The organism is Litoribacillus peritrichatus, assembly GCF_039537985.1.
In the GTDB taxonomy this organism is placed as follows: domain Bacteria; phylum Pseudomonadota; class Gammaproteobacteria; order Pseudomonadales; family Litoribrevibacteraceae; genus Litoribacillus; species Litoribacillus peritrichatus.
On the sequence record NZ_BAABBN010000017.1, the window covers coordinates 231,027 to 288,697 of the forward strand.

General features: G+C 49.1%; 46 protein-coding genes (2 of these 46 cut by a window edge). 19 read left to right on the plus strand and 27 right to left on the minus strand.

All coding sequences use genetic code 11. The annotated features are described in order from the left end of the window. The 3 genes from ABD744_RS22540 to ABD744_RS22550 form a co-directional block, all read left to right on the plus strand. Positions 1 to 948: the 3' portion of an NADH:flavin oxidoreductase/NADH oxidase family protein gene (locus ABD744_RS22540; protein ID WP_344800872.1), read on the plus strand. The gene continues 279 nt to the left of window position 1, outside the view; 948 of the gene's 1,227 nt are visible here — the last part of the coding sequence; its start codon lies beyond the left edge, outside the window; it ends in the stop codon at positions 946 to 948. Between the two features lie 287 nt (positions 949 to 1,235). Next, on the plus strand, positions 1,236 to 2,771 hold the full coding sequence (locus ABD744_RS22545; RefSeq protein ID WP_344800873.1) for a phytoene desaturase family protein: 1,536 nt from the start codon (positions 1,236 to 1,238) through the stop codon (positions 2,769 to 2,771). After that, positions 2,764 to 3,933, plus strand: a complete 1,170-nt coding sequence (locus ABD744_RS22550; RefSeq protein ID WP_344800874.1) for an FAD-binding oxidoreductase — start codon at positions 2,764 to 2,766, stop codon at positions 3,931 to 3,933. Before ABD744_RS22545 ends, ABD744_RS22550 begins: the two co-directional genes overlap by 8 nt. A 99-nt stretch (positions 3,934 to 4,032) precedes the next feature. Here ABD744_RS22550 and ABD744_RS22555 read toward each other — a convergent pair whose 3' ends face one another. The 6 genes from ABD744_RS22555 to rtcR all read right to left on the minus strand — a co-directional run bounded on the left by ABD744_RS22555 (position 4,033) and on the right by rtcR (position 11,002). Then, entirely contained in the window at positions 4,033 to 4,728 is a 696-nt protein-coding gene (locus ABD744_RS22555; protein WP_344800875.1) for a TetR/AcrR family transcriptional regulator, read from the minus strand. Positions 4,729 to 4,777: 49 nt separating this feature from the next. Continuing rightward, complete coding sequence (locus ABD744_RS22560) at positions 4,778 to 5,749, minus strand: FHA domain-containing protein (RefSeq protein WP_344800876.1); 972 nt, start codon at positions 5,747 to 5,749, stop codon at positions 4,778 to 4,780. Further along, a complete protein-coding gene (locus ABD744_RS22565; protein ID WP_344800877.1) occupies positions 5,737 to 7,023 on the minus strand; it encodes a S1C family serine protease in 1,287 nt (428 codons plus the stop codon). Before ABD744_RS22565 ends, ABD744_RS22560 begins: the two co-directional genes overlap by 13 nt. Before the next feature lie 114 nt (positions 7,024 to 7,137). Continuing rightward, a complete protein-coding gene (locus ABD744_RS22570; RefSeq protein ID WP_344800878.1) occupies positions 7,138 to 7,935 on the minus strand; it encodes a nucleotidyltransferase domain-containing protein in 798 nt (265 codons plus the stop codon). Positions 7,936 to 7,965: 30 nt separating this feature from the next. Next, a complete protein-coding gene (locus tag ABD744_RS22575) occupies positions 7,966 to 9,201 on the minus strand; it encodes an RtcB family protein (RefSeq protein WP_344800879.1) in 1,236 nt (411 codons plus the stop codon). Between the two features lie 208 nt (positions 9,202 to 9,409). Then, positions 9,410 to 11,002, minus strand: a complete 1,593-nt coding sequence (gene rtcR / locus ABD744_RS22580) for an RNA repair transcriptional activator RtcR (protein WP_344800880.1) — start codon at positions 11,000 to 11,002, stop codon at positions 9,410 to 9,412. Positions 11,003 to 11,359: 357 nt separating this feature from the next. On the opposite strand from rtcR, the gene ABD744_RS22585 reads away from it, so the two are divergent. Both ABD744_RS22585 and ABD744_RS22590 read left to right on the plus strand, forming a co-directional pair. Next, positions 11,360 to 12,703, plus strand: a complete 1,344-nt coding sequence (locus ABD744_RS22585; protein ID WP_344800881.1) for a hypothetical protein — start codon at positions 11,360 to 11,362, stop codon at positions 12,701 to 12,703. Further along, the gene (locus tag ABD744_RS22590) at positions 12,700 to 13,218 is read left to right on the plus strand and encodes a hypothetical protein (RefSeq protein WP_344800882.1); all 519 of its coding nucleotides are present in this window, start codon (positions 12,700 to 12,702) and stop codon (positions 13,216 to 13,218) included. Before ABD744_RS22585 ends, ABD744_RS22590 begins: the two co-directional genes overlap by 4 nt. A 39-nt stretch (positions 13,219 to 13,257) precedes the next feature. Here ABD744_RS22590 and ABD744_RS22595 read toward each other — a convergent pair whose 3' ends face one another. The 3 genes from ABD744_RS22595 to ABD744_RS22605 all read right to left on the minus strand — a co-directional run bounded on the left by ABD744_RS22595 (position 13,258) and on the right by ABD744_RS22605 (position 14,355). Further along, complete coding sequence (locus ABD744_RS22595; RefSeq protein ID WP_344800883.1) at positions 13,258 to 13,410, minus strand: hypothetical protein; 153 nt, start codon at positions 13,408 to 13,410, stop codon at positions 13,258 to 13,260. Then, the gene (locus tag ABD744_RS22600; protein ID WP_344800884.1) at positions 13,383 to 13,871 is read right to left on the minus strand and encodes a LysE family translocator; all 489 of its coding nucleotides are present in this window, start codon (positions 13,869 to 13,871) and stop codon (positions 13,383 to 13,385) included. Before ABD744_RS22600 ends, ABD744_RS22595 begins: the two co-directional genes overlap by 28 nt. A gap of 112 nt (positions 13,872 to 13,983) precedes the next feature. Next, positions 13,984 to 14,355 carry an MAPEG family protein gene (locus ABD744_RS22605; protein ID WP_344800885.1) on the minus strand — a complete coding sequence of 124 codons (372 nt, stop codon included), beginning with the start codon at positions 14,353 to 14,355 and terminating at the stop codon, positions 13,984 to 13,986. 116 nt (positions 14,356 to 14,471) lie between these two features. On the opposite strand from ABD744_RS22605, the gene ABD744_RS22610 reads away from it, so the two are divergent. Further along, positions 14,472 to 15,353 (plus strand): LysR family transcriptional regulator, encoded by an 882-nt coding sequence (locus ABD744_RS22610; protein WP_344800886.1) that lies wholly within the window; start codon positions 14,472 to 14,474, stop codon positions 15,351 to 15,353. Between the two features lie 82 nt (positions 15,354 to 15,435). Here the strand turns inward: ABD744_RS22610 and ABD744_RS22615 are convergent, their stop codons facing one another. The 5 genes from ABD744_RS22615 to ABD744_RS22635 form a co-directional block, all read right to left on the minus strand. Then, complete coding sequence (locus ABD744_RS22615) at positions 15,436 to 16,149, minus strand: hypothetical protein (RefSeq protein ID WP_344800887.1); 714 nt, start codon at positions 16,147 to 16,149, stop codon at positions 15,436 to 15,438. A 138-nt stretch (positions 16,150 to 16,287) separates the two neighbouring features. After that, positions 16,288 to 17,871, minus strand: a complete 1,584-nt coding sequence (locus ABD744_RS22620) for an alkaline phosphatase (RefSeq protein ID WP_344800888.1) — start codon at positions 17,869 to 17,871, stop codon at positions 16,288 to 16,290. Positions 17,872 to 17,889: 18 nt separating this feature from the next. After that, complete coding sequence (locus ABD744_RS22625; protein WP_344800889.1) at positions 17,890 to 19,407, minus strand: alkaline phosphatase; 1,518 nt, start codon at positions 19,405 to 19,407, stop codon at positions 17,890 to 17,892. 230 nt (positions 19,408 to 19,637) lie between these two features. After that, a complete protein-coding gene (torD, locus tag ABD744_RS22630) occupies positions 19,638 to 20,279 on the minus strand; it encodes a molecular chaperone TorD (RefSeq protein WP_344800890.1) in 642 nt (213 codons plus the stop codon). A 111-nt stretch (positions 20,280 to 20,390) separates the two neighbouring features. Beyond that, positions 20,391 to 21,161, minus strand: a complete 771-nt coding sequence (locus tag ABD744_RS22635; RefSeq protein ID WP_344800891.1) for a substrate-binding periplasmic protein — start codon at positions 21,159 to 21,161, stop codon at positions 20,391 to 20,393. Between the two features lie 112 nt (positions 21,162 to 21,273). On the opposite strand from ABD744_RS22635, the gene ABD744_RS22640 reads away from it, so the two are divergent. Next, positions 21,274 to 21,963, plus strand: a complete 690-nt coding sequence (locus ABD744_RS22640) for a DUF3313 domain-containing protein (protein WP_344800892.1) — start codon at positions 21,274 to 21,276, stop codon at positions 21,961 to 21,963. Positions 21,964 to 21,977: 14 nt separating this feature from the next. On the opposite strand, the gene ABD744_RS22645 is transcribed toward ABD744_RS22640, so the two are convergent. After that, positions 21,978 to 22,997, minus strand: a complete 1,020-nt coding sequence (locus tag ABD744_RS22645) for an AraC family transcriptional regulator (protein WP_344800893.1) — start codon at positions 22,995 to 22,997, stop codon at positions 21,978 to 21,980. 98 nt (positions 22,998 to 23,095) lie between these two features. Further along, on the minus strand, positions 23,096 to 24,208 hold the full coding sequence (locus tag ABD744_RS22650; RefSeq protein ID WP_344800894.1) for a DUF6160 family protein: 1,113 nt from the start codon (positions 24,206 to 24,208) through the stop codon (positions 23,096 to 23,098). Between the two features lie 380 nt (positions 24,209 to 24,588). Between ABD744_RS22650 and ABD744_RS22655 the strand changes: the two genes are divergently transcribed. Beyond that, the gene (locus ABD744_RS22655) at positions 24,589 to 26,412 is read left to right on the plus strand and encodes an acyl-CoA dehydrogenase C-terminal domain-containing protein (protein ID WP_344800895.1); all 1,824 of its coding nucleotides are present in this window, start codon (positions 24,589 to 24,591) and stop codon (positions 26,410 to 26,412) included. 216 nt (positions 26,413 to 26,628) lie between these two features. Continuing rightward, positions 26,629 to 27,369, plus strand: a complete 741-nt coding sequence (locus ABD744_RS22660) for a DUF3313 domain-containing protein (RefSeq protein ID WP_344800896.1) — start codon at positions 26,629 to 26,631, stop codon at positions 27,367 to 27,369. Positions 27,370 to 27,943: 574 nt separating this feature from the next. Here ABD744_RS22660 and ABD744_RS22665 read toward each other — a convergent pair. Then, on the minus strand, positions 27,944 to 28,981 hold the full coding sequence (locus tag ABD744_RS22665; protein WP_344800897.1) for a 1-acyl-sn-glycerol-3-phosphate acyltransferase: 1,038 nt from the start codon (positions 28,979 to 28,981) through the stop codon (positions 27,944 to 27,946). A gap of 199 nt (positions 28,982 to 29,180) precedes the next feature. Here ABD744_RS22665 and fabA point away from each other — a divergent pair, with 199 nt between their 5' ends. The 5 genes from fabA to ABD744_RS22690 all read left to right on the plus strand — a co-directional run bounded on the left by fabA (position 29,181) and on the right by ABD744_RS22690 (position 37,121). Then, the gene (gene fabA / locus ABD744_RS22670) at positions 29,181 to 29,669 is read left to right on the plus strand and encodes a bifunctional 3-hydroxydecanoyl-ACP dehydratase/trans-2-decenoyl-ACP isomerase (RefSeq protein WP_344800898.1); all 489 of its coding nucleotides are present in this window, start codon (positions 29,181 to 29,183) and stop codon (positions 29,667 to 29,669) included. Positions 29,670 to 29,689: 20 nt separating this feature from the next. Beyond that, a complete protein-coding gene (locus ABD744_RS22675) occupies positions 29,690 to 30,925 on the plus strand; it encodes a beta-ketoacyl synthase N-terminal-like domain-containing protein (protein WP_344800899.1) in 1,236 nt (411 codons plus the stop codon). Beyond that, the gene (fabV, locus tag ABD744_RS22680; RefSeq protein ID WP_344800900.1) at positions 30,922 to 32,178 is read left to right on the plus strand and encodes an enoyl-ACP reductase FabV; all 1,257 of its coding nucleotides are present in this window, start codon (positions 30,922 to 30,924) and stop codon (positions 32,176 to 32,178) included. Before ABD744_RS22675 ends, fabV begins: the two co-directional genes overlap by 4 nt. A 110-nt stretch (positions 32,179 to 32,288) precedes the next feature. Then, positions 32,289 to 36,773, plus strand: a complete 4,485-nt coding sequence (locus ABD744_RS22685) for an ATP-binding protein (protein ID WP_344800901.1) — start codon at positions 32,289 to 32,291, stop codon at positions 36,771 to 36,773. Between the two features lie 105 nt (positions 36,774 to 36,878). After that, positions 36,879 to 37,121, plus strand: a complete 243-nt coding sequence (locus tag ABD744_RS22690; protein ID WP_344800902.1) for an acyl carrier protein — start codon at positions 36,879 to 36,881, stop codon at positions 37,119 to 37,121. 43 nt (positions 37,122 to 37,164) lie between these two features. On the opposite strand, the gene ABD744_RS22695 is transcribed toward ABD744_RS22690, so the two are convergent. The 3 genes from ABD744_RS22695 to ABD744_RS22705 form a co-directional block, all read right to left on the minus strand. Next, a complete protein-coding gene (locus ABD744_RS22695) occupies positions 37,165 to 38,196 on the minus strand; it encodes an AraC family transcriptional regulator (protein WP_344800903.1) in 1,032 nt (343 codons plus the stop codon). A 55-nt stretch (positions 38,197 to 38,251) separates the two neighbouring features. Then, the gene (locus ABD744_RS22700; protein WP_344800904.1) at positions 38,252 to 41,263 is read right to left on the minus strand and encodes a response regulator; all 3,012 of its coding nucleotides are present in this window, start codon (positions 41,261 to 41,263) and stop codon (positions 38,252 to 38,254) included. A gap of 222 nt (positions 41,264 to 41,485) precedes the next feature. After that, the gene (locus ABD744_RS22705; RefSeq protein WP_344800906.1) at positions 41,486 to 42,046 is read right to left on the minus strand and encodes a TetR/AcrR family transcriptional regulator; all 561 of its coding nucleotides are present in this window, start codon (positions 42,044 to 42,046) and stop codon (positions 41,486 to 41,488) included. A 321-nt stretch (positions 42,047 to 42,367) separates the two neighbouring features. Between ABD744_RS22705 and ABD744_RS22710 the strand changes: the two genes are divergently transcribed. The 3 genes from ABD744_RS22710 to ABD744_RS22720 all read left to right on the plus strand — a co-directional run bounded on the left by ABD744_RS22710 (position 42,368) and on the right by ABD744_RS22720 (position 46,820). Next, positions 42,368 to 42,817 (plus strand): HIT family protein, encoded by a 450-nt coding sequence (locus tag ABD744_RS22710; protein ID WP_344800907.1) that lies wholly within the window; start codon positions 42,368 to 42,370, stop codon positions 42,815 to 42,817. 123 nt (positions 42,818 to 42,940) lie between these two features. Further along, a complete protein-coding gene (locus ABD744_RS22715) occupies positions 42,941 to 44,866 on the plus strand; it encodes a sensor domain-containing diguanylate cyclase (RefSeq protein WP_344800908.1) in 1,926 nt (641 codons plus the stop codon). Between the two features lie 163 nt (positions 44,867 to 45,029). Further along, entirely contained in the window at positions 45,030 to 46,820 is a 1,791-nt protein-coding gene (locus tag ABD744_RS22720; RefSeq protein ID WP_344800909.1) for a bifunctional diguanylate cyclase/phosphodiesterase, read from the plus strand. 20 nt (positions 46,821 to 46,840) lie between these two features. On the opposite strand, the gene ABD744_RS22725 is transcribed toward ABD744_RS22720, so the two are convergent. The 6 genes from ABD744_RS22725 to ABD744_RS22750 all read right to left on the minus strand — a co-directional run bounded on the left by ABD744_RS22725 (position 46,841) and on the right by ABD744_RS22750 (position 52,610). Next, positions 46,841 to 47,779: an alpha-L-glutamate ligase-like protein gene (locus ABD744_RS22725; protein WP_344800910.1), complete on the minus strand. Its 939-nt coding sequence runs from the start codon at positions 47,777 to 47,779 to the stop codon at positions 46,841 to 46,843. Next, complete coding sequence (locus tag ABD744_RS22730) at positions 47,779 to 49,374, minus strand: inactive transglutaminase family protein (RefSeq protein WP_344800912.1); 1,596 nt, start codon at positions 49,372 to 49,374, stop codon at positions 47,779 to 47,781. The genes ABD744_RS22725 and ABD744_RS22730 overlap by 1 nt, the downstream gene beginning before the upstream one ends. A gap of 34 nt (positions 49,375 to 49,408) precedes the next feature. Then, on the minus strand, positions 49,409 to 50,053 hold the full coding sequence (locus ABD744_RS22735; RefSeq protein WP_344800913.1) for an ATP-dependent zinc protease family protein: 645 nt from the start codon (positions 50,051 to 50,053) through the stop codon (positions 49,409 to 49,411). Beyond that, complete coding sequence (locus ABD744_RS22740; protein ID WP_344800914.1) at positions 50,047 to 51,072, minus strand: DUF481 domain-containing protein; 1,026 nt, start codon at positions 51,070 to 51,072, stop codon at positions 50,047 to 50,049. The genes ABD744_RS22735 and ABD744_RS22740 overlap by 7 nt, the downstream gene beginning before the upstream one ends. A gap of 324 nt (positions 51,073 to 51,396) precedes the next feature. Continuing rightward, on the minus strand, positions 51,397 to 51,555 hold the full coding sequence (locus tag ABD744_RS22745) for a hypothetical protein (protein ID WP_344800915.1): 159 nt from the start codon (positions 51,553 to 51,555) through the stop codon (positions 51,397 to 51,399). 185 nt (positions 51,556 to 51,740) lie between these two features. Continuing rightward, positions 51,741 to 52,610 (minus strand): methyltransferase domain-containing protein, encoded by an 870-nt coding sequence (locus ABD744_RS22750; protein ID WP_344800916.1) that lies wholly within the window; start codon positions 52,608 to 52,610, stop codon positions 51,741 to 51,743. 311 nt (positions 52,611 to 52,921) lie between these two features. On the opposite strand from ABD744_RS22750, the gene ABD744_RS22755 reads away from it, so the two are divergent. Continuing rightward, on the plus strand, positions 52,922 to 54,658 hold the full coding sequence (locus ABD744_RS22755; RefSeq protein ID WP_344800917.1) for an ABC transporter substrate-binding protein: 1,737 nt from the start codon (positions 52,922 to 52,924) through the stop codon (positions 54,656 to 54,658). Positions 54,659 to 54,766: 108 nt separating this feature from the next. Beyond that, on the plus strand, positions 54,767 to 56,767 hold the full coding sequence (locus tag ABD744_RS22760; protein WP_344800918.1) for a methyl-accepting chemotaxis protein: 2,001 nt from the start codon (positions 54,767 to 54,769) through the stop codon (positions 56,765 to 56,767). A gap of 76 nt (positions 56,768 to 56,843) precedes the next feature. On the opposite strand, the gene ABD744_RS22765 is transcribed toward ABD744_RS22760, so the two are convergent. Next, positions 56,844 to 57,671 carry the 3' portion of an alpha/beta fold hydrolase gene (locus ABD744_RS22765; RefSeq protein ID WP_344800919.1) on the minus strand. The gene runs 27 nt beyond the window's last position, so 828 of the gene's 855 nt are visible here — the last part of the coding sequence; the start codon falls outside the window, past its right edge; its stop codon occupies positions 56,844 to 56,846.

Here is a 57,671-nt window from a genome sequence, read left to right on the forward strand (position 1 = left end):
TCAACCGTGAACAATACGGACTGCTGGGTGCAATTGAATCACCCAGGCAAACAATCTCCGAAAGCGATCAACCCAGATCCGGTGTCGCCGTCGGCCGTACCATTGGGCAAAGGTCTGGATCAGTTCTTTAATCCGCCCCGGGCGTTAACCGAATCTGAAATTCAGGACATCATTGGTAAGTTTGCGTTTGCTGCGAGGATGGCGAAAGAAGCCGGTTTTACCGGTGTCCAGATTCATGGCGCGCACGGTTATTTGGTCAGTCAGTTTTTATCCCCGCATCATAATCGCCGAGAAGATCAATGGGGCGGCAGCTTAGAAAACAGAATGCGCTTCGTCAAAGAAGTGTATTTGGCCATCCGTGAGGCAGTGGGTGATGACTTCCCGATTGGTATCAAATTAAACTCGGCCGATTTCCAGCGCGGAGGATTTTCCGAGGAAGATTCCACTGAGGTCATTATGGCGCTTGATAAGCTGGGGATGGATTTATTTGAAGTTTCCGGGGGCAATTATGAGTCTCCGGCAATGACCGGAGTGAAGCAAAGTACCCGCGAACGTGAAGCTTACTTCATCGAATTTGCAGCTAAAATGAAAAAACTGATCTCAGCGCCGATTGTTGTCACCGGGGGGTTCCGCTCACCAGAAGGGATGGCCGAAGCCATCCGCTCGGGCGAAGTGGATATGGTGGGCATTGCCCGTCCTTTAACACTGCAACCGGATTGGCCGAAGCAAATTTTGGCGGGTAAAGCGCCGACCAGTTTGGTCAAACCCTTGACCACAGGCATTAAAGCTTTGGATAAAGCGGGTATGCTGGAGATTACCTGGTATGAACAGCAAATGGCGCGTTTGGCGAAAGGGAAAAAGCCCAATCCGAGTATGAATGTGTATTTTTCAATTTTACGTACTCTGACCAGTAACGGTGTTCAGGCGTTCCAAAAACGACGCGCATGATGAATCGTTTCGGCTTAGTAGCGATTTGCTACTAAGTCGCTGTTTTAACTTTGATGTTCTAACTCTATATCAATCACTTTTGCCCATAACGACACCCTTTCTTGGCTGTTGAATCTCTCTTTTTGTTATTTCATAAGTTTCATTTCTTTTGATCAGTGAGTCACTTTGTTCTCTTTTGATGGTTGACATTCATGCTGCTATGCTTGTAACTTTACATTGTAAAGTTTGTTTGTGAATAAACATGAAGTGATCTTATTCATTTGAATAACAACAAAAAGGAGATCGCGATGACAGATTTCGACGTGATAGTGATTGGTGCGGGGAATGCCGGTTTGACTGCTGCTGTATCAGCGCAGCGTAACGGTGCTCGCACTTTATTGTTAGAAAGACATAACATTCCGGGTGGCTGTGCGACTTCGTTCGTTCGCGGTAACTTTGAGTTTGAAGTGGCTTTGCATCAGCTCAGTGGTATGGGAACGGATGAAAAACCATTCATCCTAAGACAGATTTTTGAAAAACTGGGCATCATGGATAAGATCGAGGTGGTTCACGAAGGTGAGCTGTATCGAATTATAATGCCAGGTGAATTTGATGTAACTTTACCGGCCAGTTGGAGCGGTCTCCGTAAGACGCTTGTTGAAACTTATCCGTCTGAAGCGGACAACATTCCTAAGTTCTTAACGCTTTGTGAAAAAGTGACCATGGAAGCATTCATGATGCTGCCTAAGGCGCAAAAAGCCAACGACGAAGCTATGTTGAAAGCGGCATGTCCGAATTATGTTAAATACGGTTTGCGTCCATTTAAGGATGTATTGGATGAATTCTTCAATGATGAAGATTTGAAAACCGTGATTGCAGCTTACTGGTGTTACATCGGTTTGCCACCTAAGGATATCCCATTCCAGGACATGGCGATGATGCTTTACGCCTACGCTGCGTTTAAACCGTCGCACATCAAAGGTGGATCACAAGCGGTATCGAGTGCTTTGCTGGAATCCTTCCTGGAGGCTGGTGGGGAAGTTCGTTTTAACTGTGGTGCAGAAAAAATCCTAACCGAAGGTAAGCAGGTTCGAGGTGTTCGTACCGAACACGGTGAAACCTTTACTTGTGGTTCAGTGATTTCAAATGCCAGCCCGATTCATACATTCAATGAAATGTTGGATTTTGAACAGCCGCCTGAAGAAATCGCTAACGACATGAAGTCGCGTCGTTTAGGCACATCCGCCTTTGTGCTCTACATTGGCTTGGATTGTTCGCCTGAAGACATCGGTGTGACAGCGGCCTCGACGTTCATTACCGATGACCGTGATGAAGAAGTGGCTCATAAGAACATGGAAGGCATGACACCGCCCTGTCATACCATGCTGACCTGTTACAACTACGATGACCCAAGCTTTGCGCCAGAAGGTAAGTCCGCACTGTCATTGCTTTGTCTCCAGTATGGTGAACCATGGGAGAATATTCCGGCAGAAGAGTACGCGAAAACCAAATACGAGTTTGCTGATCATCTGATTGAACATGCAGAGCGCGTTTTTCCTGGCATTCGTGAGCATATTGAGGAAGTCGAAGTGGCCACCCCGTTAACCATGATGCGTTACCTGAATACACCGGGTGGTGCCATTTATGGTTTCCGTCAAAACATTCAGGAAGGCGGGTTGTTCCGTGAGCGAATGAATGCCGTTCAAGGTTTGTTTATGGCCGGTTGCTGGAATGGCATGGGCGGTTTTCAGCCAACCTATATGATCGGTGAAAGTACCGGTCGTGCAGCGGTAAAACACATTACCAAACTTAAGGCGAAGCAAGAGGAGGTGGCCTGTGCTTAAGGACCCTAAAACCAATGTATTGCATGCCATTGATGGTTATTCCCAGGCGATGGAACATCAAACCGAGCTGGAAAAAACCGGTACCGACTTCACGGAGCAAAAAGGTGCGGTAGCGAATACCATTGCCAAACTGCACCCAAAGCGTTTGACCTTAGAGGTGTGTGAAATTATTGAGGATACGCCGTCGACCAAGACGTTTCGTTTTGTCTCAACAGGTTTGCCTTTGCCGCCTTTTCAGGCAGGTCAGTACATTAACTTATTTGTAAACATCGATGGTGTGGAAACGGCAAGACCTTACGCAATATCTTCTGCGCCGTTAACCCGTGGCCATTATGATTTAACGGTTAAGTTGGTTGAAAACGGTTTTGTCACTAATTATCTGTTGAATGAAGTCAAAGTGGGTGACCAGTTTGAAAGCACCAGCCCGATGGGCACTTTTTATCATAACCCGCTGTTCCATGGGAATGACCTGGTATTTTTGGCGGGCGGGTCAGGCATTGCTCCGGCCAGAGCCATGATTAAAGACATTGCTGATCGTGGTTTAAAGTATAACTTTCATTTGATTTACGCTTCGCGTTATGTGGACGATGTGATCTTTAATGAAGAGTTGGCTGAACTGGAAGCTGAGCACGACTTCTTGAAAGTATCTCAGATTATTTCTCGTCCACCGGAAGGGTATCAAGGTCGAACTGGTCATCTGCATTCGGAAGTCATCGAAGCGTTAATTGGTGGTACAGATAACAAGATGTTTTATTTGTGCGGCCCGACCAGTTTTCATGACTTTTGCGCCGAGCAGCTTGAAAAGCTAAACGTCAAAGCGCGTCGGGTTCGTATCGAATGTAATGGCCCGCCAAAAAATCCTGAAACGTTAGCCGGTTGGCCGGAAGGTTTGGCTCCGGACCAGGAAGTGAATGTGATCATTAAAGGCCAGGGCAGCTTCAAAGCACGGGTGGATGAGCCACTGCTGAACAGCATGGAGCGTAACGGCTTTTCAGCTGAAAATGCCTGCCGTTCCGGTGAATGTAGCTTGTGTCGGGTAAAAGTGACCAAGGGTAAGGTGTTTAACCCGCCGGAAGCGCATTTACGGGAATCCGATTCGCAGTACGGCTGGTGCCACTCTTGTGTGGCCTTCCCGACGGAAGATATTGAAATTATGGTGTAACGACCAGTTTTACCAGAGTTCCCTGTTTCTGGTTTTGGCGCTTTCTGAACTAGCCTGCTCAGAAGGCGCTTTTTTATAGATCGCTGTTTTTCAGACGCGTTATTTTTGCGTTAACTTTTCGGTTTGGAGCGCTGCAGCCGCAAGGAATTGTTTGAGGCTGACCCCTTTCGGAATTTCAATATGGCCTTCAATCATCAGGGCTGACATGCCATGCACCATAGACCAGGCGCCCATGGCCTGCGCCTTGGCCAGGGCTTTGTCTTTGGTGCGCAGCGCAAAGGCTTCTTTCAGGAGTACGAAGGGCGTTTTTGAAAAACTTTCCAATTCAGAATCCGGGTTGATCTTTTCTTCCGAATTCTTTTTTGCTTCCGTCTGTAGGTGTTTTCTGCCGCTGGTTTCGACCTGTCCGAGCATCAAACGATAAAGTTGCGCGTTATTGGTGGCAAATTCCAGGCAGGTTACGCCGTATTCCAGGATCAGCTCTTCCGGCTTTTGATATTTGGCTTTGACCTTTTCCATGGCGGCGGACATCTGTTGAAAACCTGCGGCAGCAACGGCACGCAGTAATTCCTTTTTGTTCTTGAAGTGCGAGTAGGGGGCCATGTGGGAAACGCCCACTTCGGCCGCGATGGCTCTCAGTGAAAGCGCGTCAGCGCCGTCGCGCACCAGAATCTGATTCGCCGCTTTGATTAACGAACTTTTAAGGTCGCCATGATGATACGAGCTGGCCGTTCCTTTATCCATCCCTTGTTTGGTCTCCGGGGGCGACGCTTTCGATTTTGGGCTACGAGCCATAACTACCACGTTTATTCTTGTTTGCAATGAAGCGGGCTAAAGTACCTATTTAAGGGGATTTCGGCAAGTGATTATCGAACTCATCGACCATTCCGCTCAGGGATTGAAGATAAGCATCCGGCGTTGAGTCTCCTGCAAATTTAGTGGCTGGAGGGGTCAGTATCTGGCTGTAAACCGGATTGGGTGAAAATTCGTCCGCATTATAGGCGTGGTTTGCGCCGTAGACGCCGATCAACACGCCACTGATCAGGGTGGCCATTAATTGAGTGCGGTGAATGTTGGTCGCAAAGCTCAGATTGTAATTGAGCAATACAGCCAGACCGACAAAGGCCACGGTGTAACTGATGGCATAACCGAGCAATAAACTGTTGGAGTTGAATTCCAGAATGTAGGCAAAGGGATCGATGATCAGAATGCCCAGCATCACCAGGGAGGTGTACTGGAGCTGTTGGCCAAAATGACTTTGATGACGGAAAATACGGCCGATCACTGCCCAGATTGAGGCCCAAATTAAGATGACGGCGGCACCTAACAAGGTCTCTTTGGTAAAGTCCACCCAGCTCTCAAGCGGTTGGACCAACGCGTACTCTGAGCTGGCACTGAGTAACGCGACCATGCTCATGATGAACATTGGCATCAGCCAACCAAAAGAGTCCTGATGAAGGTTTCGGCGTTGGAGTATTTTGGTGGGTTCCACTTGATGATCTGAGCTGAATACAGACAGACTGGTGCGGCCTAATACCAGGCGGTCTTTGCTGTGCAGAGGCGTGATCTGTTTTTTGATCGGCGTTCCGTTCAACAACACACTGTTGGTGTCATCCAGGACTTCGATAAACCAGCTTTGTTGATCTGCCTCTGAGGGTTGACTGAAAATACGGGCCTGGTGTCCGGCCACATATTGATCGGACAGCACGATGTGGTTGGTGAACGCCCGGCCAATGGTGATGTCTTCGCCGTCACTGCGGAAAAGTGGCGAGATATGATCGTTTTTATGGCCGGACTGTATGATCAGTTGTTCCATGTCAAAGACTCCATGAAGCGCTTGATGAGGACGATAGCGTTCTTTTGACTGATGCCCGATGCCCCGATTTTGGCGACCATGGCTTTTTCAGGGTGATCCACCGAAACCATCAGATGCAGAGCATCAAACAATTCAGGGTAATCTAAGTAATTTCTGAAACAGCTGGACACTTTCCATGAGCGTTGATCGATTTCGATGAAGTCGGATTGGCACTTAAAGTTGCTGACGGAGCCTTCGTAGTAAGCGTTGTCTAAGTCGTGATGAGTGAACCGTTCTTCGATGGCGCTGTAAAACTGAAATGAATTGAGGTCTTCTTCGGCCTTGATCCACTCATAATCGTAGAAGAAGTCGCCGACAAAGAAGTCACTCTCAATGTAGGTTTCATCTTCAGAGCGACAGTGCTGGTGAAAACCCTGGTAGCGGGTTTCATCTTCTTCGGTGGAATGCCCCCAGCATTTGAGTGCATCGCTGATTTTGCTGGCTATGGTCAACTCGCCCAACGTACTGGTGGGGAAGGGGGCAGCCAATAAAGGCTGATAGAACTGATCCTGATCATCCAGTAAGGCCTGCTCAATGTGGGCCTGATAATCATTCGTTAAAGGCGGTTGGCTGATCAGTTGCTTTAAGTAAATGGCCGGCACCAGAAAGCTGATCTGGTCGCCTCCGGTGGACACGTTAATGCCGATCACCTCCCCATCCTGATTGATGGCTGGGCCGCCGCTCATCCCGGAATTGAGAGAGCCGGAAAACAGGATCTTCTGGTAGCGAGAGGCTTGCAATAACCCATTGTAATTGCCTTCGATGATGGTCATGCCTAAGTCATGGGGGTTGCCCATTGAATAGATGCGATCCCCTTTATCCAACGGCGTTGGGTTGATGGTTAAGAACTGGGATTGCTTATCGGCACTTTGAATGACCGCCAGGTCACGGATGATGTCGAAGTTAATGAGGCTGGCACTGGCGATGGAGCCGTCGTTACGAACGTATTCCAGCCGGAACTTCTCCGGGTCATGAATGTAGGAAGACACCACATGAAAGTTGGTGGCGATGTGGCCCTGATCACTGATCAGAAAGCCGGAGCCTATGGTGTATTTATCGCCAGAGCCTTGGTCGATCACCCGGATCTGATACACGGTTTGTTTCAGCTCTGAAAATAACGACTTGGCGTTACTGGTTTCGGCAAACAGAGACGGGCTGGTGAATAGCGCAAAGCTGGTTCCGATGAACCACAATATTATGGAACGAGTGCTGACGAGTTTTGATGGATTGCTCAACGGGGTGTCCTACGGCCAAATGTTTCGTTCATCATAACCGGAAAAGCACGCGTGCTCGATATCTGATGGCGAATTTTGAGAGATCAGACGAAGGGGGAGACCTTCGTCTGGTTGCTAGGCTGCTTTGGTGTGGTAGCTGCTGACGATGATTTGAAATATCTGGTTCAACCGGTTCACTCGCTGATCGGATTGATCCGCGTACTTTGAAAGCTGTTCCAGTCGCGTCAGTTGCTCAGAAATGAACGCCGTCAGTATCGGAATCGGCGGCGCTTTCTCTGTTTCCTGGCCGGACCTTTTTTGTACCAGCAGTTCATCGATGGTTTGGTTCAGTGCTCTCCGGTCTGAAATCAGACTTCGTAACGCACTGAACTCGATGGGCGCGGTACTTTGGTATTTCTCAAGCCATAAGATCGACAGCAAAGCTCTTAACACGTAAAAATACTTTTTCAGGGTGACGGTCTCTTTATTGAGGTGTTCCCGATAATTATTCATCGCCATATTACGGTAATGGTAGATGCCTTTTTCGACCGAGTAGAGGTCTTCCAGAGCGTTTCTGGCCATAGGTGCAAATATTTGGTCGTCACGATAAACGATAGGTGACTTTAACCATTCGACGATGGCCGGGTTGGATTTCCACATGAGTTGCAGTGCTTTACGCACGTCCCAGCCGTTGATGTCGATCTCATCCACAATCGGGTATTCGATGACGTCACGCTTTTTCTCCAGATCCACCGTCAGATACCAGTCTTGCGGGTGTGCGTATATGAACCGGACATCGTAATCGCTGTTTTCTGATGCGAATCCCCAGGCCCGGCTGCCGGACTCGACGGCATAAAGTACCCGTACATTGTACTCTTGTTCAGCCCGCTTAATGCGGGCCATGATTTCTTGTTTGATGGATTCCTTGATCATTGTTACTTCCTTGGGGTGTTCGGGGCCTTACTAACCCTTCACACACACGACTTGTTTTAATTCATAGACGATCTCAACCAGGTCTTTTTGTGCTTCCATCACCTGTTCAATCGGTTTATACGCGCGGGGCGTTTCGTCCACCACGCTTGCGTCTTTTCGGCACTCAACGTTTTCTGTAGCTTTAATATGCTCTTCCAGGCTCACTTGTTTTTTGGCTTCGGTACGGGACATCACGCGTCCTGCACCGTGACTGCAGGTACAGAAACTTTCTGCGTTTCCAAGCCCTCGCACAATGAAGGACTTGGCGCCCATGCTGCCCGGAATGATCCCGAGTTCGCCTTGTTTCGCACTTACCGCGCCTTTTCGGGTTAGCCACACATCTTTGCCGTAGTGGTGCTCGAGGTTGACGTAATTATGGTGGCAGTTCACCGCTTCCAGTTGGCCAATCACGGGCCTTTGTAACGTTTGACCAACGGCCGCCAGCGTTCGGTTCATCATGATTTCCCGGTTAATACGAGCGTAGTTCTGTGCCCACTGTACGGCCTCCACATAGTCGTCAAAGTGCTCGGTGCCTTCGCAGAGGTAGGCTAAATCCCGATCAGGCAAATTAATAAAGTGCCGTTCCATGTCCTTTTTGGCTTGTTCGATGAAGTAGGTGCCGATACGGTTTCCAACCCCCCGTGATCCGGAATGCAACATCACCCATACCGCTTGTTGGGTATCCAGGCATATTTCAATAAAGTGGTTTCCGGTGCCTAAAGTGCCCAGGTGTTTCACGTTATTGGTGTTCTTTAATACCGCGTGTTTCTCGGTCAGCAGGTTGAACCCTGCATTCAGGTGTTGATTCCAACCCGCAGCGACATCGTTGGGTAAATCCTGCCACGCGCCCTTATCCCGACGACTACGGTTGGTACTTCTTCCGTGTGGCACGGCTTGTTCAATGGCGTCTCTTAACGGTTTCAGGTTATCCGGCAAGTCTTTGGCCGTCAGGTTGGTTTTAACGGCCATCATTCCACAACCAATGTCCACGCCAACGGCGGCAGGAATGACGGCGCCCACCGTGGGAATTACGGATCCAATGGTGGCGCCTTTGCCTAAATGCACGTCCGGCATGGCGGCAACCCATTTATGAATAAACGGCATGGAGGCGATGTTTATCAGCTGTTGGCGAGCTTTATCCTCAAAAGGTACGCCGCGCGTCCAGCTTTTAATTGGAACACCGGGTTTATTATGAATGACTTGGTAGTTGGGTGTTCTCGTTGTCATGATTTTTTCCTTTTTGTTTGTGCCCTTTTTCAGGGGGACTATCTTAGAGCTTAGCGGTGCGAACATATCGCGTGTTTTACTAAGCTCACGATGGATATAACAATAAGGATGCCAAGTTTTAAATATAATTTAAGTGTCTGATATTATTTGTTATTTTTATTTTGGTTGAATTTTAAGTTTATAAAAATTTATCTAATTCGATAATTTATTATTGAATTAGATCGTCAAAATTGAGGTCGAACCGAGTGAGATACTGTTTCAGCCGGTGGGCATCGTTCACGGATTTTTTCTTTAAACGGGATTGGTTAAACAGCTTCCTACCGGCGTCTGAAATGGTTTTGCTCTGTTGGCAGACTTCGATCACTTTTTGCAATTGCCACTGGTCGAACAGGTCGATGTCGTGCAGTGTTGCTTGAGTAAAGTAATCTTCGAGGCTTACTAATGATTGTTGTTGATGAGGTGTTTGCCAGTGATTCTTGAGGCGGTCGATTTCTTCATTCACGTTTTCTTCATTGATGCGCCCGCCGTCCGCGAGGGTGGTCATTCGTTGAACGGATGCGTTTAAATCACGAAAATTGTTTTGCCAGCAGGCTTCGCTGGAGAGTCCGAATTCAAGGTACTTTTGCCGGGCGGTTTTGTTAAAACTGACCTTATGGTTGTGTTGAATCTCCATTTGGTGCAGCTCGTAATCCAGGTTGGGTTCGATGTCTTCCCGGCGGCTTTGCAGGCCGGGTAACTGATAGCTCCAAAGGTTAATTCTGGCCAGTAAGTCGTCTCGGAATGTGCCTTCTGCAACCGCTTTGTGGAGGTCTTTATTGGTGCCTGCGATCAGCTGGAAATCGCTGTGTATGGGGGTGTCGGAACCGACCGGATAAAAGCTTTTTTCCTCCAGGGCGTGCAGCAACATAGCTTGCTCATCCGGGTTCAGCTCCCCGATCTCATCCAGAAACAAAAGCCCTTGATCAGCACGTGCCAGTAATCCCTGGCGCTTGGTCTGGGCGCCGGTAAATGCGCCTTTGGTGTGGCCGAACAGTGCGCTCATGGCGCCGTCGCCGCGCAAGGTGGCGCAGTTGACGGAGACGTATTCGCCATGAATCAGGCCGCGCTTTTGCTTCAGTAAGTATATACGTTTGGCCAGTTGCGATTTGCCTGCGCCGGTCGGGCCGGTGATGAGCAATGGCGCGGTGGAGCGAATCGCCACTTTTTCAATCTGCTGAATCATTTGGTTGAACTTGCCGTTCCGGGTGGCGATGCCGGATTTCAGGAATTCTGTGCCTTCAAGGTGTTGATGCTTAAAGCGTGAGTTGATGGCATCGTACTTGGACAGGTCTAAATCAATGATCTGATATTGCCCTTTCGGGCCACGATGTTCTTTGTCGGGTGAGGTCTGAACCAGTTTGGCCGGAATGTAATTGGCTTCGCACAGCAAGAACCAGCAGATCTGAGCAACGTGGGTTCCTGTGGTGATGTGCAGTAAGTAGTCTTCCTGGTCGGGTTTGAAATCGTAGTTCATGCAGAAGTCGAGCAAGGTGCTGTAGACCTGCTCGAAATCCCAGGGGTTTTCATTTTCAACGCTGTGTAGCCTTACGTCAATTTCTTCAGAAATGGTTTGCATGTCGCTGGCGGTGTTGTGAGCCAGGCGGTTGTCTTCGCGGTGATGAAGCAGCTCAAAGCGGTCAACATTGAGGGAATCTTGCATGCACAGTGAAATGGACGGTCGCCATTTTTCCCAGCGCTTTGCGCCCCGACTGCGGAAATCCAGTACGTTGCCGAGAAAGCCGATGACGACGGTTTTTTTCATGATGGAGTCCTGATGATAGTACGAATATATTATTAGTATTTGCGATTGGCCATGTTTAGCATGATATCAAAGCACTGGCTCCGTATGTTCCTGACCTGAACTGTGCATCAATTCTCATCGAGTTTTCAATAAAATCAATAGAATCGTGCTTCTCAATATGTTCAGACATCTCGAAATCAAATCGAAGCAGTGAAGGATTTGCTCGATCACATCAAATGATGCTGAAACGTAAGTGGTTCATCAAGGAAATAATAACGGCATGGAAGCACGTCACACGGTTAAAACAATCCCTAGTAAAATGGAAAAACCGCTCTGTTCTTCTTTTCTGCAGCCGGCTGATTGCACAGGAGGGGTGGCATGAATATTCCCGGCCAGAAAGGATTCAAGGTCACGGACTTAATGGGAAACCACTACTTATTTTGTCATTCGTATGATGCAGGCATAGAAGTGGTACCTACGCACTTAACTTTCGTGGAAGACGCGTATTATGGACGAACATTCCTGCAAGAACTGTGTGAACTTGGCTCTCTGGAAGGAGCGCTAAGGGATTTATATTTGTATGCTCGGTCTCATGCTCATCATTTGCATCAAAAAAGCGACTGGGATGTGTTAATTCAACTCACCAAAATGCTGGAAACGGGCGAACTGAAGGTTTGGCTGACTCGGGATATTCTAAAGGAACATGCGGCAGCACTCCGAAGTAAAGATGTCCCTATGGCATCGGGTGCTGCAACTAGTAATACGCCTGCTAAGCCCGTGATAAGACGTCGACAGGCAGAAGAATCAACTTCTGAAAGAGAAACTTCGGCGAGTGTGCATGAATCTGACATGAGTGCTGTTGATGCAGCAAGCAAAGCGGTTCAACCAGCAAATTTAGCAGAAGCCAAAGTTCTTTTAGCAAATCGGCGCAAACAAATAGCCGCAACCGGCTATCAACCCAAATACTCTGATAAAGAGCTCAAGCAGCTAGCGGAGCACGGAGATGTGGGTGGTGAGAGATTCCAGGTGCGGTTCATGGAAATGAGTTACCTTATTGATCGTAATACGCCTGACGATCCATTAAGTGGAAAATTAGGAATGGTGATGAAAGGTGAGTCTGGGGAAGGTGCAAAGTATTGGTCTACAAGCTTTGACCAGCTCGAAGATGCAGATTCAGATCCGAAACTTATCAGTGAAAAGTTGGGACTGGAGTATGACTCAGGGACAAGTTATTGCTTAGTAATTGTTGATACTCAAAAAGCGGCACCTTTAACGGGGGTAAAAAGCGTATCAGCGACTTTTAATAATGTCAGTGAATTTGCAAACACTGAATTACCAAAACAGTTTTCTAAAGACTTTACTAATCGAGTAATGACCCCTAAATTCCAGGAGTTTTATTCCGAGCACTACAGTGCAGCTGTAAATAGTGGTGATTTACCACATCAGTGGTCCAGAGATACTGATGCATTTCAAAATTACCTACAGACGACTGATTTACCATTGGAAGATCAGGAGTTGCTGATTACTCGAATGGAAATGCATGACAGAATTGGCAATAATCAGGATTATCTAGGAACGGGTCTAACAAAGGAATTAAACTCTGAGAGTCCAAATAGCTGTGGGGTGGTCGAAACACTTAATTTTGAGCGTAAAACTGTTAACTTGAAGGCGTTACATGAAGCTGGTGCCATCACCATTATCAAGGATCTTGAAATAGTATGACTTATATACAGGAGTATTCAGTAGCAGCAAGTCTGCCAAGCATTACTGACCATAATTATTTACCGTGTGATGCCACCGAAATTGGACGGCTAATGGATACAACGGAACGAGAAAAGCTGTATGTCCTCATTAAACGAAATCAATATTTATCTATATTGGCTGTATTTAGGAACTTGAAAACCAATAAGTATTGCTGCACACAGTATGACTTTCCTCTTAAAGTACTTAGCTGGTTTCCCAAGGCTTTGGAGGAATTTCAAAAAGCTCCCGCTGAAGGCGGTTTACATGCAGGTGCTATGAGCAGCGTTGATGAAGATGTAGATGGTGAAATGCTGTGCGTGCAAGCTGCTACTCAAGGCTATTATATTGTGAACTGGTCTCGACAAAGCCCAATAGCCGTTACAACTGCATATAAACCAACTGAAATTTCTTTTAGTTATCACTTTTTATATGATCTTGGTTTTTTAGAACTTTGGAAAGACCTAGGCGAAAAATACGAGCGCGGTGAGATTTAACCTTAGGAACTCTTGAATAGTTTCCGGACCAACGAAGATTTATTTCCCTGATAAGGCCAAATAGCCGGAAGCGCCGACTAACGCTGAACCGCCAAAACGATTGATAAAGCGAGGGTGTTTGGAAATGCGTTGGGAGGCTTTTTTGGCTGTGGCTGCATAAATCATCACCCATGTGAAATCCAACAGTGCCATGGTCGGGCACATGATGGCCATTTGTTCAAAGAGCGACATAGAGGGGTCAATGAACTGTGGAAAAATGCAGTAAAAAACACAATGGCCTTTGGGTTGCCTGCGGCGACCATAAATCCGGACAAGAACAATTTACCGGGCGTGGCATCTTGAGTTGTTTTATCGTTGGCGGGAGCTTTCGTTGTTTGCATGAACATTTTAACGCCCATATACAGCAAAGTAATCACGCCGAACCATTTGATGATCTGAAATGCCGTTTCTGAATTGGCAATAATCACACCCAGCCCAATGGCCACGAACACCATTTGCAAAAAATTGGCGGTGATATCACCGAGTGCGGTAAAGGTGGTTTTTTTTACGCCGAAGTGAACAGAATGCACCATGCCTAATAAGATGCTGGGGCCTGGCGTCATGGTTAATACCAAGGATGCAGCGACAAAAGCGAGCCAGGTTTCGAGTGTCATGGGGGTTCCTGTTGGCGTGAAGGTAGCCGACAGTCTACTCGAAACAGGCGCTTCGCATAAAGGTGATTGGTCAATCGTTGCTCTTTTTAACGGAGCTATTTACAGGTCTATTTTACAAAAGCTCCAAGCCTAAAATGGTGAGGGCGACCACCTCACATAGATAAGTCAGGGTTGCGCCCGACATACGAAACAGCGCAGAGACCTGAAACATGCCGATGGCATGAATAACTCTGGACGCAGTAAACCCTATTACTAACGCAGGCAGTAATGTTGAACTGCTTTCTATGGCGAGCGCTAATACCACCAGGCCAAAGGCAATGACGTGCTCGACGCCGTTGGCGTGACACCGAATGGCTTTTTTTACATTAATTTTGCCGCCGTCGCCATGTGGCACTCTTTCGGTAATACGTACTTTCGACACGTATAACGCGAGTAAGGTAACAAAAGCGACATTAAAAAATACATACAGTTTAAACCAATACATAACTTTCTCCTGAAAGGGCTTGGAAGGGAGTTTATGCCTGACGGTAACCGTAATAAACTGGCTTATGTGTAATTCATTCTTACGATTAATGTAATAGTGTTGGCAGGAGTTTGCTGGTGGCTTTATCCGATGATAACCAAGTATTTATCACCTTAGTGAATCATGGCAGTTTTATTCGGGCGGCGAATGCATTGGAAACCACCAGTGCCTCGGTCAGTCGTTATCTGAAAAAATTAGAGCAACGGTTGGGAGTGCAGTTGATTCACCGAACCACTCGCTCATTGAGCCTGACTCAAGCCGGTCAGGTGTATTTTGAAAGTTGCCAGAGAATCGTGGAAGAAAAACGAGAGACGGAACTTAAACTGCAGAATTTATCCGCCAAGCCGGTAGGTACACTGAAATTAACCAGTACTTCGACCTTTGCCCGAACTCAGCTGATTCCTGTCATTGCTGAGTTTTCGGAAGAATACCCGGACATTCAATTTGAGTTGAATGTGTCTGATGCGACGTTAGACATCATCGACGCAGGGTTTGATTTGGCCTTTCGAGCCGGCGAGCTGAAAGACTCACGGCTTCGATGCCGCACGGTATTGTCTGGTTTCTTAATGGCTTGCGCCTCGCCGGAATACATTGCCCGAGCCGGTTTGCCGCAACGGCCTCAGGATTTAGCGAGCCATTCTTTTATTTTTATTGGTCACGTTCAGTCGGTGATTAAACGATTTCAACAATTATTGCCGCAGTTCCATGTTTCCAATTCAAACAATAAGGTGCTGGTTAACGATATGTTGGCGGCTTACCAGTGCGCCTGTTCCGGCATGGGGGTGACCGTTCTGCCCAGCTACCTCATTGAACAGGACCTTCAGCAAGGTAGGCTGGTGCCCTTGTTTACGTCAGAGGATCAATTGCGCCATGAGGTCAATGCGGTATTTCCGCAATCGGCGTTTGTGCCCAATAAGACCCGGGTGTTTCTGGATTATCTGATACAAAGGCTGAATTGAGTTGCCGCTGGATTTTCAGAGGCCGCGTTGGCAACGAAGCCCTCTGAAATTACATGGGTTACCAAATCAGTCATATTGAACATCAGTGACCGTGACTGTGTGAGGCATGTCCAGGCACAAACCCTTGATGAATCAGCTTGGCCACACGCGGATCGGATTCGCTGTCGCCCAAATCGGCGTAATCCATACGGTCAAAGGTGCTCAGTTGAGCCAACCAACCAACGACTTCTTCGGTTTGGTATAAGCGAGCGAGGACCATAGTCGGCTGGCCGTTTTGAATCACCCTGGCGGGGATTTGGTACTGATCGATCAACTCAACCTGGTAGCTGTGATCGTTATTGGTCAGACGGCGGGCATTGTGACGGTTCCACTGCATGGTTTCTGCCTGATGAAGGGTGTCCAGCTTTTTACTGGCGAGCAGGCCTCGTACCTGTTCCCAGCTTACGTTCTGACCAAGGGAGGCCAGGTCGGAGGCTTCGTACTCGATGACCAGTTTGGAATCGGTAATCCAGCGATTAAATTTCAGTTTCTTTCCTTTAGGGTGCCAAGAGGTCAGCTCTCCGTTGGCTTTTTTGTAAAAAGTTCCTTGGTCTGTGTACCAGACCTGCATCGGTTGAAACTGTTGGGTTTGCGGATTGGCAACGAAATAATCGGCTGCGAACGGGCTGCAACCGGATTTCAGTTTTTGCGGTTTGCAATAACCGGCTTGTGCTGTGGTATTGAATGCGATGCCGCAAGTGACAATCAGCAGAGATAAGAAACGGGTTACGTTAAAGGATGAGACAAAGAACTTCATGACGATGATCCAAAAACAGTGTTAGAAAGCGTGTGAATGGGTAATTTAAGGGAAAAATATGTCGCTCAAATGACAACAGCCAAACCGGAATAAGCGCTTGGCTGTTGCATTGCGGGTGGGTCAGTTACATACGGTTGATCAGTCCGCTAATGCTGCGTCTGCCAACTCCACCAAACCCGTTGCTTTGTTGATGATGTGGAAAATCATGTTTTGCTCCAGCGTTCCTTGTGCCAAATGCGCCCAAGGGCCTGCAGCGTAGATGCCTACGTCTTCACCAGCGTGGGTTTCCGAACCGCGAGGGACAAGAGATTCCTGATAGAAGCCTTCGGCTTGAGTATCCACTTCGCTCAGGTCGATTCGACCTGCTCCACGAGCGTCGTTATTCGCCGGGTTACTGGCCCCTGGGCCATTCATGTAACCGACCGTGGTGTACGGCATATTATCCGCACCAACCGCCACTTGGTCATCAACACCTACAACTTTGCCTAAGATTGGGTTGCCACGTTTAGGGTAACCGGCAATGGTAAACACATGGCTGTGGTCAGCGGTGACCATCACCAGCGTTTCATCCAAATCCACTTTTGCCAGCGCTGCTTTTACTGCATCAGAGAACTCAATGGCATCGGTCAATGCGCGATAGGCATTGCCTGCGTGGTGACCGTGGTCGATGCGACCGGATTCAACTACCAGTACGAAACCGTCGTCGTCTTTGGATAACATATCGATGGCAGCTTCTGTCATTTCAGTCAATGAAGGCTCTTCCGCATCGTCTCGATCCGCTTCATAACTCATGTGGGAAGACGTAAACAAACCCATCAGCTGATCCGTTTGTTCCAGGTTGACGCCTTGCAAACCGGCCTTATCCGAAACAAAGGCACGCGTGGTGTTTTCGGCGGCGCCATCCACCCACAGTTGTGTCAGATCGCGTCCGTCTTCACGTCGGCCACCATCGTCTTGTGGAATGAAATGGCGCAATCCGCCGCCCAGGATGACATCAATGCCGTCCCCGTAATCGTAGCTGACCAATTGAGAGGCGATGTCTTCACAACCTGCTGTGTTGTGGCCGTCGTCGTTCGATTCGGCAATTTCAGCGTCGTCTTCCCAACCGCGTTCCGGGCTGACGGCATACGTTGCCGCCGGCGTGGCGTGGGTAATGCGGGCAGTGGAAACAACGCCCGTTGCTTTACCGGCAATTTCAGCGAGAGAGACGGCAGATACCAGCTCGTTTCCTGCAACGGTGTTGCACTCGCTGCGCTCAACGTCTTCGTCAACGCCGATGACGCCTGCATCCGATTTGACGCCCGTCATCATCGCCGTCATGGTACCGGCTGAGTCCGGGGTTTGCTGATCGGTATTGTAGGTTTTGGCCAAAGCAACGTATGGGAAGGTGTCCCAGGCCAGGTTGTTTTCTTCCCCGGTTTCGCCGCGTTGCTGGCCTTCCAGAATGCGGGCAGCGGTGGTGGTGCTTACCCCCATGCCGTCCCCAACAAACAGAATCACATTTTTGGCGGTTTGAATGTTCGGTGCATTGTTGGCTGCGGCCGCGACGGCGTTTGCGCCTTGGTTGAACCAAGCGTTTTTCGATTCCCCCTGCGCTGCGCTTTGGGCGGGGGTGTCTACGTTGGGGGCGTCGTTGCTGTTACTGCTGTCGCTGTCACTGCAACCGGCCATGAATACGGTGCTGCTCATAATCGCAGCAAGTAGCGTTTTCTTAAAGTTCATAATCATTCTCCTGCTGGATTAGTATTGTTCGCCGCCAAGATCGGCTGCTTCATTGATGACGTGAAAGACTTCGTTTTGCTCAATGACGCCACTGAACAAATGGGAACCCGGGCCCATGGCGTGAATGGTGATGTCTTCACCTGCGTGGGTTTCGGATGATCTTGGTACCAGGCTTTCCTGATGGAAACCCTGGCCTTCGGTATTGATGTTCGTTAAATCCACTCGACCGTCGGTATGTACGGCTTGCTGATAACGATCATCACCGCCTGTGGCCAGTTCTGCGAATCCAGGACCGTTCATATAACCAACGGTGGTGTAGGGCAGGTTGTCCGAGCCAGTCGCAATGGTGTCGTTGACATCGACGACTTTACCCAGTATCGGGTTGCCGCGTTTAGGATAGCCGGCAATGGTAAATACATGGCTGTGGTCGGCCGTGACGATGATTAAAGTATCATCACGAGATGTGTTGTCGACGGCTGCTTGCACAGCTTTGGCCAGTGCATGGGTGTCGGTCAGGGCGCGATATGCATTGCCTGCGTGATGACCATGGTCGATACGGCCTGCTTCAACGGTCAGGAAGAATCCTTGTTCGTCTTTCTTGAGCAGGTCGATCGCTGTTTCTGTCATTTCAGCTAAGGATGGCTCAACGTCACCGTCCCGATCTTCTTCATAGCTCATGTGCGATGAAGTAAATAGCCCCATGACTTTGTCGGTATTGGCCACATCCAGGTTGTTTAATTCCGTAACATTGCTGACGAATTCGCGGGTTTCGCCGTTGGCGTTATCCAACCACACTTGTGTCAGGTCTTGTCCGTCCGTCCGGCGGCCACCGTCTGTGTTGGGTTTGAAATGGCGCAAGCCACCGCCCAGAACCACTTCAATGCCGTTACCTTCCGAGTAGTTTACCAATTGCTGGGCGATATCAACGCAATTGCTTGCTTCAGGCAATTTGGAATCGTCTTCCCAGTCACGGTCCGGTGAAACCGAATAGGTTGCTGCGGGTGTTGCGTGAGTGATGCGTGCGGTGGAGACCACGCCCGTTGCTTTGCCTTTGCGTTCGGCCAGAGTCAAGGCGGTGGTTAATTCATTGCCAGACACTTGGTCGCACTCGCCGCGCTCAGCCATAGGGCCAAGGTTTAACATGCCAGCGCGGTTTTTAACGCCTGTCATCATGGCCGTCATGGTGCCGGCCGAGTCTGGCGTTTGCTGATCCGTGTTATAGGTTTTTACCAGCGCGGTATTGGGAAAGGTTTCGAACGATAAGAAGTTCTCTTCACCTGTTTCGCCCTGAAGCTGACCTTCCAGAATACGGGCGGCGGTTAATGTTGAAACGCCCATGCCATCACCAACAAAAAGAATGACATTTTTTGCGGTATTCAGGTTGCGGGCTTGCATTGCTTTTTGTTCAACCAGCTCATTGCCTGTTTGATACCAATCGTTGGCGGTTTGTGATTCCGGTAATGCTCCGGCATAAGCGCCAGCCGCAGTACCTGTAAGCATGAAGGCCGCAGCCAGCTTGCGCAGTTTAAGGTTCATGATGTTTCCTCGGGCTATGCTTTTGTTTGGCAGCGGGTGTATTGAAATAGTTATCCGGCTGCCTTTTCGTCTGTTGATAGATTTATTAATGATTCTAAAAAGTGCGGTCTGGAACTTTAGGCGGGAAAGATTTCGTTTCGATGACCATTTGATTAAATGGTCATGTAATAAAAATGACAGTCCTGACACAGAGAATGAAAAGGGCCATGGTTTTAGGCAAAACAGACTGATTAAAGGCTTCGAAGGTCTTGTTGCAGGTAATGAATCATGAGATCAGTGAGTGATTGGTAAACCCCGGAGTTTCGAACCTGTTTCATCCGTAGCAAAAAAGCCGGTAACCAATTGAGTAAATGACATTGGATAAAGTGCTTCTGATTCTGAACTGACGCGTGACTGGGTTGGTGAATGTTCTGAAGGATCACATTTCCCAGGTAATCCAATTGAATGGCTAAGTGATCCGCAGGTTCTTTGAAATTGGCCTGTGTGGATAAGCCGACGTCTTCAAGCCGCTGCAACATCTCAAAATGCGGTTCCTGAAATAACGTGGGTTCCTCCGAATGATAGATGGAGGCATAAGGCAGAGTCCCTGTGTCTGAGTCCGGCATAAACAGTTCAATATAATCACGCTCAAGGGATTGTGCCGGAAATTCCAGGGCCAGCAAGGGCTGAATGTGGCGTTGAAAGCGTTTGCAAATCAAGGTCAGGCTTGGGTTGTCACAGAGGGTCTGTAAAACGTTCTGATCATCGTCTTTGAGGAGCGTTACCAGCTTTTCTTCGTCAATTGTGGACGCATACAAGGTTGAGAACCACCAGTAAATGTTGGCTCTCGTTTCCGACAGTTGCTGTATTTGTTGGTGGATTAATGCGTCCATAGCTATTACTTCCTTGTAAAAACCAGGTGAGGAATGGGTCGGTCTACATAAAAGTTGTCTTTGTAGTTAATAGTTACTTTGAATTTAGCAATTGAGGATGCTTTTGCAACACTACTTTGGATGGATTTTCTGTACGTTGTTGTTCATTTGGGGACGGTTTTCCGCTTGATTCAGTTGCGATAGTCCACCATTGAATTCATTCCGGAGGGTTTGATTATAGAAGCCGAGTCTGCGTGGTGCGGGTTCGAATAAGTAATGAAATTTTACCGGTTGTGTGTGGCGATCCTGTTCGATCAGTTGTTGGTGGTAATATTCGAAGATGCGTTTATCGAGAATGATGACATCAATCTGGCCGGAAAACAGCCGTCTTAACTGAGCGTTTTGGTTGACTGCTTCATCATAACGCAGGTGAGACGCCATCAGTTGCCGATACTCTTCACCCAGGAACTTTATGGCGTTTTGAAATGCCATAATACGGTGGCTGCGTAAATCGGACAAATTGCGAAGTGTAATGTTGCTTGAAACTAATGTGACGGCAACGTTATGGAAATACACCACAGGCTCAGATAAGTAAATGTTCGGAATGGGAGGGGCATTGATGATGGCGTCAACCTTGTGTTCCAGCAGTAATTGCTCCGCTCGTTTATTGGACGTAAAGATGATTTTTTGGATGTGGTAACCGGCCAGCTGAAATGCTTTTCGGACACGGTCGATCTGCAGGCCCGATTCGGTTTCATTGATAATGTAGGGAGGGATTGACTTGCTGGTGGATATGATCAGTTCTTTGGCTGATATTGTGGAGCAAGCCAATAAAAAGAATAACAGGGCTAATACCTTACCGGATTGCTTTTGATGAGAGGGTAAGATCAAACGATGATGCATTGAAGTTGGCTTATGGCCCTGGCAGATGACGAATAACAATTGTTTTTAGAATAGGCTATATTCTGCAACACAGAGATGGTTTGAACCAATATATTATATCTGGAGTAAAGAGATGATCAGCAAAAAGGGAATCGTTTGGTGCGCTGCTGCGTGCTTGAGCTTAGTTTTGTCAGGCTGTCAGACGACTGCAGAACAACCTGAGAAAGGTGAAGAGTACTCCGGTTTTTTAACGGACTATTCGTTGTTAGGCCAAACCGTTGCACAGGATTCATTTGCGGTGAAGCGTTGGGTCAACCCGAAACTGTACTCGGGTGAATACGCTGAACTGGAATACGTTTCTACCCAGTATTACCCGGACATTCGCCCGAACGATCAGGTCAGCGATGAGACGTTGACTGATATATTGATCTACGTGGACGGGCAATTACGACTGGCTTCATTGTTCATCAGCCAGGATATGTCGGATAAAGGCACCAAGAAAGCCAGGGTCAGAGCGGCAATCACGGCAGTGGAAACGCTGAATAAAGATTATGAGTCTCATGAAGTGGTGTCTCAGGCGTTGATTTCGGCGGCGGAAGCAACGTCGGTCAACCCGAGAAATGACGACGCAGTGATTGCATTTGAACTGGAAGCGCGTGATGTTGAAACGGGCGAGCTGTTGGTTCAGTCGGTGGTTACCGGCGTGGCTCCGACGGTTGTGGTCAATGGCCAAGAGCGCTTATCGTTGACTCTATTAAAGCCGACGATTGACCGATGGATTGAATTTGCGACCAATAGCGGCCGGAAGCTGGCAGAGCAATAAGCCATTCAGGGCGTTTATTGATTCTTTGACAGTGTATTTTGGTATTCGGAAGGGGGTATTCCGGCTTGCTTCCGAAATGCCCGGCTGAAGTTACTTGGGTCTGAATAGCCCAGTTTCTCGGCGACGGCCTCCACCGTATTGCCTGCACTCAACCGGGCTTTGGCCTGTTCCAGTTTGATGTGATCGGTCAGTTGCCGATAGCTGGTTTGGACTTCTGTTAATCTTCTGCGTAATGTTCTGCCTGTCATATGCAACATGGTGGCAACTTCATCCAATGTCGCAAAGCCTCGTTGTTCATCGTAGATGAGCAGTCGGACTTGTTCTTTGATGCTTTGCTTTTGCGGTAAGCGGGCGAGTATTTGATTGCAGGCCTGTTCCGCCTGCTTTAGCGCAGAAGGGTTTGGCATCGCCATGGGCAGGCTTAACAAATGAGACTCAAATAAGAGCGCATTTCTGGGCTGGTCAAAGCGAATGCCATCAAAGAACGTATGTAAGTAGGCATCGATGTGATCTGGCTTGGGGTAGGTGACTTCCACTTTGCCATTGATCATCAGTTTCATGCCAAAAAAGAACATATTAATGCGAACGACGCAGACAAAAATCGTTTCGATCATGAACCGGTAGGTTAAAGGGTCATCCAGCTCGGAGCTGAGTGATAACACCATCATGTCTTGCTGATGCTGAATGTTGATATCGACTGACAGCATTCGGGTTCGGTAGTACTTCAGGAGTAAATCCAGCGCTTGTTCCAGATTGTTACAGCTCATGATGGCCTGGCCCAAGGCGCCGTGGGTCATGAGGTTGAGGCGTTCTCCGAACCTGATGCCCAATGCCGGATCATTACTCTGTTCGACGGCGTAGTGAATAAGACGGGACAGCTGCTCCTGATTCAACAAGGCATCCTGGCTGCTTAATAGCGCAGGACGAATTTCTGCTTTGCTCAGCAGATTGAGGCGTTGAGAGCTGTTCTCACAAACCATGTCCACCAACAGGGCAGCGTACTGGCTTTGGAGTGCGGGTTTAAGCTTATCCATGGGATTATCATGCCTGAAAAGCAGGCAAGTTCAAGCGAAACAAAAAAGCCAGCGAAGTTGCTGGCTGAAGGGCAATGGTAATTCGAACGAGCAGGGGGCTAAAATAACCCCAAGGCTGCGTCGGTGTAGCGTGTTGGCATTCTGGGCAGGCCTTCGGCCGCTTCGTGTGGGGTCAGGGTTAAACCACCGGTAGGAATGTTGATGAAACCACCCAAATACGTCTGCTGAAAGTTCTCATGAATGATCACGTTTTTGCCGCCGGCGTCCTGACCGTAAGTCGGCGTCAGATCCCCGTTCGGGTCTGTCACCCAGGCAATGTCTTTGGATTGTTGAGATAAAAAGAAGTTCTTAACTTTGCCGTCGTCACTGGCTTTACCCACTTCCAGGGATTGAAACTGGGACAGAGGCTGACAAGTATCTGTGCCGGTTGAGGTGCTGCAATTTTCTGGCGATAAATTGATGCCGCCAAATAAATCGGGGAAGGCCCGGATGTCCGCGCCGTCAATGACCCCAATGGACTCGGCACGGATGGGGTTGAAACCACCGACGTTGTTGCCGTTTGGATCGCCGTTTTCATCGTACTGAAGCAATGCCTGAGCCTTGATGGGCACCGGAATGAAACCGAATACCATCTCGGTGCCTTCCAGAATTACATCAATGTTACCGGTGAGGCTGTCGATGTCGCCGGATAAAATTCCGCCGGATTCTTCAAACCCTAAGCGCACGCCAATGACTTCGCGTGTGCCGTTCGGCCTGTTTTCAAACGCAAATTCAAGAAACGGGTTGGTTAGCTCAAACGGTTTTGAAACCACAGTGCCGTTGTCCTGTTTTTCATAGGCACCTAAAGCGAAGTTACGAATGCTGACGTCTGAGTCGAACTTTTCGACCATTCGGCTTGGGTCACAGCCGGATGCAGGGCAAGGCTCGCCGTTTTCATATCGGGCGAACTTTCCTAATTCCAGGTGATCAATGGATAAGTGAGTTTCCAGGTCGGCACCGATGTTGATCTTATAAAATTCGGTGTCGATTTCTTCCGAGGGCGCAGAATAACCGCCGGTGAATTGTTTAACCTGATAATTATCAATGGTAATGAAAGCCTGACCCGTCACGTCTGAAAGCGCTTCATCTTCAAGCGGGCGAAGGTCTGCCAATGTTTGAGTTGATAAAATGCTGGCCATAAAGACAGCACTTGCTGCTGGGGCTATTTTCATAAGATCACTTTTTATTTTTGTTATTTTTTAGTCAGTATATACAGGGTACGTGTGTCCACTGTGATTGTCATCACATGTTGTGTTTATTGACGTAAAGTGTCAGTAATGACGCAAATAGACAAGAAATGGGTGGGCTAGATCATTGGCCTAAAATGACAGTTTGGCTGTCTCTAAATGATCTTCATTTAATTCCTCAAAACGCCAGAATGATCAGTGTGAGTCATTGCACAATCTGTCTCCGCCAATGACTTCACAACCGCGAGAACGGTTTGCTATAAATTTACCGGGCAGCCAGCTTTCACCTGTATTCAGGTGAACTGCTGCCTCTTTTTTACGTTCTCAGGTTTGTGTCTTTCTTAACCTGGTAAAAGGGAAATTATATGCCTGAATTCAAAGCGCCATTGCGTGATATGAAGTTTGTTTTTGAAGAGCTTTTTGGTGCGTATCAGCATTATCAACAGTTTGAAAAAGGCGCGGAAGCGACCCCTGAAATGGTCAATGCGATTCTGGATGAATGTGCTAAGTTCTGCGAACAAGAGTTAGCGCCACTGTATCAATCCGGAGATGAAGAGGGGTGTCACTTTAAGAATGGCGAAGTGACGACACCGAAAGGATTTAAAGAAGCTTATCAGACGTTTGTGGAGAATGGCTGGCAAGGCATGAGTCATGATCCTGAATACGGTGGTCTTGGTTTGCCTATTTCCATCGGGGTATTAAAATCGGAACTGATCAGTACCGCTAACTGGGCCTGGGGGATGTACCCTGGCTTGAGCATGGGCGCGATGAATACCGTCTATCTGCACGGTGATGAGCAGCAGAAACAAACTTATCTGACCAAAATGACGGAAGGCACCTGGTCCGGCACCATGTGTTTGACCGAACCTCAGTGCGGTACCGACTTGGGGCAGGTAAAAACCAAAGCCGAGCCTAACCCGGACGGCTCTTACAAACTGACCGGAACCAAAATCTTTATCTCTGCCGGAGAGCACGATCTCACCGAAAACATCGTTCATATCGTGTTAGCTCGCCTGCCGGATGCCCCCAAGGGCACTCGGGGTATTTCTTTGTTTATCGTGCCTAAATTCTTATCCGATGATGCTGGCAACCTGACCGAACGCAATGGCATAGAGTGTACCGGCATCGAAAAGAAAATGGGCATTAAGGCGTCTTCTACTTGTGTGATGTCGATGGAAGATGCAAAAGGGTTTCTGATCGGGCCGCCGAACAAAGGCTTGCATTGCATGTTTACCTTTATGAATACGGCCCGAATTGGTACTGCAATGCAGGGATCTTGTGCCGCTGAACGGTCATTTCAGGGCGCTCTGGCGTATGCCAAAGACCGTTGTTCGATGCGTTCGTTGTCGGGCAAAAAGGCTCCGGAAAAAGACGCCGATCCGATCATTGTGCACCCGGACGTTCGCAGGATGTTATTGACCCAAAAAGCCTTTGCAGAAGGGGGGCGTGCCATGTTGCATTATGCCGCCTTTATTGCTGATCATCTGATTGATGGTGCGACTGAAGAAATCCGGGAACGTGCAGACGATGATTTGGGCTTTTTGACACCAATTCTGAAAGCCTTTTTGACCGAAACCGGTTACGAGGCCGCTAACCTGGGGGTTCAGGTGTTTGGTGGCCACGGCTATATTCAGGAATGGGGTATGGAACAGATCGTCCGGGATACCCGAATTTCAATGCTGTATGAAGGCACGACAGGGATTCAGGCGCTGGACCTGTTGGGTCGTAAAATATTGATGGATCGTGGTGGCGCTTACCGCCGTTTTACTAAGGAAGTGAAGAATTACTGTTCGGGTAAATCGGAATTTGTCTCGGGCAAACATCGCTCTGAAATACGGCCGCTTATTAAAAAGCTGAAGCAGCTGAACAGTGAGTGGAGCCGTTTAACGTTGAAGGTGGTTTATCGCTCGATCAAAAACTGGGATGAAGTGGGTGCTTCTTCGGTGGATTATCTGATGTACTCCGGGTACGTGGTGATGGCTTATGTCTGGGCCATGATGGCCGAGAAAGCGGCCGAACAATTGGCAAACGGCTCCACTGAAGTGGACTTCTATCGAGGTAAGATAGAAACGGCCAAGTTCTATTTTGATAAGATATTGCCGAGAACGTGCGGACATCGTGAATCTATCTTGTCGGGATCTGGCAGCGTTATGGGAATATCAGAAGCTGCCTTTTCTGTGGCCAGTTAATACCGGATCAATAATTCTGGCGATTGATTAATTGAAACCTCATTCAGGCTCCTTTGGAGCCTTTTTTGATGGCGGATTAAGGCAGATGTGGCTTCATTTGGTTGAAATTTGTACCACAGGTCGCTTTTTCAGGATTTATTCCTTGTGTAAGGCTTTGTAACTTCCTAGTCTTCTTTTTCACTTCAGCAAAATAATAATGATAAGGGGACTGAGGCTATGGGTTTACTAAAGTTGTGGCTGGCTTGTTTGATCATTTCGACGCTATCAGGATGTGGCTTATTTGCGCCGACCATTCCGGATTTGGACCGACCCTACAGTGGGTTTATCAAGGATTATCGGTCGTTCCATGCGGTTGAGACGCAAGAAACAGAGTTTGTCGCTGCCAAAGCCTGGATTGCACCGGATCAAGCGTTGAATCGCTATCAGACCGTCATTGTTGACCCCGTTCGTATTGAAAGGGGCATTCAGCGAGATCAGCAGATTACCCATAAAGCGATGAAAAATATCCGTCAATACATGACTTCTGCGCTCACTTCGAAGCTGGATGAGTACTACCAGGTGTCGGATCAGGCCTCTGGTCGTACCTTACGGGCCAGAGTGGCTATTACCGGGCTGGAAACTCGGGACGAGTCTTTTCGGTTTTATGAGTTTTTACCGGCCGCATTTGCCGTGACCACCGCCGCCAAGGCAATAGGCACCCGTGACGAAGAAATTAATATGTTCGTAGAAGCGGAATTTCTGGACGCTGAGACTCATGAAGTGGTGGCCAAAACCTTAGTGAGTATGGTGGGGCACGAGCGTTTGGAAAACAAATGGGAAGCGGTCTCTTTGGCCAAAATCAAAGCCTCTATTGATCAATGGATTACGCTTCAGGTCGCGGCGTTGAAGCAGGCGCATCAAACCACCTATGTGGCAGATAATTCACCGGTGCAACCCAAACTTGTTGATCAGGAATGAAGCATGTCAGGTCAAGTTGATCTTTTCTTTCACCAAGGAACTTTAATGCTTTGGTGAGGTCTCAGAGGCCCCGAAATTCGTGGCGTATGAGGTTTTTTGGGCAAAACTGAAAAGATGTTACCAGAAGTCAAATGCTTGGTACTGTAAGTCAAGAAAAGGCGGCTGGTTTTCCGTAAAGTTATAACTCTGACAACAAGGTATCGCCTAAACATTACCTTGTATTAAACATACATTTTGATACTAAGGGTTAATTATTATGGAATTCACAACACAATATGAAGTATTTGTCCCACACAACAGCAAAGAGCAAATCAATCACGATGCACTTTGCACTTATTTTTCTGAGCTTTGCTACTGGTAAAGCCTGACCGACGGATTATTGTACGAAGAGCCTGGAACCAACCGACTCTGGCATAGGCCGGATTATTTCCCATCAACAAGGAATCCGGTTCGTATCAATAACCAAAGAATTTTAAAGGCCCTGAAGGTTCTCTTCAGGGCCTTTTTGTTTGTCTAAGAACACAGTCTTACCGAACTTTAATTTTGCCCGTCAGACTTTCAGTTAATCCCTCCGTTAGAAGGCCCCCTGATAGCAGTAAAAACTGTTGCTGTAGAGTTCAAACAGCTTTTTACGTACGTATAGCGGCAGTTTACTGGCTCTTTGCTCAAATTGATCGAGTGTGGGTTGCATGGTGTTCGGGATGTCTTTGCCTGAACACTTCATCGCGGCCACTTGGTGGCTGGGGAACAGCTGATACTTGTCTCGTATGAAGGCATCGAGTTGCAGGTGCAGTTGGTCTGCTTCTGTTTTGGAGGACGGCTTGAAAGGTTGGCCGAATTCAATGACCACTTTCCCCGAGCAGGCTTCTAAACTGTCAATCAGGTGTTGTATGCCATCGGTTCTTGGAACTTTTCCATATTCGCCCGCTAAAACCCGACAGTGATTTTCCATGGCTTTGTGGCCGTCGCTGGGGTCCCATTCGTAAGAAATCGCCACGGGCGTCAGTCTTTTCTGGGTCAGATAGTCGTGGATGGGTTGGTGTTTAGGCTTGGCCAGTGACAGCATTTTGAGAATGGCCGGGTTGGTTTGGTCAATGCCGTTTTTGGTTCGGCCTTCCCGTTGGGCAATCCAGACGTGGCTGGACTGCTGAGCCTGGTCGATTTGTTGGCTCAGTTGTTTTAACTGAATAAACTTTTGTTTGAGTGGCATCTCCCCTCGGGGAACGACCAGGCAGCCAGCCAAAGACATTAAGGATGCCATGGTGGTTTCTTCCATCAGATTACTGCCGATGACCGCACGTGCAGCGCCTTTTTGGTGTGACAGCAGTGCGTGGTTGACCAGAACGGCATCCATCAGAATGTCTCTGTGATTACTGATGAATAAATGCGACTGATTGGCACGGATGTGCTCCATTCCCCGAATCTCGATGTTGTTAAAACGACGGCTTGCCCATTGACCAAGGAAGGTCATGAAGGCGGTGACATCGGATGCGCCATCGAGATGTATGGACAGCTCTGATAGTTGCCGCAATAAGCCTGTGACGGCTGTTGCTGTCGGCGTTTCGGCCGCTTCTAGATTGGTATTTAGTGAATAAAACGGCGGTGTGTGCATGGTGTTTAAAGCCCGATCGTTATCTTGTCATTGGAATGAATTGCATCATAAAAGGCTAAGAACCGGATGAATATGCACTCCGAATAGATTGATTCGAGATGTCAAATGGTTGAGTCGATGAGTCAAGCCGTAATGTCTTTTGATCGTTAAAGTAGCCAACATCAAAATTCAACGCTTTTGCTGAAAGGAGGCAAAGCTGATGTTACAGGCCAGTTTTTCTAAAGAACAATTATCTGCATCGCTACCGATTATGGACGATTTGAAAATGCAATTACCCCAAGGTGAGATGCAACTGCTGGATCGTGTTGTGTCGTTGTCTGATCAAGGTGGACTGTATGGTCGGGGGGAAGTGGTCGCTGAGTTCGACATTCACCCAGACCTTTGGTTCTTCAAGTGCCATTTTCCGGGTGACCCTATCATGCCGGGGTGTTTAGGCATTGATGCGCTGTGGCAGACCATGGGGGTATTTTTGGCCTCGAAAGGCCATGTGGGTAAATGTCGGGCGCTGGGCGTCAGTGATGTGAAGTTTTGTGGTGAAATTTTGCCCACTGTGGAAAAAGTCCGGTTTCACGTTCATATCAAGCGGATCATTAAACGCGGCATGACTTTGGCGCTGGCGGACGGCTTTGTGTACGCCGATGGCGAAGAAATCTACAGCGCACGTAATTTAAAAGCGGCATTAATTTAGTCGCCAGGATAGGTAGGGTTATGAAACGAGTAGTAATAACGGGCGCGGGCATCGTGTCCAGTTTGGGTAATAGCCTCGATCAGGTGAGCCAATCTTTACGCCAGGGGCGTAGTGGTATTGGGGTGAATGAAAGCTTTCAGGACGTAGGGATGCGTTCGCACATCAGTGGCGTGATTGATTTTGACCTGACCAGCATACCAAAGCGGGTATCACGCTTTATGGGGCGTGGTGGCGCATTTGGCTACGCAGCGATGGAGCAAGCGATCCTGCAAAGTGGTTTGACGATGGATGAAATCAGCAACGATCGGGTTGGGTTGATCATAGGTTCGGGTGGCGGCGCCACCGATGAAATTGTGGATTCCGTGGAAGTGATGCAAAGCAAAGGCATTCGGCGCGTGGGGCCTTATCGGGTAACGCGTGGTATGCACAGTTCTACGGTGGCCTGTTTAAGCACCGCATTTGGTATTCGGGGCGTCAGTTATGCCGTCACGTCGGCCTGTGCGACCAGTTCTCATGCTATTGGCTCAGCCTACGAGCAGATTTTATTAGGTAAGCAGGATGTGATGTTTGCCGGTGGCAGTGATGACATTCACTGGACCATGGCCTTGCAGTTTGATGCGATGGGGGCTTTATCTACCGCATACAATGATCGTCCTGCTGAAGCGTCCCGACCTTATGATCAGGCACGAGATGGATTTGTGATCTCCGGCGGCGCCGGTGTGTTGGTGCTGGAAGATTTGGATCATGCGTTGGCGAGAGGCGCGACCATTCTGGCGGAATTGACCGGGTTCGGCGCGACCAGCGACGGAGACGACATGGTTCAGCCCTCTGGCGAGGGGGCAATTCGTTGCATGAAGCAAGCGATGGCCGGTTCTGAACAACCGATTGACTACATTAACGCGCATGGTACCAGTACTCGGATTGGCGACGTCAAAGAGCTGAAGGCCATCCGTTCGGTATTCGGTGAAAGCGCGCCGTTGGTATCTTCTACCAAAGCGCTTGGGGGACATGCCATTGGGGCGGCCGGTGTGCATGAAGCCATTCATTGTTTGTTGATGATGCGTGATGGTTTTGTGGTGGGCAGCCATAATCTGGGTGAAGTGGATGAACAAATTCAGGGATACCCTTTGTGTGCTCAGACGACAGAGGTCAACTTGAACCGGGTGATGAGCAACAGTTTTGGTTTTGGCGGCACCAATGCAACTTTGGTGTTTGAACGTTTTGTACCGGGCGAACACCGACAGGTGGCGGCATGATACAAGTTGAACCCAAAGTCAGAGGCTTTCTGTGTACCACGGCCCATCCCTTAGGCTGTCTTGCTCACGTCGAAGCTCAACGTCAGGTGGTTGAACAGGGCTTTGATCGCGGCCAACATCCGTTGCTGCCTGCAGGGCCAGAAGCGAGACCTACCAAAGTATTAATTATTGGCGGCTCTGCCGGCTATGGTCTGGCGTCCCGAATTACCTGTGCGCTGGGCTATGGCGCAGATACCTTATCGGTGGCGATGGAGAAACCGGCCCGTGGCGTGAAGCCGGCAAGTGCCGGTTGGTACAACAACTTTCATTTTGAACAGATCGCCCGGCAAAAAAAACTGTATGCGGAGTCGATTGATGGGGATGCGTTTTCGGACACCATCAAACAGCAGACCATTGCCACCATCAAAGCGCACATGGGCGAAGTGGATTTAGTCGTTTACAGCCTGGCGGCCCCTCGCCGAACGGTTGTGACTGAGTCGGGAGAGCAACGCAGTTTCAGCTCGGCAATCAAACCCATCGGGCAGGCGTACTCCGGCAGGACGATCGACACCAAAAGCGGGACTTTGACCGACTTTCATCTGGAGTCAGCCTCTCACACGGAAATTGAACATACCGTGGCAGTGATGGGGGGCGAAGACTGGTATTTATGGATGAAAGCCCTGAGTGACGCTGATGTGTTATCTGCCAACGTAAAAACAGTGGCGTTCAGTTATTTGGGCGGCGACATGACCAAAGCCATTTATGGTGCGGCAACGCTGGGGGCGGCAAAAGAAGACGTTGAATATCATTGTGATCGCATTAACCGGTTGTTGGGTGAATCGTCTGTGGCGCAACCTTTGGCGCAATCCCCTCAGGCTACGGTGGCAGTTTTAAAAGCGATTGTTACTCAGTCCAGTGCGGCGATTCCTTCGTTGCCGTTATACATTTCGGTGCTCTACAAAGTCATGAAACAAAAGGGCCTGCATGAAGGCTGCATCGACCAGATTGTACGTTTGTTTCAAACCGGCCTGTACCCGGACGGCCGAACCGAAGGCGCATTGTGCCAGATGGATAAGCCGTTTCGATTCCGGCTGGATGAGCTGGAAATGCGGGCCGATGTTCAGCAGGACGTTGCAAGATTGTGGTCGGAAGTGGATGAGTCGAACCTTCATCAGGTGACCGATGTAGCGAGTTATCAACAGGACTTCCTGAGGTTGTTTGGCTTTGAGTGGCCTTCTATAGATTACCAACAAGCAGTCGAGGTTGCGCTTTAGGTTACCGGTTTCGCGCACGCTCATTTTCGTTTAATTCGAGGCATAAACCCTGCCATTGAGGCCTCCTCAAGGGGTAATGCTTCCTGAAGCATAGGTTATGTATGTTGGATATGGATACAAAGGACATTGCCGGGTCGGCGACCCCTCAGGATGAAGCCTTAAAAACGGGTTTAACCACCTTTCCGTTTTTAACAGATCAGCAGGTGGAACAACGGGTGTCTGAAATTCAGGCCAAAAGTCATCAGGACTATGGTCGCGACGTGTTGCAACCGGTGGATGATCTTCATCGCAGCTCTGCGGTGGCTTTGGTTCATCAAATCGCGGATCAGCTGATCATAGATTGTGATCAGGGGCCGTTGTTTTTGGCCCGATGTGAATTCAGTTACACCGATGGCGACGCCCAAGAGACGATGGAATTGGCGGTGGTGGCGCAGAACCGCTCGGTCAGAAACGGGGTGTGGATGCCAAGCCATCATCGTCAGGTTGAAGCCTGGTTGTCTGACATTTCTGCCATGCGCTTACCGGTGGTCACGTTCATTGATACGCCAGGGGCCAATGCCGGAGCCGATGCCAACGAGCAATTACAGGCGCACAGTATTTCCAGTTTGATTTGTCGCTTTTGTGCCCTGGATGTGCCTACGGTGGGTGTGATTTATGGCAAAGGCTATTCAGGTGGGGCGATTCCTTTGGCGGCCACCAATCGATTGTTGGCGGTTCGGGATGGGGTATTCAGTACGATTCAGCCCCAAGGTTTGGCCGCCATTGCCCGGCGGGAAAAGCTGAGCTGGCAACAATGCGCCCGGCTTATTGGTATCAGTGCGGTTGAGTTGCAGCAAGATGGCACCATTGACGGGGTGATTGATTTCAGCCCGCTGGATGGACACGGACACCCCGGCGATGAACAGCATCATCGATTTAAACTGGCACTGGGTCGGGCGTTCTCTTTATTGAAGGAGCAGGTGCAGGAGGGTGAAAATATTCGTGCGTTGAGAGCCGAGACTCTGCGCGATCGTTTGACATTTTCCGATGGCCTGGAGACGCAGGCACACAGTATCAACCGGGCACTGGAATCGGCCATGGGATTTCATTCGGCAAAACATAAGTTTCTGCTGAAAGAAGAGCGTGATATGGATTTATCACCCGATTATGGTTTGCAGCAATGGCTGAAAAGCAGTCATCCGGTTCGGTATGAAAAGCGCATCCAGCGATTGTGGCTGATGATGCAGGCGGAACTTCAGCATCAAAGGTGTGAAGCAGCGGATGAGGATGAACCGGCGCTAATGAACGGTCGGATTGGTCAGTTACCGACGCATAACCCGTTTGCATTGTACGAGTCGCTGGCGCTGGAATTGGCGTTGTATCTTTATCATCAGTGGCAGTCGGATTTGGCCGGTTATGTGGCTTCGTTGAAGACCTACTGGCTCACACCGGGCAATCACCGCCCGGATATTTTTGGTTCATCGTCCACTTCTGGAGATCCGCTGAAAACCCAATACGACATCAAAGATCTGGTGATGATGCCGGAGCTGAGAGATCTGTTGCAGCATCATTTAGAGCAATTGGTGCTAATGGACTGCTGTTATGAAGTCGTTCTGGACGACATTTGTGCGGTGGCCTGGGAGTATTCGTTGCATCAGGTGTTGTCGGTGGATGCCGTGAACCGGTTATTGAAACAGGCGGTGGATCGGGCCGTCGGTCTCGGGGTGGATCGTGAGCGCTCGCAACGCTTTTTGCATTGGCTGAACTATTTACAGGAACAAAAAGTGGTGTTGCCGGAAATCACCCGTATTAATGAATGGAAGCAACGTCAGCATCCGCGTACCGAGCAAAGTTTGCTGGTGGTGGCCGGGTATTTTGTCAGCACTTTGTTGGTACGCCTGTATCAGTTACAGATTCGGGGCATTCCTTTTGATGGCGCCTTTCAACCGACGGTCATTGGTCGTCAGAAAAACTTTTGGCATCGGGTGTCACAGGCATCACGCAACATTCGGGTTCAGCAGGTACTGAACGAAACCAAAAAGCAGCGGTTGGTGACGTCTGAACAATGGACTGCTTTGTTATTCAGTCATTGGCAATCGTTTGATCAGCAATTAACCTCTTCCAATGGTAAGCAGTTTCCTGGTTTCTCCGGCCGCATCGAGCAGGCTGTGGCGGAAGCAATATCTCCCTGTGGGTTGATTACGGGGGTGGGCACGTTGTCCGAGCGCATTTTACCGGCTTTGAACACTGAGGCAGAACCCGAGCGGGACGCTGTTCAGACGGCTGAACCGGTTCGGGTGGCCGCTTTCATCAGTAATGTCGCTTTTCAGGCCGGTGCCTTTGATATGGCGGCGGCGGAAAAGCTGTGTCGTTTATTAAAACGAGCCGAACAACATAACTTGCCCGTGATTGGTTTGGTGTCCTCCGGCGGAATGCAGACCAAAGAAGGGGGGTCAGCCTTGTTCTCGATGGCGGTAGTGAACGAAGCCATCAGTCAGTTTGTGGATGCCGGAGGTCAATTGCTGATGATTGGTTTCGGCGATTGCACCGGCGGCGCTCAAGCCAGTTTGATGACCCACCCGGATGTGGACAACTATTATTTATCGGGGACTAATCTGCCATTTGCTGGCCAAGTGGTGGTGCCTGAACATTTGCCGTTGCAGGTCAGTTTATCGAACTACTTAAAGCCTGCCTCTGGCTTGTCTGGTTCAACCAAACTACAGGCCATGTCGGGCTTGATTCGCCATCCCTTTATTCCAGGACTGGATACCCGACTACGGGCGGTTGATCCGGGCCTGCCGATGGCGACGGAATCCTTGAAAGAGGTATTGGCTGACTGGTTAATGCAACGTCGAGAATCTTCGGTGGACAGTGATCAAGGCGATGTGCAGGAAAAAATCTATCGCCCGATCGAACAAGTGTTGATTCACTCCCGTGGCTGCACAGCGGAGCGTTTAATTCAGGCGGTGCACAAGGCCGGTAAAACAGCGGTATTGGTGCAGTCAGACCCTGACATGCATTCTCGTATAACGGAAGCCCTGCATCCTGGTGACCGTTTGGTGTGCCTGGGTGGGCAGACGGCAGAAGAAAGTTATTTGAATGCAGGCTCGGTGTTACGGGTTGCTGAACTGGAAGGCGTCGATGCGTTGCATCCGGGCATTGGCTTTTTGTCTGAAAATGCTGATTTTGCTGCTCAATGCCTGACGCGCGGCATTAATTTCATCGGGCCGGATCATAACAGTATCGCACTCATGGGCGATAAAGCTCAGGCCATTGCTACGGCCAGAGCTGCCGAAGTGCCCGTTGTGCCGGGCAGCCATGGTGTGGTTTCCGGTATTCATCAGGCCAAAGCCATTGTTGATGAGATAGGTTTACCGGTGCTCATTAAGGCCAGCCACGGCGGTGGCGGCAAAGGGATTGGTATCGTCACCGAGATGCAACAACTGGAAGAAACCTTCCTGCGGGTGGGTCAGGAAGCCAACAGTGCCTTTGGCAGTGCTGATTTATACATTGAACGACTGGTAGAGCAGGTTCGGCATATTGAAGTGCAAGTATTGCGGGACCGATATGGACATTTCCGTATGGCCGGTATTCGTGATTGTTCATTGCAGCGTAATCGTCAGAAGATCATTGAAGAGTCGGGTGAGTATGTATTGACCGACGATCAGATTGATTTATTAGCGCAGTGGTCGGAGCGGTTGTCGGAGCAGATCCATTATGTCGGAGCGGGTACGGTTGAGTTTTTATACGATTTGAGCCGGGATTGTTTCTATTTCATGGAAATGAATACCCGCTTGCAAGTGGAACATCTGGTGACGGAAATGACGTCGGGGCTGGATTTGGTTGAACAGCAACTGCGCATTGCCGAAGGTTTGAGTATTGATCATTTGCCTGCTTGGGTGGCGCATACCGGACACGCCATTGAGGTTCGTATCAATGCCGAAACCGTCTCGTTGGACCGAAACAGCGGCGACTTAAATGTCCTGCCGGCCACGGGCGTATTTGAACGGGTGGTGATTCCGGAAGAGCCGTGGGCAAAAGTCCTTACGCTGGCCAAAGAAGGGTGTGAGGTGACGCCGTTTTACGACAGTTTGGTGGCTCAGGTGGTGGTGCACGGTGATAGCCGGGCGCAAGCCATTGAACGGATGACTCAGTTTTTGAAAGGCCTCACTTTAGACGGAGTGAACACCAATCAGGCATTACTTCAGGCGCTGCTGGCGGATGGGGGTTTTGAGCAAGGTAATGTGAATACCTTGTACGTTGATCAGTGGGCCAAACGCAGCCGTCAGGACTTGGCCCCTCAGCATTCGAAACATGCGACGCCTGCGTTTGTCGAGCCCGACGGTCAGGAGCTGTTGTTACGTATTCCGTCGACGGGCGTGATTTATTTTTCACCCTCGCCGGACAGCCGACCTTTTGTTCAGCAAGGAGACGTTATTACTCCAAACCAGACCTTGCTGCTGTTGGAGGTCATGAAAATGTTTATGCCCATTAAACTGGAGCATTTCTTTAAGAATCACAGAATGGAAGCCGAGTATGAAGTCGTTCATTGTCGAAATCTGGACGGTCAATATGTGCAAGAAGGAGAAACCGTGCTGACCTTAAAAGCCGTGTAAAACATAATTTAAATCGTAATCTAAAACGTAATGTTCGCCTCTGGTGGTTACAGGCGGCGAATCCACATGAAACATCCAATCATTGATAGAAAATCAGGAATTATTATGAGTGAACTAAACGCAAAAATTAAAGACATCATCGTTGAGCAACTGAGCGTTGAGGCGTCGTTGGTAACGGATCAGGCTTCTTTTACCGAAGACTTAGGTGCAGACTCGCTGGATACGGTGGAGTTGGTGATGGCGTTGGAAGAAGCGTTTGAAATAGAAATCCCGGACGATGCGGCACAAAATGTAAAAACGGTGGCTGACGTGGTGGCGCTGATTTCTGCGGAAACGGCTGCGGCTTAACACGCAGCGATTGCAGGCGTCAGCGCTGACGCCTGCTATGGATTTAGGGCTCGTTGCTTTCTTCCTGAGATTTCAAACGGAAGTGCTTCGGGCTTTTTCCGGTCCAGCGTTTAAAGGCCCGGCTGAACGCGCTGAGTTCTGAGAAGCCAAGAATGAACGCGATTTCACTTAATGAATGCTGATGGTCTTTGATCATTTCCAGTGCTTTTTGTTGGCGAATATCTTCGACCAACTCCTGAAATATCAGGTCTTCTTTTTTTAGCTTTCGGTATAAGGTTTGTCGGCTCATGTGCAACCGTTGAGCGACGTGGTCAATGTCTGCATGGCCGTGAGGCAGTAGTTCTAAAACGATGTCTTTGACTTTATCGCCAATTTTTCGCTTGAATAAACGGTTATTGATGGCTTCGGCGTACCGTTGAAGTGCCGACTTCACATAGGGATTGCGCTGCTTTGGGCTGAAGTGCAAAAATTTACTGGAAAAGACAATGGTGCTGACCGGGCAATCGAACTCCACCGGGCAACCAAACACTTGTTCGTATTCTTCCGCATAAGGTGGCGCGGAATGGGCAACACAAATTTTCTCCATCCGGATTTCATCATTCACGTATTGCCGAGAGCGTTGCACGGCCAGCGCCAGAGTGCGCTCTATGTCCTGAATGCAATAAAACTCGGGTTTGTAATGATGAAACTCGATGACCGAAGTGGCCCCTTGCTTGTCGAACACCAGATCAATGCCGTTATTCACCAAGCTGTACAGTCGGGCGTATTGTTCGATGCCTTGCTCCAGAGTGTCGCTGTGCACCAGCACATTGGTCACCAGACCCATTAATTCAGCACTGGATTGCTGACCCACGTGCAAACCAATGGCGGGGTCCTGACTGACTTCTTTGGCTTTGTGCCAAAGTTGGTGATAACTCTCGATGGGCAGCCGGCCTTCCTGATCATCGATTAATGCTTCCGGTATTTGCAGTTCGGCCAACAGCTTGGATTGGCCTTGCGGGGTCAGGTAATTATTTGTGGTGAGGTAATGCAGCACCGAGCGTGCTGATGAAGTGCTTACCGTGGTTTCTTTCATGATTGGCCATGTATCTCAACTCGTTGCGTTAGTGTATCTCGGTATGATGACAATTTCAGTTTTTTTCCTGCGTTGTGTTAATGACTAACCATTTACTCAGTTTCTCTTCGACCGAAGCGGGATCAATCGGTTTACTGAGGTAATCGTCCATGCCGGCTTTGATGCAACTTTCCATGTCGCCCTTCATGGCGTTGGCGGTCATGGCGATGATGGGAATGTCATGGTTGGGGATGTCGGTGGTTTTGTCGCGAATGGCTCGGGTGGCCTCGTAACCATCCATGATGGGCATTTGGCAATCCATGAAAATTAACTCGTACTGCCCGTCTTCTGGTGCTTGTTGCAACATTCTGATGGCCTCTTCACCGTTGCCAGCGATGTCGGTGTGATAGCCGATGCTGTGTAAGATGCCGGCAGCCACTTGCTGGTTAATGGCGTTGTCTTCTACCAATAAAATTCTGGCGTTCGGTTTCAGCGGTTTACGTTTCAGACTGCGAAGGTTGTGGTGGGTAATCAGCGGTTCAGCGGCGTGCAGCGCTTCCCCGTTATCTATGACCAGTCGCAGGGCATCGTACAGATCCGAGGTGGACGCAGGTTTAGGGAAGTAAGCCGCGAAGCCTAATTCAGCAAAGTAGTTGGCGTCTCCCCGCTCTCCGATGGAGGTCATCATAATCAGGTGTAAGTCATTGTAGCGGGGGTTCTGGCGGATCGCCTGGCCTAACTCTGCGCCGTTCATAAACGGCATTTGCATGTCCAGAATGGCAACCTGGAAAGCATTGTCCTGCGAGTTATCAAGTACTTCCAGCGCTTTGTGGCCGCCGTCGGTCTCTGCCACCTGTGCGCCCCAGTGCTCAAGCTGACCCCGAAGTACTTCGCGGTTGGTGGCGTTATCGTCGACAATCAGCACTGAAACGCCGGATAAGTTGACGTCCGGCAAGTTGGTGATGGGTTGTTCGCTGCTTTGCAGCATGACCGAGAAGTTGAACTGGCTGCCTTTGTTGTGTTCGCTGCGCAGGGAAATTCCGCCCCCCATCAGTTCACACAGCTGCTTTGAAATGGCCAGGCCGAGGCCGGTACCGCCGTATTTACGGGTGCTGGATGAATCAACCTGTGAAAATGACTGAAACAGTTGTTCTTGTTTCAGTTTTGGAATGCCGACCCCGGTATCGGATACGGTGCCGTAAAGGATCAGCCCAAAGCGGCCGGCTTGTTCCAGACGCAGGCGCACAACCACTTCGCCAATGTCAGTGAACTTAATGGCATTGGAAGCCAGATTGGTCAGTATTTGTCGGATGCGACCGGGATCTCCCTTCACCATTTGGTGGGGCACCTGGTTAATGTCCAAAATTAATTCGAGGCCTTTGTTCTGAGCCAAATGAGCAATGCTGCCTGCAAAATCATTCAACTGACTGCGCAGATCAAAGTCGATCATTTCGATGTCGAGTTTGCCTGCTTCAATTTTCGAAAAGTCCAGAATGTCATTGATGACCGACAGCAATGATTCTGCACTGGAGCGTGCCATATTGGCGTAGTGCAGTTGCTGTTTGTCGAGATCGGTATGACGGATCAGGGTGATCATGCCTAACACGCCGTTGATCGGTGTTCGGATTTCGTGGCTCATGTTGGCCAGGAACTGGGATTTGGTCTCTGCCGCTTGTTCCGCCAGGCCGATTTGTTTTTCCAGTTCAGCGTGGGAGATGATCAGTTGGCGGGTGCTGTTATTAAACTGGTTGGCCAGTTCCTCAAGTTCACCACCGTGGATGTTTTTGATGGCCGCTTCTTCCGGGTTGGATAAGGTGTTGGTATCCAGGTTTTTAATTTGCCGGGTCATGCTCAGGAGCGGGGTAATCAGCATTCGACGCATGATAAACAGGCCGCACAGCAGGCTGACCGCCAATACAATGAAGGAGGTGCTTAACACCGACTGGACGATCATTTCGCTGGTGGCGAAGGCCCGTGTGACTGGAGTGACAGTCACGACTTTCCAGTAGGTTCCCGGAACGTGAAAAATGTTTGCGATGACGGCTTCGCCCAGAATGGGGTCGTTGTCTATGCTGATTTGTGACAGGTATGCATTGCCGGCGGTTTTATTGGCCAATGGGTCTTCGATCATTTGCATGATGATCGTAGCTTCGTCTTCTTCCAGCTGGTAGCTGTTGGCGGCCAGCTTTCTGGATAAATTCAGAGCATGGGCATGCAGTTTGTCTGTGTAGTCTAAGCCTTGCAGTGCGTGAGCGATTGAGGAGAAGAAAGGAGAGTCTTGAGCCAGATCTGCGACGTTTAAGTACGTTTCTGTGTCATGACCTTGTTCATCAACACTGTAGCGTTTGGATAGTTTGGCATTCGGATAGGAGAGGAAGGTGCCATTTCGGTCCAGGGCAAAGGTGTAACCGCCAAATTTTTTGGACTCGGTGGCCAGGAACTCGGTTAGCCCTTCCAGTTTTAAATCAATGGTGGTGACGCCATAAAAGCTGCCGTCGCGAAACATAGGTGCGGTGGCGGTGACCATGGACTGGTAGGAGTATGGGTCCATGTACGAGCGGGACCAGTACACCGACCCCTGAGCTAATAGCTTGGCGGGCACATACCATTCTTCATTGTGATAGCCACTCCCTTCCGGCTGATTGTAATCGTCGTAATATTTGAGGGTGTTGTTGGGTTCCCGTCCCCAGAAGAAGCTGCGCCTTTCTTTGGTGGCGTCGTATCGGTAAGGTTCCGGCCAGATGCCGCCTCCGGCGATGAAGTGTTCGTTGCCTTCATAATCCACAATGCTTTTGATGACCTGTCGGTGGAGGGCGTCGTCGGTGGGTAACACTTCTCCGGCATTGGCCATGGCCGTGACCAATGACTCGGTTAAGGCTATGCGGTTACCCAGTTGGGCGATGATGGACTCGCCGGTTTGCTTCACTTGTTTGTTGGACAGCTCCAGAATCAGTGGTTTGCCTTTGAATTCAAGCAAGCTCAGGAACGTGGCGATGAATACCAGCATGATGACCAAAAAGGTCAGGGGGATTTTGATGGCCAGTGAACTCATAAGCGGGATGTTCTGGCTCGTTCGTGGTTCTGTCATGAGTTACTTTGGTTCCTATCCTTGGCAAAAGAGCTCAGTTTATATCATCAACGATAAGGCAAATCGGGCGCCAGAAAATTTACCGAATAGACCCTTAAAATGTAGAACAAAACAGAAAATAGGCAATAGGAAGAAAGTAGAAGAGTGTGCATTTGGCGCTTAAAACACTTCATCCTGGTCGTTGTGACAAGGCACCGGGATGAAGTGTTCGGCCGGGAGGGGTTACAGGTGTTTGTCGATTAACCAAAGCAAACGTTCGCGCAGCTCTTCCTGGGTGATGGTTGGCAGCAGAAAACCATGGCATCGTGCATAACAGTTGTAGATGCTGGCAAAGTTTCTGGCACTGAACTCATCGTAACCGTCTTCAGTAAGCAGACTGACAATGTACTGCTCTCGCTTGATGTCGGTTTCTTCGACTCGGGTCTGAACCCGGTTTTCCTGCACGGCCCACGAGCGAACCGGCATGTCGTGACGAATCTGATCCTGATCGATGAGGTAATTCGTCAATATGGTGAGTGCATTTTTGGCGTTTTCATGTTCATGTTCCCTCATGAACTCGATGACGCTTTGGGAGCTGTGCGCATCCCAGTAATCAAGCACCTGATCTACGAAATCGTTGCGACTTTCAAAGTGCCAGTAGAAGCTTCCTTTGGTCACGCCCAATTTGGCGGCCAGCTTTTCAATGTGGATTTTAGCGCCTCCGGTTTGAGATAGGACTTCCAGTGCTTTCTCAATCCAGTGATCTTTTGTAAAGCGCGAATCTTTCTGTTTTGCTAGAGACATGGATTACTCGCTTGTGACTTATTGTTATACCCGGACGTGTTTATATACGTTTATTGACAGCTATTTCAAGGGGGCGAGCCATCTTAATGACTAAGCGGTATAAATCGGTCTTATATGTGGTATGTATGGTTACTTTTTTCTGGTGTTCAGTGCGACAGCATAAGGGCTTTTGGCATCGGTTTTCATGATTGTTTTCACAAATTATAGAAATTCCTTGGAATCCCCGATTTTGAGGCCGATGTGAACCCAGTCCGGTCAGGACGCTTTTACCGGACGGGTGAATGCAGTAGAGTGATCTTAAATTGTCAGGGATGAATTACTATGTCATGCATTTTTTGCCAGATTAACCAAGGGGCTCTGCCTGCCCATGCGTTGGAAGTGACCGAGCATACCCATGCCATCATGGATAAGTTTCCGCTCAGCCCCGGTCATATTATTGTGCTCAGTAAAACCCATGCTTCTACCGTATCCGCATTGACAAGTGACGAACGTGCTGCGCTGCTGGATGCAGGACATCGCCTGAGTGGCGCGCTGAAAAAAGCGGATGACCGGATTAAAGACGTCCATTTCTTGATTAACGATGGCCCTAAGGCCAATCAGCATGTCCCCCATGTCCATTTACATATCATTCCCCGTTATGGCTGGGATCTGGCGAAGTTGCCCTATCGTTTTATGACTCGGTTTGCCAACCCGCTGAACTATTTGCTGGCCGAAAAGCGCTTGTCTTCCTGGGCCGTTAAGATTCGGAACCACCTGCCTAATACTATGTAACAAGCACTACCAAGCTGACTATTTCCGTCTAGGATTAGATTAAGCGGCAAATTGAATGGTCGTACCACAGACAGGTGCGACCCTTTCACTTGCGATTCTTAGATTGTGTTGGTTTTGGATTTAATGAACTCGAAATCTTTGGGCTTAAAGCGAAATGCCAAGACTTGTGCGTATTTTTTGGGTTTATTTGCCATAAGCTACTCTATTCTCTTGTGGCAAATATCCGCACAAGAGCGCCGTATTATCAGCCAGATTGTGTCAGAAGAGCGGGCTGGTGCCTCTAAACTGATGAATGTGGTGTCTCGCCGAATCAATGATCGCCTTGATACGCTCAGCCAAATGACGTTTCTCTTATCGGACGGTGAAGTGCTGCTTCGGTTTCTGGAAGAGGATACCGAAGACAATCATTTGTTACTAACCGATGCCTTTCGCAATTTATTCCTGCTGGAAGAAGACATTGTCGACATTCGCCTGGTCAACGCCCAAGGAAAAGATCTGTTGCATATGCGACAAGAAGACTTTTTTGTTCGTTTGTTGGATAACGAAGATGGTCACATTCATGATGAACCGTATTTTCATGAGCTCAGAACCTTATCAATGAATTCGGTGGGACGTTTTTTGGGTGGCTTTGTGCACACGACGCTGACAGATGAGTCCGGTTACCGGAATTTGGCTCTGAGGTTGATTGCCCCGGTGTATGACGGTTATTTGCCGGTGGGTTATATCGTGGTCAGCATTGCGTTTAATGATTTCTTAAAGAACGTGCTGGTGGATCTTGATGAGTCGAAAACCCAATTTTTGTTGTTGTCTGAGGGCTCACATTATTTGTATGGCGTCGAAGATGCCCGTTTGTTTGGCCATGAACTGGCTCAACGCGCAGCGTTTTCGTTGGCGGTGGATCAGCCTGCAGTTTGGCAAAAAATGCAACGGGGCGAAGCCAATATTGTCAGTGGAGATACCTATTATGGCTACCAGCCTATGTCCGTTAAATTAAGCCGCCACGTGAAGTTTGATGTTTGGGCAATGGTGTTGTTCAGTTCAGACAAAGTGCAATCGCTGGCTGAGACCCATTTATTGTATTTTAAACGTTGGCGGGTACTGATCATTGTTGTGGCCTTGTCTATTGCGGCATTGGGAAGCTGGTTCAGAACCCGGCGATCCAGGATGATGGAGTTATCGTTCATGGCGCAGGCGGCAATGAAGTCCATGTCGCCGATTGTGTTGCTGGACACCGATGGCTGTGTGAAGCGGGTAAACCCTCAGTTTTCAATGATCTCGGGCTATCAATCGGATGAGGTGGTGGGTAAACCCTTGTGGGGTTTCTCATCCGGCCCGAACAATAAGAAACTACGAGGCATCTGGGAGACGTTAATTGAGCGCGGCAGTTGGGAAGGCGAGGTGAAACTGCTGGCCAAAGACGGCAGCTGCATTGATGGCTTGCTGAACTTTTTCCCGTTTTCAGGTAAGGGTAAGAAAAATCTTGGTTACGTGGGGTCTTTGATTGATATCAGTGCTCAAAAGGGATTAGAGCGTCGGTTGCGGGATTTGACGGTGACGGATGCATTGACCGGTTGCAAAAACCGGAGGTTTTTTGATTCGACCTTAGCCACCCACGTTGAAAATCTGAAACGTAATCCAGAGCAGATGTTTTGTCTGGCCATTGCCGACATCGACTTTTTTAAGAAAGTGAATGATGACTATGGCCATGATGTGGGTGATGAAGTGCTGCAATTTCTGGTTCAGGTGATTGAGCAAGAAATCCGGAATTTGGATGTGTTGTGTCGGGTGGGTGGCGAAGAGTTCGCTATCATTTTGCCCAACACCCACTTGGATGATGCCTTTGTGGTACTGGAACGATTGCGCCAATCCGTAGAGGATTCGGACATCCAGCCTAAAATTACGTGCAGCATCGGCGTGGTTGAAAGCGATGGGGATAAATCGGCGGATGACTTATACCGTTGGGCCGATGAAATGTTATACCGAGCCAAGCAAACGGGCAGAAACAAAGTTGTGTGTGCTTCTGATAAAGAGGTAGCCAGCAAAGCGTGAGCGAGTGCACCTGAGACGTCTGTGGCTGATTCTGAAAGGCTTGTCACAGGAATGTCATATTATCTGACCATTATGCTCCTTTATGGAACTTAAGCATGAAGTCAATGCAATAAATGACGTCTTAAAGAACGCATGAGACGAAACAGGTGAGATGGTAGCTGGCATGAATTGGTGTACGCTGGAACAAACACTCAGGGAAATCATCCATCAGGGAACGATACAGACTTTTTTTCAACCGATCGTAGACCTTCATAAACAGAAGGTGCTGGGGCATGAAGCTTTGACGCGCGGGCCTTCGGATTCTCCACTGTTCTCCGCTGGCGTGTTGTTTGAAACGGCCGAACGGGCGGGGTTGCAGGAGTCTCTCGAACACCTGTGTCGTCGCCAGTCTGCGCAACGATTTAAAGCTTTGGGGGTGGATGGCTTGCTGTTCATCAATGTCAGCCCTCAGGCATTGGAAGCGCCGACCTTCAGTCTTGAAAAGCTGGATAAACTGCTGGCTTTCGTTGAAATTGATCCCCGGCAGGTGGTTTTGGAGTTGTCTGAACGGTACCCGGCTTCCGACATCAGTGAAACCTTAAAGGCATTGGGCGTCTTGAAATCCAGGGGCTTTCGGATTGCCATCGATGATTTGGGCACCGGTTACTCGGGGCTGAAGCTCTGGTCTGAAGTGAAGCCCGATTACGTCAAAATTGACCGTCATTTTGTACGGGACATTGACTCCGACTTGGTTAAACGGGAGTTTGTGGCGTCTGTGGTGCAGCTGGCTAACGGCATGGGCTGTAACTTAATTGCCGAAGGCGTTGAAACAGAAGCCGAAGTTAAAACGGTGCAAGACCTGGGCATCTCTCTGTGTCAGGGGTTTTATTTTGGTAAGCCGAAACCGGTGCCGGTGATTTCGAATTTGTTCAAATTTGCCAAAACCAAGTCAGACCCGATTTCACTGGGAAAAGTAGGCTCATTGGCGGCTTGCGTTCAGCCGATTTCCTCCAACACTAGCCTGAAAGAAGTCTCTGAGCGTTTTTCTTCCGCCGGTTTTGTCTCGTCGATACCAGTGGTGGAAGAACGGCGACCCGTGGGGATGATTTCTAAATGGAGCTTACTCGAACTCTTTTCGTTGCCTTTTGGTCGGGCGCTGCACGAGAATAAACCGGTGAAGCAATACATGGCGCACAACCCGATTGTGGTGGCCTGGGATGAGGATTTATCCGAGGTCAGCCGGTTATTGACCGACGAAGAAGACTTATACATTCGTCAACACTTCATTATCGAGCGAGATGGCTTATACCATGGATTAGGAAGTACCCGTGATGTATTGAAGCGGATTACCGACATGAAAATCCGGTCGGCGCGGTACGCCAACCCGCTGACCCTGTTGCCGGGGAACGTACCGATCAATGAAAAGTTGCAAGAGCTGGAAACTTCCGGGCGGGATTACACGCTGGCATACTTTGATATAGACCACTTCAAACCGTTAAACGATGTCTTAGGGTATGCCAGAGGGGATCAGGTGATCCAACTATTGGCCAATATCCTGAGAACGCATGTGCCGCTGGATCACTCGTTCATTGGTCACGTCGGCGGTGATGATTTTGTGGTGATTTTTGAAGACAGTGTGAGTGTGATTGAGGTGTGTGAAACGGTTCAAAGGTGTTATGCCGAGGATGTGCTTGCCTACTACCCGGAAACGAATGTCCGGCAGGGTTACATTTCCGCCCATGACCGCTCCGGCCGTCAGCAACGCTTCCCGTTAAGTGCTTTGTCGGTGGGCGTCGTGTATCAGGATTGCCTGGGCGTGGCTGCGTCGCAGGACATTGCGGCGCTGGCGGCACAAGCTAAAAAGGCTGCCAAACAGAGTCAAAATAAGCTGGCGACCCTGAGCATGTCCGGATTCCTGAAGGATCTTCCGGACAAGGCGACCGCAGAGACTCAGGCTAATGAGTTAGCGGTCTGACCACCAACGAACAGCGGTCGTTAAGACCAGTGATCGCGGGACCACTGGACCCGATCTGCCACAGACATCTCCGGATGCTCCATAGCCTCAATGGTTTCCAGTCGGTGTTTAAGACCGATCTGGTTGGCTATTTGAATGGCCAGCCCGGGTCGTGCATTGACTTCCAGAATCAAAGGGCCCAGTTCGTTATCCAGTACGATATCGGCACCGAGATAACCTAAGTGGGTCATTTCAAAGCAGGAAGCGGAGAGCGTCAGGATGGTTTCCCAATGGGGAATATCCAGCTCTTCAAAGCTTTTATTGGTGTCCGGGTGGTGTGTGATTAACCGGTCATTTTGGACGGCGAATAAACTTTTACCTGTGGCAATGCTTAATCCTACGCCCACAGCGCCCTGGTGAAGATTGGCCTTACCATCTGACGACTCGGTGGAACAGCGCATCATAGCCATCACCGGAAATCCTTTGAAGATAATGACCCGAATGTCGGGCACACCCTGATAGCTGTAATCGTTGAATCGGGGATCGAAGTTCACCAGTTCTTCCACCATGGCCACGTCGTTTCGACCACCTAATGAATACAAGCCGCTTAATGTGTTGGAGATATGGCGTTGTACGTCCATCAAAGAAATGTGTTCGCCACTGGGCTTCAGAAAGTAATCCCCTTCGCGGCCGGTGATCACCAGAATGCCCTTGCCGCCACTGCCTTGGGCCGGCTTGACCACAAACTGGTTCAGCTGCTTGAGCCTTTCCAGTGCCGGTTTGATTTCAAATTGATGAGACACTTTGCCGATCAGGGTTGGCACCGAAATCCCTGCCTTGATGGCGGCGTGTTTGGTTTTCAGTTTGTCATCCACTAACGGGTAGTAGCGACGGTCATTGTAGCGGGCGATGTAATCCACATTACGTTGATTCATCCCCATTATGCCCATACGCTTTAAGGTTAAGGGGCTGGTGATCATTAAGCATCTCCCGATTTGGTCGCGTTCGGCGTTTTACTTTCAGGCATGTTCCAGCTGTCTTCCGACTTGGCCACCTGAGCAAAACGGAACAGCTCTGACAAACGGTAGCCGTTGTACTGACCGAGAATGAAAATGAAACCAAGCGTTGCCAGATGCAGTTCCGGGAAGTTGAAGGCCAGGTATTTGACGGCTTCGGAGGTCATCACAAAATAACAGGCAATCGCTACCAACAAGCTGCCGCTGCCTTGTACCAACACATCTTTCGGGCCTTCTTCTTCCCAGATGATGGACATACGTTCAATGGTCCAGGCAAGAATGATCATCGGGAAGAAGGTGACCATCAGGCCTTGTTCAATACCGAGTTTGAAGCTTGTGATGCTGATCAGCCCCATCAACCCCACCACGATGACCACAATGGCTGCGACACGGGCCACTAACAGCAGGTTAATTTTGCTGAGGTAGGAGCGGATCAACAAGCCGACAATTACAATGGTCAGGAAGACCGGCAGGCCGGTTGTGAGTGAGGTTTCAATGAAGGACAGGGCAATCAGTACCGGCATAAAGGTTCCTGAGGTTTTAACGCCGATGATGACACGCAAGAACACAACCACCAGTGCGCCCAGAGGAATCAGTAAAATCAATTTAAAGATGCTTTGCTGTTCGATTGGCAAACTGAAAATGGTGAAGTCACTCTCACTGCCGTCGGCGTTTAAAGTGTTCCAGATTGCCACTTTCTGAGCGGACATCAGGTTACTGATGATTGAGAAACGAACGTCGGAATCGTAACCGCCTTCCACGTCGAGCAGGGATTCCCCTCCGATCTGCCAAATCAAGAAATTATCCAGGGTGGTGTCACGCTCGGAGCCAAAGTTGTACAGGTGCCAGTCGTTGTCGATAAAGACCGCAAGAATTTCGGTCGGCGGTAAGCGACGATGGCCGTCTTCAAGATAGATGCCGCGCACCATAGTGGCGTCTGTGCCATTCAGGGCCAAGATGCTTTTGACCAGTTTTGGCTTGCTCTTGGTAGCCAGGTTTTGCTTCAGCAAGAAATCCACTTCCGGGATGTCTTTGGTTTCGATGATTTGAATGATACGGCGAACCAAACGATCCGTGTCGGAGGATTGCTGGTACGCCATGTCTAAGATGGCTTGCGCTGCAATGGTTTCGTCTTTGGACAGACCGGATTCCGGCTCGGCAATGGGTTCTGGCAACCTTTCGGCTTGCTGCTGGCCATCGTGGGTTAATTGCAGCTTGTAGTAAAGACGCTGTGGGCCGACGGCTTCACGCGTGCTCCACACTACTCTGCGAACGTTATTTTCAACTTCGGTGGTTAATCCGTAACCGTTTGAAGTGAACTGCTCGTCAAGCAGGGTAATGCCTGTCTGTTGGCTTGGCAGCGTCAGGCTGACTTTTACCGGGTCACCGGATGCTTCTTTGTTGGCTTTGAATTTAACAACGGATTCCACTGTCCAGACCTGGCGACTTTCACCTTTGGCAAGCGGGAAATCCATTTCGTGGGCTTTATAAAAGGTAAGGCCTAACCCTGCAATGATCAGGATCAGAGCAATAAAGTAAACTTGAGCGCGACTGGACATAGTAAGTTGCGAATCCTGTAATTAAGTGATGAGCTTATTGTTTAACGGTTTTTTTAGGGGTTTTGGCGATGAACTTGGCGCTGACGTCCACTACGGCACGGTCAATCAGGAAGTTACGGCCAATCAGTACCGGATAGGTGAAATCGCTTCGGTCGGTCAGAGTAACTTCAACGGTTTCGCTCAGTTTACCAATGGTTAAGTTCAACTCAATGGCATAGCGCTCCTGGATGCCTGCCCCGTGACGTTTGATCTGAACTACACGGCTGACCGGCTTTTCGATTTCAAAGGTTTCTTTGGTGTCTCTGTCGAACAGGTTAAAACGTACCCAGTCTTTGCCGTCGCGCTCAAACTTTTTGATGTCGCGGGCATCAATGGAAGTGGTGGTGGCACCGGAGTCGATGCGCGACTTAAAGGTCCAGCCGGAAGGGTCAACCAGTGTATGCTCGACCTGGCCTATCACCAGTTTGTCTTCAATGCTCTTATAAGCCTCAGGCAGTACTTCGACTTTCACTTCTTTGGTAACGACTTTAGGTTCCGGAGCCACCACTTCCGGGCAGGCCTTCACTTCTTGGGCAACAGGCTCAGGGCAAGCCGGGGGTTGGTTTTCGGGTTGGCCGAAAGTGGCACAACCGGCCAGTGTTGAAACCAGAAAAAGGGTGCTCAGACTACGGGTTACCATTTATAAGATACTCCAAAAGTTAAATTGTTAGTGATTTTGCGATTGCCTGCTTCAGGCGCGTCGTTGTAGTTCCATTTGTAGTTCAGGCTTAAACCTATGTTGTACGGTAAACCATATTCGAGTGCCGACTTGGTATCAATACGTTGATCGCCACTTTCCAGTTTTAAATATTTATGGTCCTGCAAAAAGAACAGGTTGCTGATGACGGTTTCTTCGCGGTAATAAATTCGGAACTCAAGGCCATTTTCATTGATGTTTTGACCTTCATCGTACTCTTCTTGCAAGTGAACCAGATCCAGCCCATAAGACAGCTTTTGAAAGGGCGCTTGCCAGGGTTGATTACCGATACCAAAGCCGTAGACACGACGGCGGTGCAGGTTTTCAAAGTCGTCTTCTTCATGGCGGTACATGGCAGACAGGAAGGTGTTGGAGTCGAGGAAGTAGTCGAGAGAACCTTCAAACAACAGTTCTTCGTCGGTAGTAACGTCTTTGTTTTTGTCCCGCTCGAACTCAATCAGCATGTTATTACGAAATTGCTTGTAGGTGATGGAGTTGCTGAGGGTGATGTCCCACTCTTCACTTTCATCGCCGTCTTCTTCGCGTTCAAGGTCAATGGCCACGTGGATAGAACCACTGACGTCCCACTCTTTATTGATGGGCGACAAGTAGTACAGGTAACTCACCTGATCGAGCGATTCCAGTTCCAGGCTGTCGCCTGCGGTGGTGTCGATTAAGGTGACTCCGTCCCGAATGCTTTGAAGCTTGCCTTCGATGACCTGGCCGTCCTTGAGTTTGATTCTGACGTTTCGCTCAAGAATCAATGATTGAATGTTGGTGCGTTGGACGGAGACCGAACCTGAGTGGTTGGTTGAAATGGTGATTTGACCGCTGTCCATGTGGCTGATGAAGCCCGTCAGCTGGTCGCCATTGCCCGTTAAAATTTGATCTGCCTGGGTGTTGATGGATGCACAGCCCAGTAGCAGTATTGTTAATGTCCGTATCAGTAATGAGCGCTGCATGGATGTCTTTCGAAGTTTAAGTGATTAAGGCTCTGTGAAAATTCCTGTTCAGACGACTAAAACGTCTGATGGGACTAGGTTAATACAGAATGCGTGTTGAAGTACAACAGACATTATAAGAGCCGGAAAGTTTCGAAATGATGAAGTGAAAAAAGCCGAGGGGTTTCCTCGGCAAAAGACTCGATTAGGAGGGAATCGAAATCGTATACAAGGCGCCGACTCATGGGTTAAGCGTCAGCGTGTAAATGTCAAAGCAAGTCAGGTGTATCGCTTATGTTCCCGGTCACTCGATGCAGAACGAATGACGCGAAAACGTGGAACGACTTAAGAAAAATAGTGGTTCAGGCCAATCGCCAAAGGCACCAGGTCAAGCACGGCTAAAATCAGAATCGGCACCAGATAGGTCATCACAGAATTGTCCGGCTTATCCATTGGCTCGTCTTCGTAAACTGCGGTTTCTTGAAAATCGTAGATGGTGCTCATTGGTTCTCTCCTATCATCGTTGTGATGATTTGTCGTTCGTTGGTATGACTACAATGTAGAACCAAACTGCGGCCGAAATATTGACTGAGATCAATTTTAGAAAGTGCGTCGCAGTGGAAGGGGGTGGTTATTGATATAGATCAAAAATACACCAGTGGTTGTACGCGAAATAATCAATTTTTGGTTTAACGTTTTGCTTTAATGAGGTAGTAGCGCAACAGGTCGTGTTTTCTGAGCCAGCTTAACAGGCGCGCGGTACCGGTGTATTTATGCCAGATGGGTGCATCCTTAAGGCCTGCAAAGCTGGCTTGGTAAGTGGGCAACCAGTGAGCGAAGCCATCCATGACGAATTCGGACAGATCCTCGGTTTCGACCTGACTGAATCCGGCCTCCGCCAATTGTTTTTGGTAGTCGTCCAGGGTAATGACATTTTCTTTCGGTATACCGCATAGCCACAACGCTAGCCGCATGATGAATTCCTGTAACAGGTCGCTGGGTTGTTGAGGCATCACCATGTCGGTCACCACCATCGCCCCTTCGGGTTTCAGGATTCGGAGGTTTTGTTTGAACCACTGCTCTTTGTCGTTGAAAAAGTAGGCGGCGTCCACCGACAGCAAGTGAGTGAAGCTACGATCCGGCTGGGTGTTGACCGCACTGTGATCAAAGTGATGCAGAAATGCACTGACATTATGGTGCTTTATCTTTTGTTGGGCCAAGCCGACCTGCGCTTGTGAGGTGTTGACGCCTGTAATGTGCTTAACCTGATAGCGCTGGTGCCAAAGCAGCAACTGTTCGCCGGTGCCGAAGCCAATGTCGATCAGTTCTGACTCGTTATTTAAACCTGCTGCATCGGCAACTTTGACTGCCAGTTGCTGGCAGGCAGTTTGGTAGTCCTGAGTATTTTCCCAATAACCTAAATTGCCCCAGTGATGCTTGGCTGGGGACAAATTGAGTATTTCGTCGGAGAGATCAAACCGTTTCATTCGGAAGGTCTGAATAACAAATACGGCGACAACCCCGACGGTCATGCCAGCCAAAAATATAAACCCGTTCATAAAGACTCCACGCCAACGCAATGCATGTCATTCGGCCAGATGGCTCGTTCGATCAGTGATGGTATAGGGACAGCTATACCAGTTTAGCATGAAGGATTTGTGTCTGGTTATTATGCTGAATTGTTATTAAAGCGTCTTCTTTAAATAACAAATAGTCTATAACGGGCGAGCTGTCCAGTTACCCGACTGTTGAATATATGGAATGTTGTGTTGCCGATTATTATGTACGTTATTGACTAACCTTCAGTTCATAGATTCGCTAGATGTGGGTTGTAATTCACAGTTTGATAACGTTCAGTTAAGGGTGAAGAATGAAGCTTTCTATGAAACTAAAAATGCTGTCTGCAGCGACCCTTTTGGCCAGTGGCTCAGCAATGGCTGATGCCCAGTCGGATGCAGCAAAAAAATGGTTAGAACAGGAATTCAATCAGTCAACACTTTCACCGGCACAACAACAGGAAGAGATGAACTGGTTTATCAATGCGGCTAAACCATTTAAGGGTATGAAAATCAAAGTGGTTTCCGAAACCATTGCAACGCATGTCTATGAATCGGAAACTCTGGCCAAAGCCTTTACCGAGATTACCGGCATTGAGGTGGAACATGTTCTGACCGGTGAAGGGGATGTGATTGAGCACCTCCAACAGCAAATGTACACCGGTGAAAGTCTGTTTGATGCATACATTAACGATTCTGATTTGATTGGTACACACAGCCGTTATGGCGAAGTGGTGGCCCTCTCGGACTTCATGACGGGCGAAGGCAAAGAGGTGACGCTGCCCACTCTGGATTTGGATGACTTCATCGGACTGGACTTTACCAAAGGGGTGGATGGCAAGCTCTATCAGCTTCCTGATCAACAATTTGCGAACTTGTATTGGTATCGTGCGGACTGGTTTGAACGGGCTGATTTAAAAGCGCAGTTCAAAGCGAAATACGGGTATGAGCTGGGCGTCCCGGAAAACTGGTCAGCGTACGAAGATATTGCCGAGTTCTTCACCAACGACGTGGGTGAGATTGATGGCGTCAAAGTATACGGCCATATGGATTACGGTAAGAAACACCCATCGTTAGGCTGGCGTTTTACCGATGCCTGGTTATCGATGGCCGGGGCCGGTGATAAAGGCATTCCGAACGGCAACCCGGTGGATGAATGGGGCGTTCGTATGGAAGATTGTCACCCTGTAGGGTCTTCAGTGGCTCGGGGCGGAGCAACCAACGGGCCGGCAGCCGTTTATTCGATTACCAAATACATCGAGTGGCTGGACAAGTATGCACCGCCGGGGTCACGCGAAATGACATTCAGTGAAGCGGGTGCCATTCCTGCACAAGGCAATATTGCTCAGCAAATGTTTTGGTATACCGCTTTTACCGCTGACATGATTAAAGAGGGCTTACCGGTGGTGAATGCCGATGGCTCGCCTAAGTGGCGGATGGCGCCTTCTCCGCACGGAGCTTACTGGGAAGAAGGCCAGAAGTTAGGTTATCAGGACGCAGGTTCATGGACCTTGCTGAAGAGTACGCCGGAAGATCGTCGTAAAGCGGCGTGGTTATACGCTCAGTTTACGGTGTCCAAATCCGTATCTTTGAAGAAAACCCTGGTGGGGCTAACGCCGATTCGCGAATCTGACATTCAGTCTCAGGCGATGACGGACATCGCACCTAAACTGGGTGGATTGGTTGAGTTTTATCGCAGCCCGGCACGTACAGCCTGGACGCCTACCGGGGTGAATATCCCGGATTATCCTAAACTGGCGCCTTTGTGGTGGCAGAACATTGGTGACGCGTCCAGTGGTGCCAAAACACCTCAGGAAGCCATGGACAGCCTTGCTAAGGAGCAGGATAAAGTACTGCGTCGCCTGGAAAAATCCGGCGCTCAAAAAGCCTGCGCACCTAAGCTGGCCAAGAAAAAGGATCTGAAAGGTGCGGAATACTGGTTGGCTCAACCGGGCGCGCCAAAAGCCAAACTGGATAATGAAAAACCTCAAGGAAAAACGGTAGCGTACGATAAGTTACTAGAAGCGTGGAAAGCGGGTCGAGCTCGTTAATCAACAAAAAATAACTGAATCGTAGTAAAACTTGCCGATGGTGTTTGATGATTGTTTCAGATGACACTCACCATCGGCGGGACTGCATCCAAGTATTGAGGTTGTTGTATGAAAGTGTCGGTGGGAATCAAAATTGGTGGTGGATTTGCCGCTGTGCTTATCATGCTATTAATTGCGGGTGGTTTTGGTCTCAGAGGCGCGGTCAAACTCGGAAACAATGTTGATTATTTATCTCAGACGGCATGGCCGTTAGCGCAGGCCAGTAATGAGCTGGCGCAAACCCTTCAACAGCAGTCTTCGTTAGTCACGGAGGTCATTGAGTCTTTAGGCTCCGGTTCGGCAACCAAGCTGGCGGAGTTGAAAAAAAGCCGAACCACCGCTGAATCATTGTTCAGTCAGTTAAAAAGTTATGAGCTGGTCTCCGGTGATACTATTAACGAACTGGATAATCGCTTTAAGAATTTTTCTTCCAGTCAGGCCAAATTGTTGGCCAGCCATTCAGCCTATGTGGCGGCACGTAAAGAAGCCTTTGCCGGATTCAACAAGTTTGAACTCTACATGGACTTGGTTCAGTTTTATAACAATCAGATTTTTTCACTCCCGAGCGTGGATCAGGGCGATAAATGGGATTTGCAAACGTATTTCTTCCAGTCCAAAGCCGCCTTAAGTAAACGATTCTTTTATCTTCAGCGTTATTTGGGCGGTGATGACCCGGACTCGATGCTGGACAAGATGGAAGGCGCCTGGGATGACCTGTCCGATGAGGCCGAATCTCTCGCTGAATTAGAGGTGTTGGAGAACTCCATCAAGTCGGGTGAGTATCAGGGGAAGAGTTACATCGAAGTTTTAGAGTCGCTGTTGGAATCGCACCGAACACAGTTTGATAAATTGGTGGATTTTAATAAAGCCTTTATTTCGGCCAAGGTGGAGTACATCAAAGTAGCTGCTGACTTCAATGGGTACCTTGAAGTGTCCAAACGCATGGTCAGTAAAGTGGTGGCGGAAGAGACGGAAGGCGCGACGGAAACCAAATACGATGTCTATAAATCCATTTCGGTTGCCTTAGTGACCGGCTTTTTAATTGCCGTAGCGGCCACAGTAATTTGTTTGATTTCGGTAGTGAAGCCCATCATTGTTGCCGGACATCGGATGGAGGACATTGCTTCCGGGGAGGGTGACTTGACTCGGACCATTAACGTGAAAGGTAACGATGAAGTGGCCAGTATGGCCGAAAGTTTTAATAACTTTGTTGGCACCATCCGCAGTACCGTGGCCAAAATCATTGATCGTGCCGAAGATCTAACTCAATCCGCAACTCAACTTCAGAATCAGGCAGACAGTACCCGTGCTGCTACAGCGGAACAGCGGGAGGGCAGTGAGCAGATAGCGGTGGCATTGAATGAGATGAGTTCAGCGGTTCAGGAGGTGGCTAAAAATGCGGCCGATGCTCAAAGCTCAACTCAGGAAGCCAATAACAAGGTGAATGAAAGCCAGCAAGTGGTCAGTACCAACCGTCAGGCGATCAGTGAATTGTCGTCCGAGATCCAGTCGGCATCGGAAGTGGTTCGGCAGCTGGAAGGTGAAAGCCAGGCGGTGGGTTCCATTTTGGATGTGATTAAAGCCATTGCCGAACAAACCAATTTACTGGCATTAAATGCGGCGATTGAAGCGGCAAGAGCCGGTGAACAAGGTCGTGGCTTTGCGGTGGTGGCTGATGAGGTGCGTACTTTGGCCCAACGGACACAGGATGCGACCAATGAAATTCAGAAAGTGATCGCCGGTTTGCAGTCCAAGTCCAATGAGGCGGTCAGTGTGATGGAAGGCAGTCGCGACCGGGCGGAACATAGCGTCGCCAGTGCCGAAGCAATTAATCAGTTATTGAATGAGCTAAGAGACAGCGTCAACGAATGTTTGTCGATGAACATTCAAATTGCGACGGCGGCTGAAGAACAGGTGAGCGTGACCGAAGAGATTAATCGTCATGTGAACCACATCAGTGATTTGTCTGGCACCGCCGCTGCCGGTGCCGAAGCAAACTCAGAAACCAGTTTGAAGGTGGCCGAACTGGCTGACCAGTTAACCAAGATGACCAACCGTTTTAAAGTGTAGCGCTGTTTGCCCTGCCTCGATGGTGAAAATCTACAGCCTGCCAGGTTGTGAACGCAGCATAAAAGCTTCGTTTGGTTTATGGCTCGGAATGGGCTTGTCTGAGTTTAGTGAGTCCTGAAAATATCAGTTGCCGGGTTAACCCCGGTGCTTCCAGTGGCAGTAAGTGTCCGTACTCCATTTCCCGAAAACAAAGGGTGTCGGGTTTCATCCGAAGCATGGCCTGCCAGGATTTATCGTGAACAAACAGTGAGGATTTACCCCGAATAAAAACCGTTGGGGTTTTCAGTGTTTGGAACGCATTTAAAATGGGGCGCACCTGAAGATAATTATGTATTTCCCAGTCTTTCGGGTAAACCAATGACGTTTTCCCTTGGTGGTTGTCTATTAAGCCTTTCAACATAGTTTTTAATGTTTGATCCGGCATTCTTTTGTATGCCGGATGCCCCCGGAAATGCTGATACGCCAGTTCGGGCGTTGACCAAGAGGTGGGTGCCGCCAAGGCACTGGCGACAGGTTCTTGTTTCTGCAGCCAGCTTTGGGGGGCGTACCGGAATAAAAAAGCATGAAAACGACTCACCATGACAGGTTCAATTAAAATTAATTCAGAGAACAGAGTGGGCGATTTGGCGGCCGCTAATAGTGTGATGTTGGCTCCCATGGAGTGCCCGACGCCTATTACCGGCCCGGTATTCTGCTTTTTTAAATGGCTGATTAAAGCATCGGCTTCATCAGCCCACCACCTTGTGTTGGGTTCGTCGGCTCCGGGCCAAAGTCCTGCGTGCCATAAACTGGTGATGGAGAACCGCTGGCTTAATGCGGTTAATAATGGCTCGTAACAGCGAACGGGAAATCCATTTGCGCCCGAAAAATGCATGGGTGGTTGGGTGCTGGTGGAATAAACCGA

Excerpts from the sequence above, each read along its gene's own strand:
- ABD744_RS22650 (WP_344800894.1), bottom strand. The coding sequence starts at position 24,208 with ATGAAAATAGCCCCAGCAGCAAGTGCTGTCTTTATGGCCAGCATTTTA.
- ABD744_RS22695 (WP_344800903.1), bottom strand. The coding sequence starts at position 38,196 with ATGAAAGAAACCACGGTAAGCACTTCATCAGCACGCTCGGTGCTGCAT.
- ABD744_RS22585 (WP_344800881.1), top strand. The coding sequence starts at position 11,360 with ATGAATATTCCCGGCCAGAAAGGATTCAAGGTCACGGACTTAATGGGA.
- ABD744_RS22560 (WP_344800876.1), bottom strand. The coding sequence starts at position 5,749 with ATGGAACAACTGATCATACAGTCCGGCCATAAAAACGATCATATCTCG.
- ABD744_RS22645 (WP_344800893.1), bottom strand. The coding sequence starts at position 22,997 with ATGGATAAGCTTAAACCCGCACTCCAAAGCCAGTACGCTGCCCTGTTG.
- ABD744_RS22675 (WP_344800899.1), top strand. The coding sequence starts at position 29,690 with ATGAAACGAGTAGTAATAACGGGCGCGGGCATCGTGTCCAGTTTGGGT.
- ABD744_RS22555 (WP_344800875.1), bottom strand. The coding sequence starts at position 4,728 with ATGGCTCGTAGCCCAAAATCGAAAGCGTCGCCCCCGGAGACCAAACAA.
- ABD744_RS22615 (WP_344800887.1), bottom strand. The coding sequence starts at position 16,149 with ATGAAGTTCTTTGTCTCATCCTTTAACGTAACCCGTTTCTTATCTCTG.
- ABD744_RS22545 (WP_344800873.1), top strand. The coding sequence starts at position 1,236 with ATGACAGATTTCGACGTGATAGTGATTGGTGCGGGGAATGCCGGTTTG.
- ABD744_RS22740 (WP_344800914.1), bottom strand. The coding sequence starts at position 51,072 with ATGCAGCGCTCATTACTGATACGGACATTAACAATACTGCTACTGGGC.
- ABD744_RS22665 (WP_344800897.1), bottom strand. The coding sequence starts at position 28,981 with ATGCACACACCGCCGTTTTATTCACTAAATACCAATCTAGAAGCGGCC.
- ABD744_RS22705 (WP_344800906.1), bottom strand. The coding sequence starts at position 42,046 with ATGTCTCTAGCAAAACAGAAAGATTCGCGCTTTACAAAAGATCACTGG.
- ABD744_RS22640 (WP_344800892.1), top strand. The coding sequence starts at position 21,274 with ATGATCAGCAAAAAGGGAATCGTTTGGTGCGCTGCTGCGTGCTTGAGC.
- ABD744_RS22635 (WP_344800891.1), bottom strand. The coding sequence starts at position 21,161 with ATGCATCATCGTTTGATCTTACCCTCTCATCAAAAGCAATCCGGTAAG.
- ABD744_RS22590 (WP_344800882.1), top strand. The coding sequence starts at position 12,700 with ATGACTTATATACAGGAGTATTCAGTAGCAGCAAGTCTGCCAAGCATT.
- ABD744_RS22730 (WP_344800912.1), bottom strand. The coding sequence starts at position 49,374 with ATGTCCAGTCGCGCTCAAGTTTACTTTATTGCTCTGATCCTGATCATT.
- ABD744_RS22660 (WP_344800896.1), top strand. The coding sequence starts at position 26,629 with ATGGGTTTACTAAAGTTGTGGCTGGCTTGTTTGATCATTTCGACGCTA.
- ABD744_RS22685 (WP_344800901.1), top strand. The coding sequence starts at position 32,289 with ATGGATACAAAGGACATTGCCGGGTCGGCGACCCCTCAGGATGAAGCC.
- ABD744_RS22625 (WP_344800889.1), bottom strand. The coding sequence starts at position 19,407 with ATGAACCTTAAACTGCGCAAGCTGGCTGCGGCCTTCATGCTTACAGGT.
- ABD744_RS22595 (WP_344800883.1), bottom strand. The coding sequence starts at position 13,410 with ATGGCACTGTTGGATTTCACATGGGTGATGATTTATGCAGCCACAGCC.
- fabV (WP_344800900.1), top strand. The coding sequence starts at position 30,922 with ATGATACAAGTTGAACCCAAAGTCAGAGGCTTTCTGTGTACCACGGCC.
- ABD744_RS22735 (WP_344800913.1), bottom strand. The coding sequence starts at position 50,053 with ATGGTAACCCGTAGTCTGAGCACCCTTTTTCTGGTTTCAACACTGGCC.
- ABD744_RS22570 (WP_344800878.1), bottom strand. The coding sequence starts at position 7,935 with ATGATCAAGGAATCCATCAAACAAGAAATCATGGCCCGCATTAAGCGG.
- ABD744_RS22600 (WP_344800884.1), bottom strand. The coding sequence starts at position 13,871 with ATGACACTCGAAACCTGGCTCGCTTTTGTCGCTGCATCCTTGGTATTA.
- ABD744_RS22755 (WP_344800917.1), top strand. The coding sequence starts at position 52,922 with ATGAAGCTTTCTATGAAACTAAAAATGCTGTCTGCAGCGACCCTTTTG.
- ABD744_RS22655 (WP_344800895.1), top strand. The coding sequence starts at position 24,589 with ATGCCTGAATTCAAAGCGCCATTGCGTGATATGAAGTTTGTTTTTGAA.
- torD (WP_344800890.1), bottom strand. The coding sequence starts at position 20,279 with ATGGACGCATTAATCCACCAACAAATACAGCAACTGTCGGAAACGAGA.
- ABD744_RS22720 (WP_344800909.1), top strand. The coding sequence starts at position 45,030 with ATGAATTGGTGTACGCTGGAACAAACACTCAGGGAAATCATCCATCAG.
- fabA (WP_344800898.1), top strand. The coding sequence starts at position 29,181 with ATGTTACAGGCCAGTTTTTCTAAAGAACAATTATCTGCATCGCTACCG.
- ABD744_RS22750 (WP_344800916.1), bottom strand. The coding sequence starts at position 52,610 with ATGAACGGGTTTATATTTTTGGCTGGCATGACCGTCGGGGTTGTCGCC.
- ABD744_RS22745 (WP_344800915.1), bottom strand. The coding sequence starts at position 51,555 with ATGAGCACCATCTACGATTTTCAAGAAACCGCAGTTTACGAAGACGAG.
- ABD744_RS22725 (WP_344800910.1), bottom strand. The coding sequence starts at position 47,779 with ATGATCACCAGCCCCTTAACCTTAAAGCGTATGGGCATAATGGGGATG.
- ABD744_RS22690 (WP_344800902.1), top strand. The coding sequence starts at position 36,879 with ATGAGTGAACTAAACGCAAAAATTAAAGACATCATCGTTGAGCAACTG.
- ABD744_RS22620 (WP_344800888.1), bottom strand. The coding sequence starts at position 17,871 with ATGAACTTTAAGAAAACGCTACTTGCTGCGATTATGAGCAGCACCGTA.
- ABD744_RS22700 (WP_344800904.1), bottom strand. The coding sequence starts at position 41,263 with ATGACAGAACCACGAACGAGCCAGAACATCCCGCTTATGAGTTCACTG.
- ABD744_RS22715 (WP_344800908.1), top strand. The coding sequence starts at position 42,941 with ATGAACTCGAAATCTTTGGGCTTAAAGCGAAATGCCAAGACTTGTGCG.
- ABD744_RS22575 (WP_344800879.1), bottom strand. The coding sequence starts at position 9,201 with ATGACAACGAGAACACCCAACTACCAAGTCATTCATAATAAACCCGGT.
- ABD744_RS22760 (WP_344800918.1), top strand. The coding sequence starts at position 54,767 with ATGAAAGTGTCGGTGGGAATCAAAATTGGTGGTGGATTTGCCGCTGTG.
- ABD744_RS22710 (WP_344800907.1), top strand. The coding sequence starts at position 42,368 with ATGTCATGCATTTTTTGCCAGATTAACCAAGGGGCTCTGCCTGCCCAT.
- ABD744_RS22605 (WP_344800885.1), bottom strand. The coding sequence starts at position 14,355 with ATGTATTGGTTTAAACTGTATGTATTTTTTAATGTCGCTTTTGTTACC.
- rtcR (WP_344800880.1), bottom strand. The coding sequence starts at position 11,002 with ATGAAAAAAACCGTCGTCATCGGCTTTCTCGGCAACGTACTGGATTTC.